At 45.9% G+C, this 57671-nt stretch carries 42 protein-coding genes (2 of these 42 only partly in view); 17 read left to right on the top strand and 25 right to left on the bottom strand.

Features of this window, described 5'->3' with window-relative positions; translation table 11 throughout:
- Window positions 1-109 carry the 5' portion of a LuxR/HapR/OpaR family quorum-sensing transcriptional regulator gene (locus ACWYU8_RS03860; protein WP_457517300.1) on the bottom strand. Its footprint begins 506 nt before the window's first position, so the window shows 109 of its 615 coding nt (coding positions 1-109); its start codon is at window positions 107-109; the stop codon falls past the left edge of the window.
- 319 nt (window positions 110-428) lie between these two features.
- Here ACWYU8_RS03860 and hpt point away from each other — a divergent pair, with 319 nt between their 5' ends.
- A complete protein-coding gene (gene hpt, locus ACWYU8_RS03855; RefSeq protein WP_444495090.1) occupies window positions 429-959 on the top strand; it encodes a hypoxanthine phosphoribosyltransferase in 531 nt (176 codons plus the stop codon).
- 71 nt (window positions 960-1030) lie between these two features.
- Here hpt and can read toward each other — a convergent pair whose 3' ends face one another.
- Window positions 1031-1699, bottom strand: coding sequence for a carbonate dehydratase (can, locus tag ACWYU8_RS03850; protein ID WP_457517299.1), 669 nt, complete (start codon window positions 1697-1699; stop codon window positions 1031-1033).
- 249 nt (window positions 1700-1948) lie between these two features.
- On the opposite strand from can, the gene ACWYU8_RS03845 reads away from it, so the two are divergent.
- Entirely contained in the window at window positions 1949-2866 is a 918-nt protein-coding gene (locus ACWYU8_RS03845; RefSeq protein WP_457517298.1) for an ABC transporter ATP-binding protein, read from the top strand.
- Entirely contained in the window at window positions 2867-3637 is a 771-nt protein-coding gene (locus ACWYU8_RS03840) for an ABC transporter permease (RefSeq protein WP_457517297.1), read from the top strand.
- Window positions 3638-3728: 91 nt separating this feature from the next.
- Here ACWYU8_RS03840 and panC read toward each other — a convergent pair whose 3' ends face one another.
- The 7 genes from panC to sfsA all read right to left on the bottom strand — a co-directional run bounded on the left by panC (window position 3729) and on the right by sfsA (window position 9653).
- Window positions 3729-4634, bottom strand: coding sequence for a pantoate--beta-alanine ligase (gene panC / locus ACWYU8_RS03835; protein WP_457517295.1), 906 nt, complete (start codon window positions 4632-4634; stop codon window positions 3729-3731).
- Between the two features lie 11 nt (window positions 4635-4645).
- Window positions 4646-5440 (bottom strand): 3-methyl-2-oxobutanoate hydroxymethyltransferase, encoded by a 795-nt coding sequence (gene panB, locus ACWYU8_RS03830; RefSeq protein WP_457517293.1) that lies wholly within the window; start codon window positions 5438-5440, stop codon window positions 4646-4648.
- Between the two features lie 24 nt (window positions 5441-5464).
- Window positions 5465-5950 carry a 2-amino-4-hydroxy-6-hydroxymethyldihydropteridine diphosphokinase gene (gene folK / locus ACWYU8_RS03825; protein ID WP_457517291.1) on the bottom strand — a complete coding sequence of 162 codons (486 nt, stop codon included), beginning with the start codon at window positions 5948-5950 and terminating at the stop codon, window positions 5465-5467.
- Window positions 5947-7311 carry a polynucleotide adenylyltransferase PcnB gene (gene pcnB, locus ACWYU8_RS03820; protein WP_457517289.1) on the bottom strand — a complete coding sequence of 455 codons (1365 nt, stop codon included), beginning with the start codon at window positions 7309-7311 and terminating at the stop codon, window positions 5947-5949. The genes folK and pcnB overlap by 4 nt, the downstream gene beginning before the upstream one ends.
- A 102-nt stretch (window positions 7312-7413) precedes the next feature.
- Window positions 7414-8277 carry a tRNA glutamyl-Q(34) synthetase GluQRS gene (gene gluQRS / locus ACWYU8_RS03815; RefSeq protein ID WP_457517287.1) on the bottom strand — a complete coding sequence of 288 codons (864 nt, stop codon included), beginning with the start codon at window positions 8275-8277 and terminating at the stop codon, window positions 7414-7416.
- 76 nt (window positions 8278-8353) lie between these two features.
- Window positions 8354-8800 carry an RNA polymerase-binding protein DksA gene (gene dksA, locus ACWYU8_RS03810; protein WP_444495081.1) on the bottom strand — a complete coding sequence of 149 codons (447 nt, stop codon included), beginning with the start codon at window positions 8798-8800 and terminating at the stop codon, window positions 8354-8356.
- A gap of 124 nt (window positions 8801-8924) precedes the next feature.
- Window positions 8925-9653, bottom strand: a complete 729-nt coding sequence (gene sfsA, locus ACWYU8_RS03805) for a DNA/RNA nuclease SfsA (protein WP_457517285.1) — start codon at window positions 9651-9653, stop codon at window positions 8925-8927.
- 67 nt (window positions 9654-9720) lie between these two features.
- Between sfsA and hrpB the strand changes: the two genes are divergently transcribed.
- The 10 genes from hrpB (at window position 9721) to ACWYU8_RS03755 (ending at window position 26099) form a co-directional block, all read left to right on the top strand.
- Window positions 9721-12189, top strand: coding sequence for an ATP-dependent helicase HrpB (gene hrpB, locus ACWYU8_RS03800; protein WP_457517283.1), 2469 nt, complete (start codon window positions 9721-9723; stop codon window positions 12187-12189).
- Window positions 12182-14551, top strand: coding sequence for a penicillin-binding protein 1B (gene mrcB, locus ACWYU8_RS03795; protein WP_457517281.1), 2370 nt, complete (start codon window positions 12182-12184; stop codon window positions 14549-14551). Before hrpB ends, mrcB begins: the two co-directional genes overlap by 8 nt.
- A 138-nt stretch (window positions 14552-14689) precedes the next feature.
- Entirely contained in the window at window positions 14690-17008 is a 2319-nt protein-coding gene (locus ACWYU8_RS03790; RefSeq protein ID WP_457517279.1) for a patatin-like phospholipase family protein, read from the top strand.
- Between the two features lie 267 nt (window positions 17009-17275).
- Complete coding sequence (gene acnB, locus ACWYU8_RS03785) at window positions 17276-19873, top strand: bifunctional aconitate hydratase 2/2-methylisocitrate dehydratase (protein WP_457517277.1); 2598 nt, start codon at window positions 17276-17278, stop codon at window positions 19871-19873.
- Between the two features lie 144 nt (window positions 19874-20017).
- Window positions 20018-20392, top strand: coding sequence for a YacL family protein (locus ACWYU8_RS03780; protein WP_457517275.1), 375 nt, complete (start codon window positions 20018-20020; stop codon window positions 20390-20392).
- A 188-nt stretch (window positions 20393-20580) separates the two neighbouring features.
- Window positions 20581-20919: a P-II family nitrogen regulator gene (locus tag ACWYU8_RS03775; protein WP_444495075.1), complete on the top strand. Its 339-nt coding sequence runs from the start codon at window positions 20581-20583 to the stop codon at window positions 20917-20919.
- A gap of 27 nt (window positions 20920-20946) precedes the next feature.
- A complete protein-coding gene (locus ACWYU8_RS03770) occupies window positions 20947-22176 on the top strand; it encodes an ammonium transporter (RefSeq protein ID WP_457517273.1) in 1230 nt (409 codons plus the stop codon).
- Window positions 22177-22328: 152 nt separating this feature from the next.
- Window positions 22329-23342 (top strand): Fe(3+) ABC transporter substrate-binding protein, encoded by a 1014-nt coding sequence (locus tag ACWYU8_RS03765; RefSeq protein ID WP_457517271.1) that lies wholly within the window; start codon window positions 22329-22331, stop codon window positions 23340-23342.
- Window positions 23343-23442: 100 nt separating this feature from the next.
- Window positions 23443-25068, top strand: coding sequence for an ABC transporter permease (locus ACWYU8_RS03760; protein ID WP_457517269.1), 1626 nt, complete (start codon window positions 23443-23445; stop codon window positions 25066-25068).
- Entirely contained in the window at window positions 25068-26099 is a 1032-nt protein-coding gene (locus ACWYU8_RS03755; protein WP_457517267.1) for an ABC transporter ATP-binding protein, read from the top strand. The genes ACWYU8_RS03760 and ACWYU8_RS03755 overlap by 1 nt, the downstream gene beginning before the upstream one ends.
- Window positions 26100-26224: 125 nt before the next feature.
- On the opposite strand, the gene ACWYU8_RS03750 is transcribed toward ACWYU8_RS03755, so the two are convergent.
- From ACWYU8_RS03750 to hemL, 14 genes are all read right to left on the bottom strand, one after another.
- Window positions 26225-27637, bottom strand: coding sequence for a phosphoglucomutase/phosphomannomutase family protein (locus ACWYU8_RS03750; protein WP_457517266.1), 1413 nt, complete (start codon window positions 27635-27637; stop codon window positions 26225-26227).
- 107 nt (window positions 27638-27744) lie between these two features.
- Window positions 27745-30153: a GH36-type glycosyl hydrolase domain-containing protein gene (locus ACWYU8_RS03745; protein ID WP_457517265.1), complete on the bottom strand. Its 2409-nt coding sequence runs from the start codon at window positions 30151-30153 to the stop codon at window positions 27745-27747.
- A gap of 85 nt (window positions 30154-30238) precedes the next feature.
- Window positions 30239-32158 carry a beta-N-acetylhexosaminidase gene (locus ACWYU8_RS03740; RefSeq protein ID WP_457517263.1) on the bottom strand — a complete coding sequence of 640 codons (1920 nt, stop codon included), beginning with the start codon at window positions 32156-32158 and terminating at the stop codon, window positions 30239-30241.
- 8 nt (window positions 32159-32166) lie between these two features.
- On the bottom strand, window positions 32167-33057 hold the full coding sequence (locus ACWYU8_RS03735) for a BadF/BadG/BcrA/BcrD ATPase family protein (RefSeq protein ID WP_457517261.1): 891 nt from the start codon (window positions 33055-33057) through the stop codon (window positions 32167-32169).
- 2 nt (window positions 33058-33059) lie between these two features.
- A complete protein-coding gene (locus ACWYU8_RS03730; RefSeq protein ID WP_457517260.1) occupies window positions 33060-34799 on the bottom strand; it encodes a glycoside hydrolase family 9 protein in 1740 nt (579 codons plus the stop codon).
- A 63-nt stretch (window positions 34800-34862) separates the two neighbouring features.
- Window positions 34863-35858: an ABC transporter ATP-binding protein gene (locus ACWYU8_RS03725; protein WP_457517258.1), complete on the bottom strand. Its 996-nt coding sequence runs from the start codon at window positions 35856-35858 to the stop codon at window positions 34863-34865.
- Between the two features lie 29 nt (window positions 35859-35887).
- The gene (locus ACWYU8_RS03720; RefSeq protein WP_457517257.1) at window positions 35888-36889 is read right to left on the bottom strand and encodes an ABC transporter ATP-binding protein; all 1002 of its coding nucleotides are present in this window, start codon (window positions 36887-36889) and stop codon (window positions 35888-35890) included.
- Between the two features lie 2 nt (window positions 36890-36891).
- The gene (locus tag ACWYU8_RS03715) at window positions 36892-37917 is read right to left on the bottom strand and encodes an ABC transporter permease (RefSeq protein WP_457517255.1); all 1026 of its coding nucleotides are present in this window, start codon (window positions 37915-37917) and stop codon (window positions 36892-36894) included.
- Window positions 37918-37919: 2 nt separating this feature from the next.
- Entirely contained in the window at window positions 37920-38906 is a 987-nt protein-coding gene (locus tag ACWYU8_RS03710; RefSeq protein WP_457517253.1) for an ABC transporter permease, read from the bottom strand.
- A 169-nt stretch (window positions 38907-39075) separates the two neighbouring features.
- Complete coding sequence (locus ACWYU8_RS03705; protein WP_457517252.1) at window positions 39076-40758, bottom strand: ABC transporter substrate-binding protein; 1683 nt, start codon at window positions 40756-40758, stop codon at window positions 39076-39078.
- 688 nt (window positions 40759-41446) lie between these two features.
- Complete coding sequence (locus ACWYU8_RS03700; protein WP_457517250.1) at window positions 41447-44833, bottom strand: response regulator; 3387 nt, start codon at window positions 44831-44833, stop codon at window positions 41447-41449.
- 226 nt (window positions 44834-45059) lie between these two features.
- Entirely contained in the window at window positions 45060-46085 is a 1026-nt protein-coding gene (rsmC, locus tag ACWYU8_RS03695) for a 16S rRNA (guanine(1207)-N(2))-methyltransferase RsmC (RefSeq protein WP_457517248.1), read from the bottom strand.
- Between the two features lie 76 nt (window positions 46086-46161).
- Window positions 46162-47247 (bottom strand): AI-2E family transporter, encoded by a 1086-nt coding sequence (locus ACWYU8_RS03690; RefSeq protein WP_457517247.1) that lies wholly within the window; start codon window positions 47245-47247, stop codon window positions 46162-46164.
- Between the two features lie 348 nt (window positions 47248-47595).
- A complete protein-coding gene (hemL, locus tag ACWYU8_RS03685) occupies window positions 47596-48891 on the bottom strand; it encodes a glutamate-1-semialdehyde 2,1-aminomutase (RefSeq protein ID WP_457517245.1) in 1296 nt (431 codons plus the stop codon).
- A gap of 247 nt (window positions 48892-49138) precedes the next feature.
- On the opposite strand from hemL, the gene erpA reads away from it, so the two are divergent.
- The 3 genes from erpA to ACWYU8_RS03670 all read left to right on the top strand — a co-directional run bounded on the left by erpA (window position 49139) and on the right by ACWYU8_RS03670 (window position 53858).
- Window positions 49139-49480 (top strand): iron-sulfur cluster insertion protein ErpA, encoded by a 342-nt coding sequence (gene erpA, locus ACWYU8_RS03680; protein ID WP_444495056.1) that lies wholly within the window; start codon window positions 49139-49141, stop codon window positions 49478-49480.
- Between the two features lie 115 nt (window positions 49481-49595).
- A complete protein-coding gene (locus ACWYU8_RS03675) occupies window positions 49596-50714 on the top strand; it encodes an efflux RND transporter periplasmic adaptor subunit (RefSeq protein ID WP_457517241.1) in 1119 nt (372 codons plus the stop codon).
- A gap of 9 nt (window positions 50715-50723) precedes the next feature.
- Complete coding sequence (locus ACWYU8_RS03670) at window positions 50724-53858, top strand: efflux RND transporter permease subunit (protein WP_457517240.1); 3135 nt, start codon at window positions 50724-50726, stop codon at window positions 53856-53858.
- A gap of 25 nt (window positions 53859-53883) precedes the next feature.
- Here ACWYU8_RS03670 and ACWYU8_RS03665 read toward each other — a convergent pair whose 3' ends face one another.
- Complete coding sequence (locus tag ACWYU8_RS03665) at window positions 53884-55173, bottom strand: peptidoglycan DD-metalloendopeptidase family protein (RefSeq protein ID WP_457517238.1); 1290 nt, start codon at window positions 55171-55173, stop codon at window positions 53884-53886.
- Window positions 55174-55302: 129 nt separating this feature from the next.
- On the opposite strand from ACWYU8_RS03665, the gene tyrS reads away from it, so the two are divergent.
- Entirely contained in the window at window positions 55303-56490 is a 1188-nt protein-coding gene (gene tyrS / locus ACWYU8_RS03660; protein WP_457517237.1) for a tyrosine--tRNA ligase, read from the top strand.
- A gap of 100 nt (window positions 56491-56590) precedes the next feature.
- On the opposite strand, the gene dacB is transcribed toward tyrS, so the two are convergent.
- On the bottom strand, window positions 56591-57671 hold the 3' portion of the coding sequence (gene dacB, locus ACWYU8_RS03655; RefSeq protein WP_457517235.1) for a serine-type D-Ala-D-Ala carboxypeptidase. Its footprint extends 341 nt past the window's final position; the window shows 1081 of its 1422 coding nt (coding positions 342-1422); the start codon falls outside the window, past its right edge; it ends in the stop codon at window positions 56591-56593.

Raw genomic sequence — 57671 nt, 5'->3', positions numbered from 1 at the left:
CACGACCAATGCCGCGACGCGCAAACACTTCCAACGCTATTTCCATGAGTTGTTGCTTACGTTTAATAGGGGAAAGCCTAGTGCGGGCTCTCTTTACGATTGAGTCCATTATATTTACCTTGCCATTTTAGTTGTATATGGGGGGAAATCCCCCTAATTGATTATTTTAATAATTGCTTAAAGCAATTGATGAGTGTAATGGTGCATATAAGCAAGGTCAACCGTTGTTGTGTAATTTATAGACAGCAATGTCATGATTGTTGATACATTTCCCGCCATATTGAGAAAATCAGGTCGAGCTTCCAAGAAATTTTGGCGTTGGGTTGTGACTTTTAACCCAATGAGCGTGGTGATACACTACACGCCGTAAGATTAGGTGAGCGTTTGCGTGCGACTTACCTCAACCCAACAATTAAATTGAGCACAGTATGAAACACACAGTAGAAGTCATGATTTCTGAGCAAGAAGTTCAGGAGCGAGTTCGTGAAATAGGCAAGCAAATAACAGAGCGCTACCAAGGCAGCGAAGACCTTGTTTTGGTTGGCTTATTACGTGGTTCATTTGTATTTATGGCCGACTTAGCTCGTGCTATTAACCTGACTCACCAAGTTGATTTCATGACAGCATCTAGCTACGGCAACACGATGGAAAGCTCGCGTGATGTACGTATCCTGAAAGATTTAGACGACGATATCAAAGGCAAAGACGTCCTGCTTGTTGAAGACATTATCGACACAGGTAACACGCTGAACAAGATTCGTGAAATCCTGTCTCTGCGTGAACCTAAATCTATCGCAATTTGTACACTACTGGATAAGCCATCTCGTCGTGAAGTCAATGTACCGGTAGATTGGATCGGTTTTGAAATTCCAGATGAGTTTGTCGTCGGTGTGGGTATCGATTACGCGCAGAAATACCGTCATTTACCATTCATCGGTAAAGTCGTTCCGCAAGAATAATTGCCGGAATTAAAAACGAAAAAAAGCCCACATCGCGTGGGCTTTTTGTGTTCATTGCTTATAGAAAGCGATTAGCGACAAAGCAGTTTGTGTTCTGGATTAAGAATTTTTTCCATTGCTTTGTTGTAACTGTCATTAATGGTTTCACGAGAATTACAGCGAACACCTAAGTACTCTAGCTTGCCATCTTCGATACCATAGACCACACCGTGAAGCTCAATTTCTTGTCCACGTTCCCATGCATTTTGCAAAATGGTGGAGTTTGCCAGGTTGTGAACTTGTTCAGCTACGTTGATTTCAGCTAACTTATCAGAGCGATCTGACTCTGGCATCAACTCAATGTATTTACGGTGCTTAAAGTACAAATCACGAATGTGCAGTAACCAGTTATTGATCAAACCAAGTTGTGGATTGTCGATTGATGCAGTAACACCACCACATCCATAGTGACCACACACAATAATGTGCTTCACTTTAAGCACATCAACTGCATACTGAACAACAGAAAGACAGTTTAAGTCAGTGTGAACAACTTGGTTCGCAACGTTACGGTGAACGAACAATTCGCCTGAATATAGGCCAGTTAAACGTTCTGCTGGTACACGGCTGTCTGAACAACCAATCCACAAGAAATCTGGATTCTGACCTTCAGCAAGCTGAGTAAAATACTCTGGGCGGTCGGCTTTAATCGACTCTGACCACTTTGAGTTGTTTTCGAATAGTTGTTTAATTTCTGGCATGTTACTTCCCTTAAATTGCTGTTCCAACTATACACAATGTCATTACATCAATCTCTGACTATTTCGCCTGGAGAACACTCATCTGAGCAGTAGAGAAAATTATCCATGATTTCTATCGATTAACAACTGCGAGAATGGTAAGGGTATTCGAGAATCTATTTCTGGAAGTTAAAAACTATTTTTGGCTTAGGGTTGAAAACTGCCGTTAAAATCGGCACATATACGGTATCTCCAAAAAAGAGCTTCATTATGTACGCATTAGAAATCGAACAGCTACGAAAGACGTATGCAGGCGGCTTTGAAGCGTTAAAAGGCATCAGTCTACAAGTTAAAAAGGGTGACTTTTACGCGCTTCTCGGCCCAAATGGTGCAGGGAAATCAACCACAATCGGCATTATTGCTTCTCTAGTTAATAAAACTTCCGGAACCACCAAAGTTTTTGGATATGACATTGATACCGATCTGGAATTAGCCAAGCAAAATTTAGGTCTGGTTCCTCAGGAGTTTAACTTCAACCAGTTTGAAACGGTTGAGCAGATCGTCATACAGCAGGCGGGTTATTACGGCGTACCAAAAGCGCTGGCCAAAGAACGCGCTGAGAAGTACCTCAAGAAGCTCGATCTGTGGGAAAAGCGTAAAGAGCGTGCCCGCAATCTGTCTGGCGGTATGAAACGTCGTCTTATGATCGCTCGTGCTTTGATGCATGAACCTAAACTGTTGATTCTGGACGAGCCTACCGCTGGTGTGGATATTGAATTGCGTCGATCAATGTGGGATTTCCTTAAAGAGATCAACCAACAGCAGGGGATTACTATTATCCTGACGACGCACTATCTGGAAGAAGCCGAGATGCTATGTCGTAATATCGGCATCATCAGTCGTGGTGAGCTGATAGAAAACACGACGATGAAGGCGTTGCTCAGTAAGCTAAGCGTGGAAACTTTTATTCTTGATATTGAGTGTGATGGTGACGTCCCAGAGCTGGCCGGGGTGAATGGCCAGAGTTTATCCGAAGGTTCCCTTGAGATTGAACTGGATAAGAGCCAGGGCCTGAACTCAGTGTTTAGCCAACTTACCGAGCATGGCATCAAAGTATTGTCGATGCGAAATAAAGCCAACCGACTGGAAGAGTTGTTTGTCAGCATTGTAAGAGAAGGGAGTAAGTAAATGTACGGATTATATTGGACGGCATTTCGCAGTTTGCTGGGCAAAGAAATCACGCGTTTCTCTCGCATCTGGATACAAACTCTGGTTCCGCCAGCGATTACGATGACACTCTACTTCATCATTTTTGGTAATCTGATTGGCTCCAGAATTGGTGAAATGAGCGGTTTTACCTACATGGAATATATCGTTCCTGGCCTGATTATGATGTCGGTGATCACCAACTCTTATTCCAACGTCGCTTCGTCTTTCTTTAGTGCCAAGCTACAAAAAAACATTGAAGAGTTGCTGGTTGCGCCGGTACCGAATTATGTGATCATCATGGGTTACGTGATGGGTGGGGTGACTCGTGGCTTGTTAGTTGGCGCGCTGGTAACCTGTGTGTCGCTGTTATTTGTCGATCTGCAAGTGGATCACTGGGGCATCATCATTGCTACTGTGTTCCTGACCTCAGTGGTGTTCGCACTCGGTGGCTTAATTAATGCGGTTTACGCAAAAACCTTCGATGATATTTCCATCATTCCTACTTTTGTACTGACGCCACTGACCTATCTGGGCGGTGTGTTTTATTCGATCAGCCTGCTGCCTGAATTCTGGCAGGGCGTATCGAAAGTCAACCCGATTGTGTATATGGTAAACGCATTCCGCTACGGATTCCTTGGCGTTTCTGATGTAGGTATTGTGACTTCCTTCAGTGTACTGATGGTATTTGTGGTTGCGTTGTACGCTATCGCTCACTACTTGGTGACTAAAGGTATTGGTCTGCGTTCATAGCGTTTGAAATACGCTCTCTGGCAATTTGAAGGGAGCGATTAGATACGAAAAAGGTCGACGCTGAGTCGACCTTTTTCATTTTGGATTTTGCTTACTCAGCGCTGGTGGCATCGGTATCGCCAGATTCTGAGGTGTCTTTGGTTTCTACGGTAATATCAACAGTCTGATTGTCGATAAGACGAGCTTTGCCTAAGAATGCTGACATCAGAATCACCGCTTGAGTGGTTTCTGCTGTAATCGTTTGTAACGTGCGGGCATCACGAATGAAGATTTCATCTGGATGTAATCCTGCCGCACGCAACTGATCATTAGCATCTTCTACAATCGAAGCGTAATCATCACGACCCCCACGCATTGCACTGCTAATCCAGCGCATGGTACGAGCAAGAACGGGAGCACGCTGACGTTCATCCAGCGTGAGCAAGCCATTGCGCGAACTCATCGCGAGGCCGTCCATTTCACGTACAGTAGGAACACCAACGATCTCAATGTCGATAGCCAGATCTTCAACCATCTTACGGATGACAGCAAGTTGCTGAAAGTCTTTTTCGCCAAAGCAAGCTACGTCTGGCTGGACAATATTAAACAGCTTATTGACGATTGTTGTTACGCCGCGGAAGTGACCCGGACGTGACGCACCTTCTAGGATGGTCGAAAGACCCGGAACATCGACAGAAGTCTGCTTATCTAAACCTTCTGGGTAGATAATCTCTGGTGTTGGGGTAAATACCAACTCGACACCTTCAGCTGCTAGTTTGCTCAGATCTTCATCGATTGTTCTTGGGTAATTATTTAGATCGTCGGCCCGTTCAAACTGCATTGGGTTAACAAAGATACTTACGACCACGATATCAGCGTATTCACGCGCTTTACGAACTAATGTTAAGTGACCGTCGTGAAGATTGCCCATAGTTGGGACAAACGCGATTTTACGACCTTCACGCTTATAGGTTTTTACCTGTTCACGAACCGCTGAAATTTCCGCAAAAGTTTGCATTCACTTATCCTCTAAGCAATGGTATGAGCGTCGTCTGGGAATACACCGTTTGCAACATCTTCCATGTATTTTGCAACGGCTTTGCGCATATCACCTGTTTCAGCAAGAAAGTTTTTGGAGAATTTTGGCATGTAGTTGGCTGAGATGCCGAACATATCATGCATGACAAGAATTTGACCATCTGTCACGTTACCCGCACCAATGCCGATAACAGGCACGTCGAGTAACTGAGTGATGCGTTCCGCTAGTGAGGCAGGCACACATTCGAGGAGAATAATTTGAGCGCCAGCTTCTTGCAGTGCCAGTGCATCTTTTACCATGCGATCGGCTTTTTCCTGATCACGGCCTTGTACTTTGTAACCACCAAAGATGTTGACCGATTGAGGCGTCAGACCAAGGTGTGCACATACAGGTACAGCACGTTCAGTGAGCATTTTGACGGTATCGACTAACCACTCACCACCTTCGATTTTCACCATGTTGGCACCAGCGCGCACTATTTTCGCTGCGTTTTCACACGCTTGCTCTGGAGTGGTGTAGCTCATGAATGGCATGTCTGCCATCAGCAAACAATTTGGGCTGCCTGCACGAACGCAGCGAGTGTGGTATACGATATCTTCTACCGTTACTGGCAGCGTATCGTTTTCACCTTGTAGTACCATACCCAGGGAGTCACCCACCAGCAGAACCGGCATTTCCTGGCTTTCAAAAAGCTGGGCAAAGCTTGCATCGTAAGCCGTTGAAGTAGCAAATTTACGACCTTCCTGTTTCCACTTCATAAGGTCGTTGATGGTCATTTTTTTCATTGTTTTATCCTTACTAGGAGTTGGCTATGACTGCCAAATATTGAGGCCGTTTCTATCTACTTGTTTGAGTAGGGTCGAGACCTCGGTCCCATCTGGGAGTTGTAAACTTGGTGCAATTTCCGCAAGAGGGTAGAGCACGAATTCGCGTTCTTTCATTCCGTAGTGAGGAATGGTCAGTCTTTCGGAGTTAATCACCTCATTGCCATAAAGGATGATATCGAGATCCAGTGTTCTTGGCCCCCAACGCTCATCTTTACGGACACGCCCTTGCTCCAGCTCAATTGCTTGAGTGCAATCGAGCAGTTGCAGAGGCGTCAAATTCGTTTTGATCGCCACGACCGCATTGATGTAATCCGGCTGGTTCTGTGGTCCCATTGGCGTGCTGCTGTAGAGCTCTGAAGCTTTGATAAATTCGGAGTCAGGTAACGCCTTTAACGCTTCGATCGCTTGCTTTGCCTGGCAGACGGGATCAGCCAAGTTACTGCCTACCGCAATGTATGCTGTGATCATGATTTCGGCTTACTCTTTTTCTTACGGTAGGTTTTACGGCGACGTGGGCCTTTAGGTGTCTGATCGTCGAGATCGGCTGCCATTGCCTGGCGCATTTCCCGGCCTGCATTTTGGAAAGTTGCCCACCATTTCGCCAGTTGTTCAGTCTCGCCACCTTCAACTTCACCGCGCATTTCAAGGAAGTCGAAACCTGCTCTAAATTTATTCAGTTCCATCAGGCGGAATGCACGTTTACCGCTACGTCGTGGCAGACGTAATTGCAGTTGCCAAATCTCGCGAATAGTCGCGGTATGGCGTCTTGGGATAGCGATGGTACGAACTTGCTCATCAAGAATGATGTTGCTCGCTTCCATAATGGCATCGTAGTAACCAAGGTGACGTTGCTCCATAAGCTTGTCAGCAACGGCGCAAAGTGGGTACCACAACATTGCAGCAAACATAAACGCAGGATTGATACGTTTACCTTCTTCGATGCGCATATCGGTAGAATCGAGTGCCAGATCCAACATCTGCTCAGTGTGCGATGAGTAATCTTCAGTGAAGTGCTCAGAAATCGCAGGGAACAGCTGCTGGAACAGATTGTACTCACGCAGCAGGTGATAGGTTTCTAAACCATTGCCAGACTGCAGGAGTTTTAGTGATTCTTCGAATAGACGAGCGGACGGAATATCACGCAATAGCGGTGACATTTCTTCGATCGGCGCGGCGGTATCTTCTTCGATATCAAAATCGAGTTTTACCGCGAAACGAATAGCGCGCAGCATGCGTACAGGGTCTTCGCGGTAGCGGGTTTCGGGATCACCAATCAGGCGAACCAGACGGTCTTCTAAGTCTTCGATTCCACGGGCATAGTCATGAATCGAGTAATCAGCGATGTTGTAGTACATCGAGTTGATCGTGAAATCCCGACGTTCAGCATCTTCATCAATGGTGCCGTAGACATTGTCACGTAGCAGCATGCCCTCTTTTGATTGCTGAGAGATACTTTTGTTTTTTTGCTCTTGATGGTGACCACGGAAAGTCGCAACTTCGATGATGTCTCGGCCAAACATAATATGAGCCAGACGGAAACGGCGGCCAATCAGGCGACAGTTTCTAAATAGCTGCTTAATTTGCTCTGGCGTTGCGTTAGTCGCAATATCAAAGTCTTTCGGTTTTTGTCCAAGCAGTAAGTCTCGAACCCCGCCGCCCACAAGAAAAGCATCGAAACCAGCACCATTAAGACGGTACAGTACCTTCAGTGCATTATCACTGATCTGCTTACGCGAAATGTTGTGCTCTTCACGAGTTATTACATTGAGAGCGAGCTCTGGAATTGTGGCAGGTTCGCTTGGTGTATAGTCGTTTGTATTCATCTGCATCTGGCAATAACTGGGTTTAATCCAATTTTGCGTTGGTTAGTTTTCTGTGCCCTAGGGCTGATTTTGCGGCTAATGATAGCACTACATGGGGTCATTTGAGAATCATACAGTGATCTCGATCTCAGCTGGAAGCTGTTCCAACCGCCAGTTCTCGCAGCCCCAACGAAGAATTTCTGCAATCTTGCCCACTTTTATCTCTTCGGGTATATCAAAGCCCAAAAACATCATAGCGCGCAGCAGAGCTGGCTTGGGGTTATCAATATCAATAGCCGTTGCGTGATTTTGTTTCGACAGTTTATTGCCGTTATTGTCCATCGCCAATGGTAAGTGCAAGTAACTTACCTCGGGTTGACCAAGGATTTGGTACAAGCTGATCTGACGTCCAGTGGGTTCAATTAAATCTGCACCTCGAACGACTTCGGTCACCCCTTGGTTGATGTCATCTAATACTACCGCAAGATTATAGGCAAATAACCCATCTCGACGTTTAATAATGAAATCTTCATTAACCAACTGCTCAGGGATTTGTATGGTTCCATGTTTCTGGTCAACGAAACTGGCAACTGGTTTGGTCATTTTTAGGCGTATTGCGCCATCTTTCAAGTTTTTATCTCGGCAAGTGCCTGGATAAAATCCACCGTGTTCTCTAATTTGCTTACGCGTACACTGGCAGTAGTATGCATCGCCATTTTCGATCCAGGCATCAATTTGGGCCTGATAAAGGTGATGACGTTGGCTCTGATAAACCACTTTACCATCCCAGAACAACTCGTAAGCTTGCAGTGCTGCTAAAATGGCTTCTGCTGCTCCGGGCATTTCTCTGGGAGGGTCTAGGTCTTCTATTCGAACTAACCACTTACCATGATTAGCTTTTGCCTGGAAATAACTACCAAGGGCAGCGACCAGGGAGCCAAAATGCAGCGGACCGGAAGGAGATGGGGCGAATCGGCCAACATAGCTTGTCATGCGTGTGAATCTCAAACAGATAAGCCAAAACAAAAAGGGAGCCAGAGCTCCCTTCAGTAATCAAAATGCGTAGGAATTAACCTTGCATCTGCTTCTCTTTGATTTCTGCAAGTGTTTTACAGTCAATACAAAGGTCTGCAGTTGGACGTGCTTCAAGACGGCGAACGCCAATCTCTACGCCACAAGACTCACAGTAGCCGAAGTCATCGTCTTTGATTTTGTCTAGCGTCTTTTCAATCTTCTTGATCAAACGGCGTTCACGGTCACGATTACGCAGTTCTAGGCTGAACTCTTCTTCTTGGGAAGCGCGGTCAACTGGATCTGGGAAGTTTGCTGCTTCGTCCTGCATGTGGTGAACAGTACGATCCACTTCAACTCTTAGTTGATCTCGCCAAGCCGTTAAGATTTTCGTAAAGTGCTCAACCTGTGCTGGTGACATGTACTCTTCACCAGGTTTTTCCTGATATGGCTCCACGCCTGCAATGGCTAGGATGCCAATTGTTTTCTTCTTTGATTCTGGCATACAGCATCTCCTACTTACACCTAGTCAACTGCTACGCAGTCTATTTAAGGCGGGTATCTATAGCAAAAAGAGGCGGTGCAAGCAAATACTGATTTGCAAACTTATCGTCAATGTGAAGACAACATCATTTTTTCTCTAAATTGATGAAATCAACAGCAGAAATCAGTGTTATGTCAGTACTGCTCAGTTCAGCTTTGTAGCAGAGAACTTCTACTCCAGCGTCTTGTGCTTGTTTAAGTAATAGTGAATATTGTGCGTCTATATGGTGTGCCGCGGATACTTTTTCAATACCTGAGTGTAAAACAGCAAATAAAAGTATGGCTCGGCTTCCAGTTTGTGCCATTTCTGTGAGCTCTCTCAAATGCTTTTGTCCACGAGTGGTGACCGCATCGGGAAAGTATCCTTGCCCCTTTGAGCTAGTCTCATCTAGAAGAGTGACGCTTTTCACTTCTATATAACACTTTGGTTTGTCACTTGCGCTGAGCAAGATATCAATTCGACTATTTTCATTGCCATATTTTACTTCAGTTTGAAGTGTGTCGTAACCACAAAGCTCTGAAATTACATTGTTTTCAATAGCCTCAATGGCTAACTGGTTCGCCCGTGCGGTATTGATACAAATACGGTGGCCGAGTTCGGTTTCACTCAATTCCCAACTATTGGGATATTTCCGCTTAGGATTATCGGATGTTGAGTACCAAACTTTGTTACCGGGCGTGGCACAGCCAGTCATGGCCCCGGTATTGGCACAATGGATAGTGCGAATTTCGCCGTTATCAAGTTCAATATCGGCAAGAAAGCGTTTATAGCGTTTGAGTAGAGTAGCTGACTCTAAAGCGGGTTCGAAATGCATATTGCTTATTTAGACGGGAAAGTTTTTATGTACAATGTTGCCACCATTACACCATAAGGTATTTCCTTTGTCACAATTGCCGATTGAAGCCGTGATGCCTCAGCTACTTGCGGCGGTCAAAAATCAACATCAGGTGATCTTAAAAGCCGCGCCAGGTGCGGGTAAGTCGACTTACTTCCCTCTACAACTTCTGGAGCACCAACTGGTGACCGGAAAAATAATTATGCTTGAGCCCAGACGATTAGCAGCACGCAATATCGCGCGTTATTTAGCCGAGCAATTAGGTGAACAAGTTGGCCAGAGGGTCGGATATCGTGTCCGTGGTGAAACAAAGGTAAGCGCTGCAACGCAATTGGAGATCGTGACTGAAGGGATCATGACGCGCATGATCCAAAACGACCCTGAGCTGGTTGGTGTTGATCTGCTGATTTTCGATGAATTTCATGAGCGTAGTATTCATGCAGATACTGCTTTGGCATTCAGTTTAGAAGTTCAGGACGCGCTGCGTGATGATCTCAAGCTGGTGGTGATGTCGGCAACACTCGATCAAGATGCGTTGCAAACGCTATTACCCGAAGCGAGTTTTATTGAATCAGAAGGGCGAAGTTTTGATGTCGAAACTCGCTATGCACCGTTAGGCGTCAACGATCATCTGCCAAGTCTTATGGCAAAAATGATTGAGAGCTTGATCAATAAAGAGTCCGGTTCAGTGTTGGCGTTTCTTCCCGGCGTTGCGGCTATCAAGCAGGTTGAGGAGCGATTATCTCATTTACCTGCGGAGGTTGAAGTATGCCCGCTATATGGGCAATTGAGTTTTACCGATCAGCAAAAGGCTATTTCTCCTGCATCTAAGGGGAAACGCAAAGTCGTACTGGCAACCAATATCGCGGAAACCTCTCTGACCATTGAAGGGATTCGCCTTGTTGTTGATTCTGGTTTAGAGCGTATCGCGCGTTTTGATTTGAAAAACGGGCTCACCCGACTGGAACAAGTGCGTATCGCCCAGTCATCGGCCATTCAGCGTATGGGACGAGCAGGCCGAATTGAAGAGGGGATTTGCGTTCGTCTTTATTCCGAAAGCCAGCTCAAGCAGCAACCTGTGGTGCCGCAACCTGAAATTTTGCATTCAGATCTTGCCAGTCTGGTGATGGAGTTAGCTTATTGGGGAACGAGCGACATTCAGGAACTTAAATGGCTCGATATTCCTTCTCACGCGGCTTTGAATCAGGCGAAGCAGCTATTGATTTCTCTCGGACAGTTAACCGAGCAGGGCCAATTGACGGCGGACGGCAAACAGGCGCATGAACTTGGTGTTGAGCCTCGCGCTGCCGCTATGCTGATTCAATCTGCGCAGCACAGTGAGAAAATGTTAAATACTGCATTAGCAGCAGTCGCCCTTGTGGAAGAGCCGGAAAGAAACGTCACGAATATCTCGCATAGTCTGCATCGCTGGGCTACGGGGACGCATCCGAAAAGATCACTGTTGTTCAAACGCGCGCAATCTTTAGCGTACAAACTGGATAGCGTTTTTTCCCTTGCTGATGTTGATGAAAGCGCACTGCAGCTGGTGTTGAGTCTGGCATTTCCGGATCGTATTGCTCAGCAACGCAGCAATCAGGATGGCCGATTTACTCTGGCGAATGGCCACGGCGCGGAGTGTCGCCCAGACGATACCTTGGGTGAATGTGCGTATATAGTGGCGATTGATCTAATGCGTTCGCGATCGAATTCGAGCCAAATTCATTTGGCATGTGAATTGGACGTCAATATACTGCAATCGACTTTTAGCTCACTATTTTCATCTGAAGAAATCATTGACTGGGATGAAAAAAGAGGGCGTTTAGTGGCTGAAAAGCAATTAAAAATTGGTCAGTTAGTTGTGGCGCGAGCGTCGCTACCTAGCCCGGGTAGAGAAAAAATGACACAAGCTTTACTCACCTATGTCCGCCGTCAGGGCATAGGCAGTCTAAACTGGACTCCGGCTGCAGAAAGCCTGCTTACACGGATCCGCTGTGCCGTAGAATGGTTACCTGAGCAACAGTGGCCAGATTTTGATGAAGCGAGTCTGCTCGAATCATTAGAAACGTGGCTGGAACCTTACATGGCGTCGGTATCTTCAGTAAAAGATCTGAATAAAGTGAATCTGACTGAAGCATTAAATGCACGCCTGGGATGGCCTTTAAATCAAAATCTTGGTGATTGGTTGCCAGAAGAGTATCAGTTACCGACGGGCACCAAAAAACGCATTCGCTACCAATACGGTCATGAGCCAGTCTTGTCGGTACGGATGCAGGAAATGTTTGGCGAGTCAGTATCGCCAACGGTTGCTCTCGGGCGAAAACCGTTGGTACTTGAGCTGCTGTCTCCGGCACAGCGGCCATTACAAGTGACCACGGAACTCTCCGCCTTTTGGAAGGGGAGCTATAAAGACGTGCAAAAAGAGATGAAAGGCCGTTATCCGAAGCACGTGTGGCCAGATGATCCAGCAAACCATGTAGCGACAACGAAAACGAAAAGACAACTGAATAATGACTAACAGTAAGAAGCCAAACGCGAGCAAGACGCCCGCGAAGAAAGAGACAACGAACCGAAGGGCTAGACGTGCCAAGCGTACTCCGAGCAAAAAGCCTACCAATGGCAAACGTTCTTGGTTAAAGACGTTGTGGTCGTTTGGCTGGAAAGCAGGCATTGCACTCGCGGCGGTATTGCTGTTTGTCGGCATATATTTGGATAGCGTGGTAAAAGAGCGCTTTAGTGGTCAGCTATTTGAGTTACCTACCGTTGTCTATGCCCGCATTCTAAATTTAAATCCGGGTGAAAACCTCACCATTAAAGAGCTGAGGAATGAACTGGACGTGCTCAACTATCGCAAGGTGAGTAACCCTAGTTATCCTGGTGAATACTCTTCCTCTTCGACTCGCATCGAATTAATTCGTCGCCCATTTGAATTTGCTGATGGTCCGGAGCCGGATCGTCACGTCATGCTGCATTTCTCTGATAGTGGCTTGCAACGAATCCAGTCTCTGGAATCTAAGGGTGATCTCGGCTATTTGCGTCTTGAACCTAAGATGTTGGGAATGCTGGAAAAAGATCAGGATGAGCAACGACTATTCCTGCGTCGGGATCAGTATCCTGAAATTTTGGTTGATGCCCTGCTTGCTACTGAAGACCGTCATTTTTATCAACATGATGGTGTTTCTCCACTGGCGATCGGGCGAGCTCTCCTTGCTAACATCAAAGCAGGCCGTACGGTTCAAGGTGGCAGTACCTTGACGCAGCAGCTGGCGAAGAACCTGTTTTTAACTCGTGACAAGACATTGTGGCGCAAGCTTCGCGAAGCTTACATCGCGTTGATCCTGGATTATCGCTACAGCAAAGATCGTATATTGGAAGCCTACTTAAACGAAGTGTATTTAGGGCAAAGTGGCGGTGAAGCGATCCACGGGTTTGGCTTGGCTTCTCGCTATTACTTCGGCGCTCCGATTCAAGAGTTGCGCGTTGATCAACTGGCGATGCTGGTGGGGATGGTAAAAGGTCCTTCATACTACAACCCGGTTCGCTATCCAGAACGTACCAAAGAACGTCGTGACTTGGTTCTGCGTTTGTTGATGGAGCAAAACATGCTGACGGCTCAAGAGTATGATCAAGCCGCGAGCCGACCGTTAGATACGCAAAAAACGCCTCGTATTGCCAGTCGTCAGCCCGCGTACTTTCAACAGTTGAGTATCGAACTGAAAGAAAAAGTCGGTGATCAGTTTAAGGCGGAAACGGGCTTACGTGTTTTCACCTCTCTGGATCCGGTGTCGCAAAGTAAAATGGAACAGGCCATTGCTAAGAAGATCCCTGATTTAGCCAAACGAGGTGGTAAAGATCTGGAAGCTGCTGCGGTAGCGGTTGATCGTCACAGCGGTGAGATCCGCGCCATGGTCGGGGGTAAACGAGTCGGTTACGAAGGCTTCAACCGGGCACTCAATGCGAGCCGCCCAATTGGGTCGTTGGTTAAACCAGCGATTTACCTGACGGCGCTTGGTCAGCCAGACAAGTACAACTTGGGAACCACACTGCACGATACTCCTCTGAGTTTGAAAGGCAGCGAAGGTACGGTTTGGACGCCTCGTAACTATGACCGAAAATATCGTGGCGATGTTCCGCTTTATCTGGCTTTGGCGACTTCGCTTAACGTCCCTACCGTCCGTTTGGGTATGGAGCTTGGTATTCCCGAAGTCACCAATACATTAGAGCGTTTAGGGGTAAATAAAAATGAGATTCGCCCGGTTCCTTCTATGTTTCTTGGCGCGTTCTCATTGACGCCTTTAGAAGTGGCACAGATGTATCAAACGCTGACGAACTCAGGCAAGCGAGCTAGATTGTCGGCACTGAGTTCAGTGATCGACATGGAAGGCAATGTGTTATATCAGTCACTGCCAAGTTCCTCTCGTGAGGTTGATGAACAAGCTGCTTGGTTAACCACATACGCGATGAAGCAAGGTGTCGCTCAGGGCACGGGGCGTTTTTTACAGAGCCAGTTTGCATGGGCTGCACTAGCGGGTAAAACGGGCACTAGTAATGATACACGCGACAGCTGGTTTGTTGGGGTTGATGGTCGCGAAGTGACAACTGTTTGGGTGGGACGAGACGATAACAAGCCAACTAATCTGACTGGGGCAAGCGGCGCGTTACGCGTCTATTCTGAATATTTGTCTATGCGTATCCCTGAACGTTTAGAGCTTCCCTGGCCGAAAGAAGTGACGACACTCGGTTTCAAACAGTCCGCTGACGGAAGTCTGGAAATGAACTGTCGTAGTGAATATAAACTGCCAGTCTGGGATAAAACTGGTCAGATAAGACAACAGTGTGAGAAAAAGTCTAACTGGTTTAATGAGTTATTTGATTGGTAATCTCGCTAAATAGAGTTCATAAACTTGTTTAACTGGACAATTCTTAGTACATATTAAGGCGTGTGGAGCGAGAGGTGATGCTGACTACCTGTCGCCATCACGCCCATGTAATCAGAGATTCAATAAAGGAAGATGTGAATGTTCAAAAAGTTGTCATTAAGCCCGTTAACTCGCTATTTAGCGCTTTGGGTTAGCCTCTTTTTGATTGTTGCGCCTTCTGTGGTTCAGGCTCAGGATGATACGTCAGTATTACGTCCCAAAGTGGCTGTCGTCCTTGCTGGTGGTGGTGCAAAAGGTGCGGCTCATATTGGTGTACTCAAAGCACTCGAAGAGATGAATATCCCTGTTGATATCATTACCGGAACAAGCATGGGAGCGTATGTTGGTGGCTTATATGCGACGGGCATGAGTGCCGATGAGATTGAAAGTTTTATCTATACAGTCGACTGGAATGGTGGCTATCGGGATCGCGTCGACCGAAGCCAGCGCCGGGTTCGAGACAAAGAATATGAAGACCGTTATCAAATCAACACGGACTTAGGTCTTCGGTTTGGTGAAATTCGTGCTCCCACTGGTGTCGTACAAGGGCAGAATATGCTGCGAGTTTTACGCGAAACCACCGGTAATTTGGGGCGCTTTGATTCCTTCGATGAACTTGCCATTCCTTATCGCTCGGTTGCTACGGATATCTTAGAGCTTGAAGAAGTGGTGATTGGCAACGGCTATCTGGTCGATGCAATGATGGCCAGCATGTCTGTGCCCGGTGCACTTCCTCCTTACCAGCTAAATGGCCACATGTTAGTTGATGGTGGTGTGGTGAATAACATGCCAGTCGACGTTGCCCGCGCAATGGGAGCGGACGTGGTCATCGCCGTGGATATCAGCACCGATTATAAAAACGAGGAAGACTTTACTGGCTTGTTTACCGTCGCTGACCAACTTTCCAACTATCTTGTGCGCCGCAGTACTCAAGAGCAAGTCAAAACGCTTCAAGAACAAGATATTTATATTCGTCCGAACGTTGGCCAAATGGAAACCGTTGAGTTCGATAAAATGCCATTGGCGTTTCAGTCGGGGTATGAGATCACCAAAGAGATGGCGTCGAAACTTGAGGGGTTAAGAGTCTCAAGTGCGGAATACCAGCAATACATCGAACATAAACAAGAAGTGCGAAAAACCTTAGTGTACGGCGATGATCGTGTGGTTAATGAAGTCGTGATCATCAATAACACGCACTACAGTGATGTGCTGCTGACCAATCGCCTGCATTTAGAAACGGGTCGTAAAATCCCGATGGAAGAAATCGAAAAAGCCGTTGAAAACCTTTATGCACTTGATCGCTTTGAGTTAATTACTTATGACTACGAAGAAGTTGATGGTTCAACAAGGCTGGTATTTACGGTAAACGAAAAGTCCTGGGGGCCAAACTACCTAAACTTTCGCTTTTTCCTTGAAGATGATTTTGATACCGACAGTCAGTACGGCATCGGTATGTCGACCAACTTTACCAATCTGAATTCTCATGGTGCAGAACTGGCGTTTAATGTAGAAATGGGGACAGATAAGCTGATTGAAGCGGAACTGTACTCTCCGATTCAATCCAGTCAGCAGCTTTTTGTTTCTGCAAGAATGGGATACAGTAATGAAGAGCGAAACTTACCCCTAAACGATTTTCAAAACCCAGACATTGGCGCTGTCGATGACTTTTTCCCTATCTCATACAGTGATTTTACCTCAGAGCTTTCAATTGGTATTCAGCCAACGTTATGGCAAGAATTGCTCTTTGGGGGCAGATATTCAACGGGGAGCATTGAACTTTCTACGCTTGCCTCTGCTGGTAAATTGGATTTTGATCGACTTGGCTTGTTTGCGAGGTATCGTTTAGACACCCTTGATGACTTTGCTTTCCCAACTCGTGGTCTGTTTGTCGACCTGGAATATTTAGTTTCTCATGACAAAAGTCCTGAAGGCGATAGTGTCTTAGACTCGGAGTCCACGGTAGAAGATACGGTGTATGAAATTTCCGCTCGATTTAAAGGTGCAGTGAGTCATCAGCGTCATACTTTAGTCGGACATGCTGAATATAGTTTTGTTGAGAGTAAAAATTCCACCATCCCACTCGATCCGCGCGAACTCGGTGGCTTCTTAAACCTTTCGGGTATTCCGAGAAATAGCTTAATTGGACAGGACTTATTCTTTAGCAGTCTGGTCTATCGTTATAAATGGTTTGATAATGATTTCGGCTTGTTTGAGGCGCCGGTATATATAGGTGCATCAGTAGAATATGGTGGCGTCTGGTCGGATAATGATTTGAATTTAAATGAAGCGCCTTTATATAACGCGGGCTCAGTATTTTTTGGTGTAGATTCCCCAATTGGGCCTATAATGTTGGCTTATGGTCGTACGGAGCAGGACTTAGAAGCTGTGTATTTGATCGTAGGAACCTCGTTTAATTAATGGGTAAAAGAAAGCAAAACCTCGACATATTTTTTCAAAATTAGCAGAACTTTAGTCGTAACTTGCTATGTTGGTCAAAATGATGAGATTTTAATTGAAGGTTAAATTTGCTATCCTGTCGCCCACAGTTTGGCCTCTACGGCGCTGTTTCTCAATCATTATTGAATGAAAACAAGGGCAATGGAGAGCCAAGTTTCCAAGGATGTTCACTCCTTTACTTTAAAAATAGTAATAATAGAGGAGGAACCGCAATGAGAGGAAAAAGTCGTGCTTGAAGCCTACCGTAAACACGTCGAAGAGCGTGCTGCCGAAGGAGTTGTACCTAAACCACTAGACGCTGAGCAAGTCGCTGGCCTTGTGGAACTTCTGAAAAATCCCCCTCAAGGTGAAGAAGAGTTTCTTCTTGATCTGCTAGAGAATCGTATTCCACCTGGCGTTGATGAAGCCGCGTATGTTAAAGCAGGTTTCCTGACTGCTGTAACCAAAGGTGAAGTATCTTCTCCACTAGTAAGTCGTGAAAAAGCGGCTGAATTGCTAGGTACAATGCAAGGTGGTTACAACATCGAACCATTGGTTAATCTACTGGACGATGATGCACTGGCGTCAATTGCTGCAAAAGCGCTATCTCACACTCTACTTATGTTTGATGCTTTCTACGATGTTGAAGAGAAAGCAAAATCAGGCAATACGTTTGCACAACAAGTTCTACAATCTTGGGCTGATGCGGAATGGTTCCTGTCTAAGCCTCAGCTACAAGAAAAAATCACTCTGACTGTATTCAAGGTTACTGGTGAAACCAACACTGATGACCTGTCTCCAGCACCTGATGCTTGGTCTCGTCCTGATATCCCAGTTCACGCGCTTGCAATGCTGAAAAACGAGCGTGAAGGTATCAACCCTGATCAACCAGGCAGTATTGGTCCAATCAAACAGATCGAAGATCTTCAATCTAAAGGCCATCAGCTAGTTTACGTTGGTGACGTAGTCGGTACAGGTTCTTCACGTAAATCTGCAACTAACTCAGTACTTTGGTTCATGGGTGATGATATCCCTAACGTACCAAACAAACGTGCTGGCGGTTACGTACTTGGTGGCAAAATTGCACCTATCTTCTTTAACACAATGGAAGATGCGGGCGCGCTACCAATCGAAGTTGACGTATCTAAGCTGAACATGGGCGATGTTATCGATGTTTACCCATTTGAAGGCAAGGTATGTAACCACGAAACTGGCGAAACTCTGGCTGAATTCAAGCTAAAAACAGACGTACTGATTGATGAAGTACGTGCTGGTGGCCGTATTCCACTGATCATCGGTCGTGGTCTGACAGACAAAGCGCGTCAATCTCTGGGTCTAGAGTCATCCGATATCTTCCGTAAGCCAGGTAATGTTGCTGATTCAGGAAAAGGTTACTCTCTTGCGCAGAAGATGGTTGGTAAAGCTTGTGGCGTAGAAGGTGTACGTCCAGGTACTTACTGTGAGCCTAAGATGACAACAGTAGGCTCTCAGGATACAACCGGTCCGATGACTCGTGATGAGCTTAAAGATCTTGCGTGTCTGGGCTTCTCTGCAGACCTGGTAATGCAGTCTTTCTGTCATACATCTGCATACCCTAAACCAGTTGACGTGAACACTCACCACACTCTACCTGATTTCATCATGAACCGTGGTGGTGTTTCTCTACGTCCAGGTGACGGCGTTATCCACTCATGGCTAAACCGTATGCTTCTGCCTGATACAGTAGGTACAGGTGGTGACTCGCATACTCGTTTCCCTCTGGGTATTTCATTCCCTGCAGGTTCTGGTCTGGTTGCATTCGCAGCGGCAACAGGTGTTATGCCTCTTGATATGCCAGAATCAATCCTGGTTCGCTTTAAAGGTGAAATGCAAGCGGGTATCACGCTACGTGACCTTGTTCATGCGATCCCTTACTACGCGATCAAGCAAGGTCTGTTGACGGTAGAGAAAGCAGGTAAGATCAACGAATTCTCTGGCCGCGTACTAGAGATTGAAGGTGTTGAGCACCTAACGGTTGAGCAAGCGTTCGAACTTTCAGATGCTTCGGCAGAGCGTTCAGCGGCAGGTTGTACTGTTAAACTGTCTCAAGCGTCAATCGAAGAGTACCTGAACTCGAACATCACCATGCTTAAGTGGATGATCTCTGAAGGTTACGGTGACCGTCGTACTATCGAGCGTCGTATTACTGCGATGCAAGAGTGGCTGGCGAATCCTGAGCTAATGGAAGCGGACGCGGATGCAGAATACGCACACGTAATCGAGATTGATCTGGCAGAAATCAGCGAGCCAATCCTATGTGCTCCAAACGATCCAGATGATGCGCGTCTACTATCAGAAGTTCAAGGTACACAAATCGATGAAGTGTTCATTGGTTCATGTATGACGAACATTGGTCACTTCCGTGCGGCAGGTAAACTGCTTGAGCAATGGGGTGGTCAGCTAGATACACGCCTATGGGTGGCTCCGCCAACTAAGATGGACCGTGACCAGCTAACGGAAGAAGGCTACTACGGTATCTACGGTCGTGCTGGTGTTCGTATCGAAACTCCGGGATGTTCTCTATGTATGGGTAACCAGGCTCGCGTAGCAGATAAAGCGACAGTAATGTCTACATCAACGCGTAACTTCCCGAACCGTCTGGGTACAGGCGCTAATGTTTACCTTTCTTCTGCAGAGCTAGCGGCAGTAGGTGCAATCCTGGGTCGTATTCCAACTAAGGAAGAGTACCTGGAGTATGCAGCGAAGATCAACGCGACAGCAGCGGATACGTACCGTTACCTGAACTTCCATAAGATGGATCAGTACACTAAGAAAGCAGACACGGTAATCTTCCAAGAGCCTGCATAATTAGCGTAATGCACCAATTGAAAGCACCTCATCTGAGGTGCTTTTTTTATGCCCCAAAGCAGTCTCTGTTCACTTTTAGATGCGTGTTTTCACATCATTAATTCGCTATACTTCGCACCAAATTGATACGAAAAGGCAACCTCGATGGAATTTCAATTCATTCGCAATACCTTGATGGGCGAGTATTACGTCAAATGCAGCATGGGGCATGAGATTGTAGGACGCTGGCTGCAAGAAGAAATAGGTAAAGACCCTGCCAAAATTCGTCAGGTTGAAACGTTAATCGAAGCCGCTTTTTCTTCGCCTTCTCAAGAGCATAGTTTAACTGGCAGAGAAATCAGCATTCTGGTTCATGATGATGAAGTGCTGGTGCAGGAAAATGCTCTGGCGCAGGGATACGAAGAGTCGATAGATTTAGGCAATGAATTTGATTTTTACGACTCAGAAAGTACAGCCAGTTGTGGAATAGAAGACTTTGTCTCTCTTATCGAGCAATGGAAAGAGTTCCTGAACATTTAATGCACAGTTTTGGGCAATTAAGTGGTAATTGCCTTGTTTTTGGGAGATGAGCGCACCTTAATGGTGCGCTCTTTTTATTTGTATCGATAGAACTCATCGTTAGTCATTTAAAATCAATTAGTTAAAAACTTGGCACGTAGATTGGATTATACGAAGTGTTTCAGGATGAATGCTTCGGAGAGAATTTAATGAAAATAATCAATGCCATTATTAAGCCGTTTAAGTTAGACGATGTTCGTGAAGCGCTAGCTGACGTCGGCATCGAAGGAATGACAGTATCAGAAGTTAAAGGTTTTGGTCGCCAAAAAGGTCACACGGAGTTGTACCGTGGCGCTGAATATCAAGTTGATTTTCTGCCAAAAGTGAAAATAGAAATTGCAACTCACGCTGACAATGTAGATCGCGTGGTGGAAGCAATCACTAAAGCGGCGCAAACCGGAAAAATTGGTGATGGCAAGATTTTTGTTTATGACCTGAGCCATGCTGTGCGTATCCGTACTGGTGAAATGGACGCAGAAGCACTTTAACTATTTCAAGGGATTGGAGAAATAATTATGGAATTAGCAACAACTGTAACGGAGTTACGTTACGCATTTGACACCTTTTTCTTCCTCATTTCTGGTGCGTTAGTAATGTGGATGGCAGCGGGCTTTGCGATGCTTGAAGCTGGTCTGGTGCGCTCGAAAAATACGACAGAAATTTTAACTAAAAACTTTTGCTTGTACGCGATTGCATGTACCACTTACTTAGTTGTTGGTTACAACATCATGTATGTCGGTAACGGTGAAGGAGGTTGGTTACCATCATTCGGTGGTTTGATTGGTTCACAAAGTGAAGGTGCAGACCACTCACTAGAATCAGATTTCTTCTTCCAAGTGGTATTTGTTGCAACAGCGATGTCTGTTGTATCAGGTGCGGTTGCTGAGCGCATGAAGTTATGGTCATTCCTCGTCTTCTCTGCAATCCTGACTGCGTTCATCTACCCAATTGAAGGTTACTGGACTTGGGGCGGCGGTTTCCTTTCTGCTGCAGGCTTCAGCGACTTCGCTGGTTCAGGTATCGTACATATGGCAGGTGCTTCTGCTGCACTAGCTGGTGTTCTGCTACTGGGTGCTCGTAAAGGTAAATACGGTAAAAATGGTGAAATCCACCCAATCCCAGGTTCAAACATGCCACTAGCAACACTAGGTACGTTCATCTTATGGTTTGGTTGGTTCGGCTTTAACGGCGGTTCTCAGCTAATGGTTTCTGACTTCGAGAACGCGACTGCAGTAGGTCAAATCTTCCTAAACACGAATGCAGCAGCAGCAGCAGGTTCAATTGCAGCACTGTTTGTATGTAAGACTACGTGGGGCAAAGCTGACCTTACTATGATCCTAAACGGTGCTTTGGCTGGTCTGGTTGCTATCACAGCGGATCCACTATCACCATCACCACTATACGCAGTTGCTATCGGCGCAGTAGCTGGTGCACTAGTAGTATTCAGCATCATCGGTCTGGACAAGCTTAAGATTGATGATCCAGTGGGTGCGATTTCAGTTCACGGTGTGTGTGGTTTCTTCGGCCTAATGGTTGTGCCTCTAAGCAACGGTGACGCAACGTTTGGTGCTCAGCTTCTTGGTGCGGCAGTTATCTTTGCTTGGGTATTTGGTGCAAGCCTGGTTGTTTGGGGTATCTTGAAAGCAACGGTTGGTATCCGAGTAAGCGAAGAAGAAGAGATGGAAGGCATGGATATGCACGATTGTGGCGTAGGTGCTTACCCAGAATTCGTTACAGCAAAATAAGATTTACCATGTAGCATATTGTTACACTTCACATAATCAAAAACCTGCTCGTAGTAGCAGGTTTTTTTGTATTGGTCGTTGTTTTACTATTGAAGATACATATAATAACGCAACTGATAAACGTTATCATTAGCATGGTAAAGGATTAAATAATGAAAAATCTGTTCGCTCTTTCAGCGCTAACTTGCGCAATTTTAGCTCCTACAGCAATGGCTGCTGAAGAAGTAAACGTCTACTCTTACCGTCAACCTTTCTTGGTTGAACCTATGTTTAACGAGTTTACTAAAGAGACTGGCATCAAAGTAAACGTAAAATTCGCGAAAACAGGTATTGCTGAAAAACTGGCACAGGAAGGCGAGTACAGCCCAGCAGACGTACTACTGACAACAGATATCAGCCGCCTGGCTGAACTAACGAAAAAAGGTCTTGTTCAGAAAGTTGACAGTGAAATCATTGAACAAAATGTACCAGCTCAATACCAAGACAAAGAGAATGAGTGGTTTGCACTGACACTACGTACTCGTAGCGTATACTCTTCACGCGACCGTGTTGGCAAACTAGGTACCGATTTTAACTATGCCGATCTGACCAAGCCAGAGTTCAAAGGCAAAATTTGTACTCGTAGCGGTAAGCACCCGTACAACGTATCTCTGGTTGCCTCTATGATCGCTCATCAAGGTGAAGCGGAAACTAAACAGTGGCTAGAAGGCGTGAAAGCGAACTTGGCTCGCAAGCCTCAAGGTAACGACCGTGACCAAGTGAAAGCAATCAAAGAAGGTCTATGTGACGTTTCTCTTGGTAATAGCTACTATCTTGGCAACATGATCAATGATAAAGAGCAGAAAGCTTGGGCGGATGCGGTTTACATTAACTTCCCTAGCCAGGAAACGACGGGCACGCACGTAAACATCTCTGGTATGGCGATGGCTAAGTACTCACCAAACAAAGAAAACGCGCTTAAGTTGATGGAATTCTTAACGGGTGATACCGCACAGAAAATGTACGCAGAAGTGAATTTCGAATACCCAGTAAAAGAAGGCGTGAAGCGTTCTGCCCTTGTGGAATCTTGGGGTGACTTTAAAGCGGACACACTTTCTCTGGATGAAATCGCATCTCATCATGAAGAAGCGATCAAGCTAATAGATGAAGTCAAATTTGACCTTTAATCCCTTGTGGGGGTATAACAGTACCCCCATTTGATTAAAGGATATGAGATGTATTTGCACCTGCATTTATGTTTCATTCCGCCTTGCAGTAAATTAGGCAATGAAAGATAAACACTCTTCATGGAAAACCAGCAGTGGGGTTATAACTCTGCTCCTGGTTTTGCCGATCTTAGCGATCTTCTACACCGCCATTGGTGAAACGGATGAACTGTTTGCGCATTTAATAGCAACAGTCATGCCGACCTACATTTTTAACACGGTCACTCTGACTATTGGTGTGATGGTATTGTCTTTAATCTTCGGTATCCCGTGTGCATGGCTGATGGCAATGTGCAAACTACCCACTGAGAAGTGGTTGCAGTGGGCTCTGGTTTTACCCTTAGCGATGCCGGGTTACATTATTGGATACATATTCACCGATTGGTTCGACTTTGCAGGGCCTATTCAGGTTTTCTTACGTGATATCACGGGATGGGGAGTGAGGGAATATTGGTTCCCTGATATTCGGACTCTAGCCGGTGCAACATTTGTTCTTTCTCTTGTTCTTTATCCGTATGTGTATCTCCTTTGTCGGGCGGCATTTATGGAGCAGAATGTCTCGTTGCTGCAAAGTGCGCGTCTGCTGAAGTGTTCGCCTTGGGAAAGTTTTTGGCGGATTTCTCTGCCTTTGGTGCGCCCTTCTATAGCGGTAGCCTTATCACTTGTTGCGATGGAAACCATTGGTGACTTTGGCACCGTCAGTTATTTTGCCGTCAATACTCTAACCACTGCGGTTTACGATACCTGGCTTGGATACTCCAACCTTAATGCCGCCGCTAAAATTTCGGCAATGATGCTGGTGATTATCGTATTGCTACTGAGTACCGAACGTTACAGCCGAAGAAAACAAAAGCTCTTCCAAAGTCAGTTCAACAGCCATGAAGATTTTCGTTATGAGCTGACGGGCTGGAAAAAATGGGGTGCATTGGTATGGTGTTGGGGGTTGATAGCCGTCGCGTTTATTATCCCATTAATTCAATTGATTGATTATTCGATCACGTATTTTGCTAAAAGCTGGACGCCGGAATTTCGTGAGTATGCCTGGAATAGTCTGGTTGTTTCTGTCATCGCTGCTTTCATCGGTGTTGTCGTCGCTTTAGTGGTGAATTTTACCTACCGGGTCAATAGTAACCGGACGTCGCTGGCATTTATGCGCTTGTCTTCAATGGGCTATGCTGTTCCTGGTACCGTGCTCGCTATTGGTGTGATGGTTGCCGTGCTGTTTATGGATCATCGAGTGAATGATATTGCAAAAGCGATGGAATGGGGCAGGCCGGGGCTGATTTTCTCGGGCTCTATGTTTGCTGTGATCTTTGCTATGGTGGTGCGTTTCTCCGCTGTCGCTATTGGCAGTATCGAGAGTAACTTAAACAAAATCTCGCCTTCTTTGGATATGGCGTCACGCACCATGGGGTGCACACCTAATGCCATGCTGTGGCGTGTCCATTTTCCGTTGGTAAAACGTGGTGCTTTAATTGCAGCGCTGCTGATGTTTATCGAATCAATGAAAGAGCTCAACGCTGCATTACTGTTACGTCCATTTAATTTCGAAACCCTGGCAACGTACGTTTATAACTTTGCCTCGGATGAGAAATTAGAGCTGGCAGCGTTACCGGCTGTATTGTTGGTTCTTGTTGGCTTAGTTCCGCTTATTGTTGTTAACCGTTCACTGGAGCAAAATCACTGATGAGTTGCGCATTATCAATTAAAAATCTGACCTGTCAGTACGATGCCCAAACCGTTTTAGAGTCGCTGTCACTTGAGGTTGAGCAAGGCCAGATAGTGTGTCTGCTTGGCGCTAGTGGTTGCGGTAAAACAACATTGCTCAAAGCGGTTGCAGGGTTGCTTCCTTTATCTTCGGGCACAATGTGCCTCAATGGCGTGACCATTGATGATGGAGAAAACTGGCTACCACCAGAGCAGCGTAACATTGGTATGATTTTCCAGGATTATGCGTTATTTCCACACCTCACCGTGGCTGAGAATATCGCATTTGGTTTGAAGCATGAAACTGCTCAGCAGAAGCTTTTGAAAGTGGAAGAGATGCTAAGCTTAGTTCATCTTAAAGGCTACGGTGATCGTTATCCTCATCAACTCTCCGGTGGTCAACAGCAGCGTGTTGCGATTGCGCGTTCATTGGCCTATAAACCCGATTTACTATTGCTGGACGAGCCGTTTTCCAACATTGATACCCAAGTGCGCCACGAGTTGATTCGTGAGATACGTAAGATCTTCAAACAGCAGGGCGTAACCGCGATTTTCGTTACGCATAGCCGTGAAGAAGCTTTTGCTTTTGCTGATAAAATGGCCGTGATGAATCATGGCGTCATTGAGCAATATGGTACGGCTTCAGAATTGTATTACCACCCATCCAGTAAGTTCGTCGCTGATTTTCTGGGCGGTGGTAGTTACCTTGCTGCAACGAGAGTTTCTGAGCGTGAATTCGATACACATTTAGGTGTGGTAGAAGCGAGTGCGCAACAGGAGATTAAAATTCAGGGCGATTGTGCGTTGTTACTGCGCCCACAGCATGTGCAAATTCAAGCGGATGAAGACAGTGCCGTGAAGGTCTTAGAGCAGCACTTTATGGGTGATCATTGTCGTTACGTGATTGATGTGAATGGTGATCGCCTGTTAGCTATCTCTACTGAAGCTTTGAACGTTGGTGATAGCGTTGCGGTTAGAGTCGAGACACAAGGCGTTCTGGCATTTGCCTGATCTTCGTATTTCCCAGATAAAAAAGGCCCGGCGCTGAGGCCGGGCAAGTGTTCTTCTTCCTTAGCTTAACTCAATCAAAATACCTTAAGTTGTCACCAACGTGCCTGAAGTGAGCACAAGGTCAGTTATAAAGATAAGAAATCTTTAAACTGCTGAAGAACACGTTCCGCAGTGTCTTTATCTTGCATCTCTGCAAAAATACGCAGCAGTGGCTCAGTGCCAGAGAAGCGGGCGATGATCCAACCGCCATTCTTGAAATAAACTTTTGCACCGTCTTCGTAGCTGACTTTTTCAACCTCAAACTCGAACGCTGGCAATTGTTTTTCAACATAAATCTTGTTGAACAGTACTTCTTTCTGCGCAGGTTTGAATTTGCAATCCCCTTCAGCCATGTAGGCATAGCCATACTTAGCGTAAATTTCATCGAGTAGCTCGGAGAGTTTTTTACCCGTAACCGAAATCATCTCGACTAACAGGCTGGAAGCAAACACGCCATCTTTGCCCTTGATGTGACCACGGATAGTTAAGCCACCAGAACTCTCACCACCTATCAGTGAGTCATCCGCTTCCATTTGGGAACTAATGTGCTTAAAGCCGACAGGTACTTCAAAGCATTTTTCTCCGTGATCTTTCGCAATTTTATCCAGCAGATGTGTGGTCGCGATGTTGCGTACTACGGAGCCTTTCCAGCCTTTGTATTCCAGCAAGTAGTAGTACAACAAGATGAGCACTTCGTTCGGATGAATGAAGTTACCTTTTTCATCAATAATCCCCAAACGGTCTGCGTCACCATCGGTACCAATTCCAATGTCATAGCCTTGTTGGGCGACGAGGTGCATCAAGCGATACAGCGTTGCGGCACTTGGTGATGGCATCAAGCCACCAAAATCTGGGTTTTTTCTGTCGTTGATGACATCGACTTCACAGCGGCCATTAATCAATACTGTTTGTAGCGCATTTTTAGCTACCCCAAACATCGGATCGATAAGTACGCGAAGGTTGGCCTTTTTGATCGCCTCAATGTCGATAAAGTTGATGATTGAATCAACAAATTCGTTCATAGGGTTAATGATCTTAATTAACTGATCTTCTACAGCTTGGTCAAAATCGACGCATTGCACATCGCTTGCTGTGAGCGTAGCAATTTGAGATTCGATTTTCTGGGTGATGATTTCATCGGCATCACGGCCGCCTTCGATAAATACTTTGATCCCGTTATAGTCAGCGGGGTTGTGTGAAGCGGTAATGCAAGCTGAGTATGCGCAGTTCATCTCTTTCGCTTTGAACATGACGATAGGCGTTGGAACAAACTTGTCAATGAAGCTGACGACAATACCGTTTGCCGCTAAAACCTCCGCAAACCAACGACCCGCCTTATCGGAAAGGAATCGGCGGTCATAACCAATCACAAAGCCACGCTCTGCCACAGATTCCGCATTGGTGATGTTTGCAATTGCCTGAGCAACCAAACGTACATTGTCTTTAGTGAATTCTTCACCAATAAATGCACGCCAGCCACCTGTACCAAATTTGATCATGATTTGATCCTCAGTAAGGGCGGCAATGGACCGCGCCTTAAACTTTTTGCTAGCAAACCCCTGTACTGATTCACGTGTTCAAGTGCAGGGGACTTTTTATTAAGGGATTAACCCAAAGTGACGATCACTTTATTTACTGTGCCTTCGGTCTGTACTGGTACAGAAGCACCAGAAACCGCTTTGCCATTGACCGTCATCGACTTCACGCCTTTGCTGACTGAATCTGGGTTGAGTACTTTGATGTGGTAAGTTGCACCAAGCCATTGGCGAGTGACTTCAAACTCAGGCCAGTTGGTCGGGATACATGGATCGATAGTCAGACCATCGAAACCAGTACGCACACCAAGAATGAAGTTGGTGACCGCAAAGTAAGCCCACCCCGATGTACCAGTTAGCCACGGGTGGTTTGCACGACCATGATCCTGATGGTCACGGCCCATGATGAACTGAACGTAGGAGTAAGGTTCTGCGACACGTTTTTCGATGATGTCGTTTTGGTTGTATGGGTTTAGAGCATCGTAGAACTTCATTGCTCGGTCACCACGGCCGAGTTTTGCTTCTGCAACCCAGGCCCATGGATTTGGATGTGAGAAGATTGCGCCGTTTTCTTTTACACCTTGGTATACGCGAGTAACGAAGCCGATATCGTCGTTTGGCGTTGCGAATGAAGGCGAGTTTAGGTGTAAGCCGTATTCAGAGAATAAGTTCTCATCCACTGCGTCCATCGCTTTTTCACCACGCTCCTGAGAAACTGCTCCAGACAGTACCGCGAGCGTGTTTGACTCAAGGTGTACGCGACCTTCTTTCTGCTGCGCTGTACCGATTTTGTCTCCATTCTTTGTCAGACCACGAATGTACCAACCGCCTTCATCGTCCCAAAGGTGCGTTTCACACGCTTCGCGAACGTTGGCTGCCATTTCAGTGTACTTCGCTACGTCTGCGTCTTTGCCGAGGAATTTCGCCAGGTCGATGAATTCTTGCAGTGCCCAGAAGTGTAAGAAAGACACCATTGAAGACTCACCACCACCTAGGTTTAGGCAGTCGTTCCAGTCTGCTCGCAGACCTTTACAGATGCCTGTTTGACCTACGTATTCTGCAGAGAAGTCTAATGCAGCTTTCATGTGCTCATAAACAGTCGCGTCGCCTCCATCTGCATAAGGAATCATTTCGTCGAAGAAACTGTGCTCACCCGTCTCCATTACGTATTTACAGATCGTTGGTACGAGCCATAGATGGTCATCAGAACAGGTGTCCTCAATGCCGTGGATCTTATCTTCATCAGAAGGCGTTGGAACTACTGTCGGTGACTTCGATGGTTTAACGTCGGCTTTCTCAGGATCAAACCAATCTGGATCGAATAGATGCAGACCGTAACCTGCTTTCACCTGACCGCGTAGAAGATCAACGATACGCTTACGCGTCATTTTCGGGTTTGCATGAGGCACTGAAATCGCATCTTGCGCCGTGTCGCGGTAACCAAGACCTGTACGTCCACCAACTTCAATAAATGACGCAAAGCGAGACCAAACCACACAGGTTTCTGCCTGGTAAAGCGTCCAGGTGTTGATCATCGTATCCAGACCTTCGTTTGGCGATTTCACCTGCAACTTGCCACAACGCTCATCCCAGTGCGCTTTGATACCCGCAAATGCATTATCTACTTCATCTAGATCTTGATACTTCGCGCGTAGACGCTCACCGTTACCTTTACCGATACCCAGAATGTAAGCGAAACGAACTTCTTCACCTGGCTGAATCGTGAATTGTTTGTGCAAAGAGCCGCAGTGGTTATAACAAGTTTGCGCGCTGTTGAAGCACTTGCCTTGCTCAACCGCCAGTGGATTCGACTCATCACGGTACAAGCCTAGGAAGCTGTCACGTTGACCATCGTATGAATCTGGATCGAATGTAGAAGCTAGATAGTAGAAGCCTTCAAAATCGTTGGTGTTGTAGTACAGGTCGTATTCAATCACGCCATCTTTGTATGCCGTGCCTGCCGAATACAGAGACATTTGGTGGTTCTGATTGTCCGACTGAATATGGCTGAATGAGAACTCGACAAATGAGAATGTACTGATGGTGCGTGGTTTGTCTGAGGTGTTTTTGATCACGACATCCCAAACTTCTGCATCTTCACCCTTTGGTACGAACAGCGTTTTAGTTGCCGTGATGCCACTGTATTCACACTTAAATTTAGAGTAAGACAGACCGTGACGAACTTCGTAGCTTGCTTCGTCGAGGCTCTTTGCTACTGGCTGCCATGAGATTGACCAGTAGTCACCCGTTTCGTCATCGCGAAGGTAAACATAGTGTCCCGGGCGATCGAAAGATGCATTTGGACGAAACTTAGTAACACGGTTGTATTCTGGAGAGTTGTAGAACGAGTAGCCACCAGCGTTATGTGAAATAACCGTACAGAACTTTTCAGTACCCAGGTAATTAGTCCAGGGTGCTGGTACATCTGGGCGAGTAATGACGTACTCACGATTCTCATTATCGAAATAGCCGTATTTCATTTTGTGTATTTCCTTTTTACAAAGCTGCATTAGCAGCCAAAATTTAAAAATTCTTGAAAGAGCGTCGTTTATTTGATGCTTTACGTTACTTCCATGGTTTCCGGTAATTTACGCGCTGCAACTCGAGCAGCGGAAGGTGTCCTTTCAGGCGGGCTAAATAATCAGTCCAATCCCTGTGTGGTTTATCTGTCCAACAGGCTTCTGCTATCGCGGTTAGCCTCGGAAAAATCATGTAGTCCATGCGAGATTGGTTGTTGATGATTTCGCACCAAAGTGCGGCCTGAATACCCCAGATACGCTTTCTGATCGGATCGTTGTCTGCTACTTGTGCCAATGGTTCGTAGTTGTATGCGGTTTCGAGAGGTATTGGGTTGGCCCAATCCACACCAGGTTCTTCTGGCGCATAATCTTGAGTCATATCCAAATACGTGGTTTGGGCTGGTTGCAGCACGACATCGAATCCCTGACGAGCGCAATTCAGAGCGGCTTCTTCACTTAGCCAAGAGTAGATAACAGTATCTTTACTCACTTTGTCGCCATGTTGAGCTTCTTCCCAACCCAACATACGCTTGCCAAGTTTGCGTAGTTTGTCTTCGGCATAACGTAAAAAGTGGCCTTGTAGCTCTTTGTAATCGCTATAGCCCAGTTGCTCCATTAACGCTTGGCAGGCAGGGCTCTTTGACCATACTCCATGTGGAACTTCATCAGCGCCAATATGTACAAATGGGGCAGGGAACAGTTCAACCACTTCTTCCAGCACTTTATCGATAAACTCGTAACTACCCGGCAGCGCAGGGTTAAGTACATTGTCTTTGTAGTGTTGAATACTGCGATATTCGGTGGTGTCTTCTTCTTCCACTAACAAATGAGGCAGTGATTTGATAGCCGCGCGGCAGTGCCCCGGCACATCAATCTCTGGGATGACGGTAATGCCTCGTTGTGATGCGTAAGCTACAACGTCTTTAATCTCGTCTTGGGTGTAGAAGCCACCGTAGCGTTGAGACAGATGTGTGTACTGAGGTTCAATGGTCTCATCCAGGCCACGCCACGCTCCAATATCTGTCAGTTCAGGCAGTGACTTAATTTCAATTCGCCAGCCTTCATCATCAGTGAGATGCCAATGGAATGCGTTGAACTTGTAGTGAGCTAATTGGTTTATCAGGCGCTTCACTTGCTTCACGGAGTGAAAATGGCGAGCACAATCGAGCATCATCCCACGATAGCGAAAGCGAGGTCTGTCTTTAATTGCGCAACAAACCACTTCCATTGTCTGGGCCTGATCGCTCCGCCTGACAAGCTGTAGCAAGGTCGCACAGGCGTGAGTAAAGCCCGACGACGATCCTGCCTCGATGTGAACTGATGTTTCGGTCACTTTAAGTTTGTACTCGCCCTCGTCTAAGGTCGGGTTTCCTTGAAAGTTAATCAGATTGTTGTTGGACGAAGAAATCGTAAACTGGTGAATGCGGTATAGCTCCTCGATCAACCACTCTTTGGCAGAGTTGGCTAAATCGGAGTAAACGGCAATACCGGCTTTTTCATTGAAGGTGAAATAATTGTCATGAATTTCAATGTGATTTGGTTTTGGTAGTAAAGGCTGAGAGTGGATGAAACTCGACGGAATTACACTACGGTCACGGTAAGGTGAGGCCAGTACAATGGGGGTGACATCGACTTCAGTACGATAGACGTCGCCATCTACGACATAATCAATCAGGGCCTCGTTCAATCCGTCTGAATAGTAGCGAAATGGATTTGAACCAATACTGAATTCACAGTAGAAGTGGTGATTTGCCGCTAATACCATCCCTTCTGGTTTGAGGGTGCAAAAACTACCGATTTGAGTCATTAATCCATTGGATACACTGTCCGGAACTATGTATCGATCAAAAGCGAAAGTCAGGTGCCAATCGTGAAGGTCTTGGTCACTTAAATTGTGAAAAGTCAGTCCAAAACGACAGTTTTGCTTTTGTTCTGACAGGACAACGAGGTCAAGGCGATATTCCATATCTGCTCCTAATCTACCAATAGCGAGTAAAGGTTATGTTCAGGCTTACCTGCGAACATTATTGCGCCTTCAATCGCGTCAAACTGAGGTTCTACAATCCATCGCTGAACCGGCGGCGATAGCCAGTGCAAAATGCGTTCAGCAATACTTCCCATTAAACAAATTCGGGTCGCCCCACGTTTATTGAGTGCCATAAGAAACATTTCTATATCAGCGGCTGTCTGCTTTAACATTTCAATCGCTAGTGCATCGCCTTGCTCGGCAAATTGAAAAATAGCGGGAGAGAATTTCCCATAGTCACGAGGCAGGGCTTGTTTAGACCAGGCCACAATGTTGTCGATGTCATGGTCAAAATGATTCAACACATGTTCTGCAAGCGGTGTTTTTACCCTAATAGCATCTTCTGCCAGTAAAACCTGTTGAATTAAGCGCAGCCCCATTACAGCACCGCCACCTTGATCAGAAATTGGGAACTCCCGGCCTCCTACGACGTGCTGTTCTAATCCTTTGAGGTAGATGCCGCAAGAACCGGTTCCAGCGATCATGATCGCGCCGTCTTCACCGTTATGTGCACCAATGCAAGCGCCGTAAGCATCGGTATTTAATGTCATGCTCGCAAACGGATGAGGAAGAGACATAAACGTTTGCCAAGATGCTTTATGTTCTGCACCAGCTAAAGCGAGGCCAACATGCATAGAAGAAAAGTCTTGTTGAGTTAGTCCTCCCTGTTCAGCAGCTCGCGTAATGGACTCGATGATAGAAGCCATCGCAATTTCAGCGCCTAACATGATGTTGGCACTGCCAGTTTTTGCTTCACCAAGAAATTTTCCATGGGAATCTTTAATACGGGCGCGGCAAGAAGTACCACCGCCATCGATACCAACAAAATACGTCCCCATGGTTACAGCCCCTTATCTTGTTGCGAATTCGTCAATTTGGATTGGTGCTGTGATTGGCTCATTATTGCGAGTAAGTACCAAGCACCATGAGGGATCCATTGTTCACCCCAACGCCAGTTTTGTAGCATGTCGTCTTTTTGTGCTGGTGGATTGAAGGCGATGTCTTCTTCGTCATCAAAGCCGCCCGTAATGCCATTACACAAACCGCCTTTAGCGTTAAAGAAACCGTACTGAGGTAAGTAATTTGGATTGTTGCGGCCATGACCATCAAGCATGCACATATCGTAAGGGTTTAGGCCAACGATCCAGTTGAGTGCATTTTGGGCAAAATGCATCAGCTGTTGTTGCGTTTCATGGGATTCGATATAAGGCTGAGCGAGGTAAGCCATTGATGCTAATGAGCCTAAGCGTGCATTCTCACCCTGCCACCAATAGCCTGATTCATTGTTGTGTGCAACAAAGAACGCATCACGTTTTGCTTCATCGACTCCTTTGACATACTGACGAGGGTAGCCAAATGGGTTCGTGACACGATTGGTGATTTCCAGTTCAAATTCGCATGCCAGATTGACAGATTGTTTTATGGACGCTGCCAACTCAGAGTCGTCTTCAATCGATAGATACTCACACAGCGCAATAACAGGTAATCCAGCTTCTGCTGCGTGAAAATACGGGCGACTACCATCTTGGTTTGCTGACCAATAGTTTTGGATTAGAGCATCGCTTATTTGACGTGCGGCTAAACGTTTCGCCCATCGACGGCTCTCGTCCAGATATCGAGTTTCTCTACTGGTTTTAAACAGTTCGACACTTGCTAACAAAGCACAATATTCGTCGATAATGTTCTCTTCACCATCGTTGAGATAGCGTGGATTGTTGTCGACTAAATGCCAGTAGCCATTCTCTGCTGCGTTAAGGTATTTCTGTTGATCGTATTCACCGTGAACATGTAAGCGTGATGCTGCGGCAAGTGCAGCGATTGCGATACCACCGCCTTGCCTAAAACCTGCCTGATAGTCATCAAACTTGTGACCGAGTTGAGTTTCGAAAGCACAAATTTGTCGTTGAGCGGTATCTTTGCTCCACTTATCAAACACCGTCATGTAGAAGAAGCCTTTGTCGTTTTGCATACGAACAAGGAAGTCCGCACCAAAGAGCGCTTCTTCAATAAGGCGAGTGCGCGTGAATGCTGCGATACTTTCGCTAGCTTCTAGCAGAGAAAGGCCTTTCAGTATATTCCAAACCACCATCGGAGTTTGTTGAGGGTTAAGATAGTTTGCGTACGAAAGGTGACTCAGATATTTACTAACGTCACCAGAGGCGTCGTACCAACCGCCATGAACATCGGCCGTTTGTTCTGAATTCAGTAGCGGAGCTTGACGATCGGCATGATCGAAAATACCACCACATCGTTGTGATTTAAAATAATGGATCACATCGGACAATGTGTGGCTCAGTAGTACATGTTCACCGATTTCGAAGTGAGATGAACATGCGTTATCAAAGCGAAGATAATAGTGACCTGAAGTCACAAAAGATGAAAAGTCGATGAGGTAGAAATAGCCTTGGTGCCAGTTCGCTACTTTGCCTTGCTCTTGTATCTTGAATGTCGCAACAGCTTTGGCGCTTTTAGCGCAAATCAATTCAGCGGCATCAGTAGACAAGTGTGGTTGTTCGGTCTGGATGACCGCTTTTTTCTGGCCCAGACGCTCATAACCAATGTGATTAGTCAGTAGCAGCATTTAATGTCTCCGCGAAACAATAAAAAATAGAAATGGGTCAGTCTTAGCTGACCCTGGTTATGCTTAGTTTTCAAATAAGTAACAACGAACGAAATGGTTGTCTGATAGTTGAGTAACAGCAGGTAACTGTTGGCGACACTTATCTGTGGCGTGAACGCAGCGACCTGCAAATGGACAACCCACGGATTCAGGCGTCCAAAGTGGTATTTCCCCTTTATTCCCTTTTAGTTTCTCGTGAATCGATTTCGAAGGATCGGGAACTGCAGAAACCAGCAACTGAGTGTATGGGTGTTGCGGGTCATGAATGATTTCCTCAGTGTCACCCCATTCAACCATGTGACCGACATACATAACGGCCAAGTCTTCTGCGATGTAGCGTGCTGTTGCGATATCGTGAGTGATGTAGAGCAGAGACATCTGTTTCTCGAACTTCATCTCTTCCATCAGGTTAAGAACGCCTGCTCGAATGGATACGTCCAACATCGATGTCGGTTCGTCTGCCAGTACAACCTCTGCGCCAACAGCAATGTTACGAGCCAGGTTTACACGCTGGCGCTGGCCACCCGAAAGCTGGTGGGGGAACTTCTGTGCCGTTTCTTTAGGTGGAATCAGACCCACTTGTTCCAGCAAGTCATACACGCGCTCTTCCAGCTCTTTTTTGTTCCCTGGCGATACCTTCTTATGGATAAGCAGTGGTCGGGCAATATGGTGGAAAATATTGTGTGTAGGGTTTAGAGAGCCAAAAGGATCTTGCCAGACCATTTGTATCCCTTCACGATACGCCATCAAATCTTGTTTCGATTTGATTTCTTGAATATCGCGTCCTTTGTATTCGATGATGCCATCGGTCGGTGCATACATTTTCGCGATCATTTTCGCGGTAGTAGATTTACCTGAACCCGATTCACCTACAACAGACAAACCGCGGCTTTTATACATTTTGAACGATACGTCGTTGATCGCACGCATCTTAGACTGCTTGATAGAGTTGCTATTTAGCGGGAAGTCCTTGACGACATTTTTACCCTCAATCAGCAGTTCACCGAGTTGTTTGCTCATAATTCTCTCCAGTGTGTTTTTGTTCTTAGCTAGCGTGATTTTGGGTGGTTAAATCTTAGCTTGGCAATAGTTTCGCCGTATAAATGGCAGTTTGAGAAACGGCCTGGTTCAATTTGGCGCAATTGAGTTGGTATTGTTGTACAAGCTTCGTGGACTCGCTCACAGCGTGCCTGAAAACGACAGCCTTGTGGAATTTCAAGCAAGTTCAATGGGTTGCCGGGAATGCCAGTTAGCTTAGTTTTTGGACCAGTCAATGGAGGGAAAGAGCTACCCAAACCTTTGGTATATGGGTGGTAAGGACTTCCCAAAATTTGTTTCGACGGTGCGACTTCTATCAGTTCACCGGAGTACATGATCCCGATGCGATCAGAGAACTCCACCATCAACGACAAGTCATGGGTAATGAACAAAATCGAGAATCCGAACTCTTCTTTCAGCGCGTAGATCTTCTGTAAGATTTCACGTTGGACAACGACATCCAGGGCAGTAGTCGGTTCATCCATGATGATCATTTTGGGATTCAGTGCCAAAGCGATCGCTATCACCAAACGTTGACGCATCCCACCTGAGAATTGGTGAGGGTAGTCGTTGAGTCGGCTAGGGTGAATGTCTACAATTTCCAGCAACCCTTCAGCACGTTTCTTCGCTTGCTCACGCGTCATGTTGGTGTGACACATAATTACGTCACAGAACTGCTCTTCCATGGTAAGAACCGGGTTCAGGGCGTTCATCGCGCTCTGGAATACCATCGACATTTCACTCCAGCGGAATGTCTGCATACGTTCATCACTGTATTTGAGTATGTCCTCACCATTGAAGATCACTTCGCCACCGGTAATAAACGCTGGCGGCTTGTGTAAACGCATTAGCGAGAAAGCAACGGTTGATTTACCACAGCCAGATTCGCCTGCCAGACCAAATACTTCACCCGGTGCGATATCAAAGCTGACGTTGTTACAGGCGCGGACATCGCCCGCATCTGTAATGTAATCGACGCATAGGTTGCGGATAGAAATTAGTGGTTCGGTCATGATTATTTATCTCCGCTCCATAGTGCATTTTGTGGAGCCAACTCTGGCTCACGCTCTTTCTTGTCTTTCTCAGCTAGCTTTTTCCAACGCTTCATTCCTTTGTGAGAACGAAGTTGTGGGTTAGCAATTTCATCAACGGCAAAGTTCAACAGAGCAAGACCAGTCACTAACACGGTTAGTGCGATACAAGGTGCTAATACTTCCCACCATGCGCCAATCAGCATCGCTGAAGAGGTTTGAACGTTGTAAAGCATGGTGCCCCAGCTGACCGTGTTCGAGTCGCCTAAACCGAGGAATGAAATAACCGCTTCTGTGTTGATGGCCAGCATGACCGAGCCGATAAAGCTTGCGCCTACGATTGGGATTAGGTTTGGTAAAATCTCAGCAAAGATGATTCGGAATGAAGACTCCCCCAAAACTTCTGCGGCTTTGACGAACTCTTTTTCACGCAGTGCCATGGTTTGTGAGCGGACAACACGTGCGCCCCATGCCCAAGAGGTACCTGCTATTATGAGCGCGATAGTGAATGGGCCAGCTTCTCCGATAAATGCCGCGAGTACGAACAGTAAAGGTAACTGTGGAATAACCAGCATGATGTTCATGGCGGCACTTAAAATATCATCCACTTTGCCACCGAAGTAACCAGCGGAGATGCCGATAACCGTGGCTAAGAAACACACGATGATACCTGCACCAAAACCAACACCAAGTGAGACACGAGCGCCGTAAGCGACTTGTGACCAAATATCTCGACCCATACGGCTGGTACCTAATACGTGTTCGGCTTTTTTCGACATAATCAGTGTGCGGCGATCATCAGCCAGGTTTTTTGCAATCCAGCCATCAGGATTGCTTTGGGCTTGTTTCACGACAAAACTCGGGTATTCATGTGGATTACCTGTACGTTTGTCTGGCGCATGTTTTGTTATAAATGGTGCAGCAACTGCGACGAAAATAAACAGCGTAATAATGGCTAAACCAATACGGGCGAAAGAGTTGCCTAAAATGAGTTTAAATAGATTTTTCATGATTATTTGCCTCCCTTACGTAGGCGAGGGTCTAGAATCATGTACAGCATGTCAGCCATCAGGTTGAAGCAAAGCATGAACATCGTCATGATGATGAGCTGACCTTGAAGTACTTGATAATCTCGAGCGTGGATCGCATTCAAAAGCACGGTACCTAAACCTGGATAGTTAAAGATCATTTCGATAATTAACTGACCACCAATTGCCATGCCGAGAGACATTGAAAGCGCCGTTACACTTGGAAGCAATGCGTTACGTGCTGCGTAATTGAAAACCACACGGTTTTGACTCAGACCTTTGCCTTTAGCCATCGTGATGTAGTCTTCAGCCAACAAGTTGATCATGTTGTTACGCATGTTGACCAGGAATCCACCAATTTGAACGATGGTTGCACAGAAAAGAGGTAGCACTGCATGGTAACCCACGTCCTTGATGAATTCCCAGTTAGTCCAGTCCGGAACGGTACCCGGTGTGTAAGCGTAACCAGATGGGAACCATTTCAAGCCGATAGCAAAGGTAAATAGAGCCAGCATTGCGATAACCATTTGCGGAATCGCCTGAATAATGAGGGTTCCGGGAGTCACAAAAGCATCGTATTTACTACCGCGTTTCCAGGCTGCAAAGATGCCAAGCACCGAAGCGATCGAAAAGGAAAGTATTACTGCAGTACCAGCAAGGAATAGAGACCAACCAAATGCACCACCAAGCAAAGAATTGACTGAAAGTGGGTAGAACTGAATTGAAGTCCCAAGCTCCCAGCTCAGAATGTTTTTAATGTATGACAGGTACTGGATATAAATCGGACCATCAACAAATCCTAGCAGCTCTTTCATGGCTGCGATTCGCTCTGGTGTTACCTGTACGGAAGCGTTAGCAAACATCATGGTAACTGGGTCACCAGGCATTGCTCGCGGAATAATAAAGTTTAACGTCGCTGCAACTAAGAGCGCGACAAGATAGAACGACAAACGTCTTAAAAAATAACCCATAACTCACACCTTACTCACCCAGATTGTTTTCTCTGTTTCTGGTTCCAGGTCGCTCCAAGCGAAATTTAGAGCGAAAAATCCCCTGACGACGAGCGCCATAAATTGATTCTGTTGTGAGGGGATTTGTAGGCGGCATACGGAGGGTATGCCGCGAGAAATGAACTTCTACTTATTTAACTGGTTTTAGGTCCAGTACGTGTAGTAGACGCTCAGGGATGCCAGCCCAAATGTTTGGACGACCCTTAGGATTTTCTTCGTTCCACCAACCAGTGAAACGAGTTGTGTTGTATTGGTACATGTATGCACCAGACAATACAGGGATGGTGACTTGATCTGTCGCGATAATCTTCTGAATACCATGAGCGATTGCTAGCTGTTCTTGCTTATCTGCCGTTTTGTAGAAGCTGTTAAGTAGTTTGTCTAGCTGTTCGTTTTTGTAGAAGTGCATAGCAAAACGAGGCATACCGTCACCAGACTGTAACTTCGAGTTGTAAGCGCTATTCCAGTACAAGTGCGGGTCTGCACCATGGAAGTAGTTGGTGTATGCTACGTCGTATGTCGCTTCAAGCATGGCTTGGTTGTACACGGAGAAATCTGGTGTACGAGCACGAGCTTTGATACCGACTTCAGCAAGTTGTTCCACCGCTAGTTGTACAGTGTTGTTAAAGTCGGTCCAACCGTTTGGTGACTGAATTAGAAGCTCGAAAGACTTGCCTGATGGTGTGTCAACAAAGCCATCTTTGTTTACGTCTTTAAAGCCAGCCTTAGCTAGAAGCTCTTTAGCGCCTTCAACGTTATAAGTGTTATAACCTTTGAATTTGTTATGCGTCTCTTCATCAGACCAGGCTTCGAATGCGTAGCCCAGACCTGAAGCGAAGTCATTCACTGTACCACCACCGTAGAATGCGATGTCGATGATAGTTTGGCGATCAAGCGCCATAGAGAATGCACGGCGGAAGTCTACGTTAGTTAGTGCTTCGTTCTTCGCTGCATCAGGGTTTTTGAAGTTTACTACAAACGCTTGAGTACCTGATGGCGGGTACCAGTATTGGTGATTAGGGCTAGCAGCCGCGTAAGTACGGTCGATATCTGGTACGAAAGAAGAAGTCCAGTCCATCTCACCGTTTACAATTTTACCTAGGAACTGGTCGTTGTTTGCGATTTGAGGAACACGTAGACAGTCTACATCTAGGTTGTCTGCATCCCAGTAGTTAGGGTTTTGACACTGAATGTATAGCTGAGGAGTGAAAGTGTCGACCACTGTGAATGGACCAGTACCAACGGGATTTTCGTTGGTGAACATTGTCGGATCGCTCACTTTGCTCCATACGTGCTTAGGTACCACTGGTACTTTAGCAATTTCGTAAGGAACGTTTGAGTTTGCTTCGCTCAGGCGGAATTTAACCTGGTAGTCGTTCACTTTTTCTACGCCAGTCACCCAAGAGTTGATACCTGATTGGTCTAATTCAGGCTTCTCTTTTACCAGGTTGAAAGAGTAAACAACGTCATCCGCTGTAAACGCTTGACCGTCAGACCATTTCACGCCTTTACGAATGTCGAAAGTCACGCTCATCAGGTCGTCAGCCATTTGGAAGTTTTCGGCTAGACGAAATACAGGTGTGTTACCGTGCATTTCGTTGAAAATAACCAGTGGCTCGTAAATAAAGTCGGTTGTTGTGTGCAGGTTTGTTGCACCCAAGAAAGGGTTAAAGTTACGAACGAAAGTTGTAAACTCTTTAGGGTGGATAGTCAGTTCACTGCGTTCAGCCGCAGTAGCTACCGATGCAAAACCTGTAGTAGCTGTAGCAATAATTGCTGTTGCTATTGCTGTTTTTTTAATATTGGCAAGCATAGCTGTTCCTTACTGTTTGCTTCATTTCACTATATGGAATTGAATGTCATCAATTGATAAACACTCGCCAAGACCTACCTCTTAGTTTTGTCGCAACTTATGTTCTTCACATGTCATCACGTTAAGAGTGGCCTGTAGGCCTTTGGCAGAAGTAAGAAAACACCTTCTCTTCAAAATAATCAAACTCGCATCCCGTTAAATACGTCAAAATAGAACCAGACTACGTTGTAAACGTCATTTTGTTTGCTTTTGAACCAGTCTGAGTCCAAAAATAAACCTTGATATGCGTCGCAGTTGGTATTCGGTTTAATGCTAATAGTTAGTGGTTGCTAATCTATTGGCTCTTTTTATTCCAGTGTTTTTAGTGTTGCTTATAGTTCAGCGATCTGGCTCACATGCATCAATCATGTTAATTTTTCTGGTAAAATTTAATCTGCCGTTCTGTTGTGATTGAGTTCTCAATCTGTGCCAATTGTCTGTCAGTTTAGGGTTATTCGATGACTCAATTCGCTTTCTAATCGTCGATTTTTCGGTCTTTAAGGTTCTTTTTTTATTTCGAGAAGGAAGTGGTGGCCAGCGGGATTTCAATTTTGTCATTAAGAGCGTTAACAAACGTGACTACCCAAAATAAGAAAGCCCCTGACTTGGTGAAGGGGCCCGGGCTTGTATCTGTTTTAGATATAGAGCGTTAGCTAGTCAGCAGTCTCTGTAGTTTATCGCGTTGCGCTTCGATGTAAGCTCGTTCTGGGCTTCGCTCCTTGCAGTGGGTAAGGATGAATTCAATTGAGCTGAGAACGGTTCTCCAGCGCGGCGTTTGGGGTAAGGTTTCGATGCGCATGTACTTGTCTAATGTGCGGGTCTGCAACGTGCTGCGATCGAGATATACCCGCCATAAACCGCTTTGTTCAGCAAAAGTAAATTTACTTTCTCCAGTTGCTGACTCCCAGTACTCGAGCGCATGTGTCATCACGTCGACCAACACTTCGCGCATTAGATCCTGCTTGTCTTTTTTATTGCCCAGTGCTTTGTCTGCCAAACGAGTGAACTCGCCACCTAACTCTTTCAGCTTCTGTAGCTGTTCTTTATCGCCGTCGAATGCATAGCCGGATAGTACTTCTACCGCCGTTTCCAGATTATGGATACGTGCCGTATTAGCCCCACCTCCGACATTAAAGATGTACATAATATCTAAGCCAGAACCTTCAGGAAGTTTAAGAATATCTGCTTCAATGTTCTGACGAATATTCTCAATGTATATATCAATTTTTCCACAGTAATGTGGTTGAGTAACAGTCAGAAATTTTGGCGCAATCAACTCATCAGCTGAAGATCGCTTTAGTTGCTCTAGACTGCGTTTAAATAGCTTACATGCCGCCTGATTTGCAAAGCGAATACGTTGATCTTCATGCAAACAGATAATGGCTTCTGGTGCTGATTCTAACTGCTCAAGCAAACGCCCCTGAGTTTCTAACAGGCTCGCTTCTACTTCCGCTCGTTGGCGAAGTTCTGATTCAAGTAACTTATTCTCAATGTGGCGTATCTCCGCTTTACTCGCCGTTAAATGTGCCTGAATTCGGGCGGCTAACTCTTGTTTATTAAATGGCTTAGATAAGTAATCATTTGCCCCTGCTTCGAATCCTCTGACACGGTCCTCTGTTTGGCTGAGTGCCGTTAACATGATGATAGGTAATTCGGCATGACCATAGGTTTGACGAAGTTCACTACACACCTGATAGCCACTCATGCCTGGCATCATAATGTCTAACAAGAGAAGCTCGGGTTTCTCTTTTTCGATCAGTGCCAGCGTTTCCGGACCGTCAGAAATAGTACGAACACGATAGCCTTCTAAACGTAAAAAGCTTTCTAGTACTCGCAGGTTAACGGGTTCATCGTCTGCCACATAGAGTAGTGGGCCATCTGGGTTTTCGGGTAAAGACAGGCTATCCGCGCAGCCCAGATTCAGTTCCGGTATCTGGAAGTGCCCTCGGGCGGCCAGTGTCTGTGTGGCCTTTATCTCTTCGTCACTCGCCAATGGCAGCGTGAAACTGAAAGTCGTCCCAACCATTGGCTGACTGCTGACATATAAAGAGCCGCCCATTAGTTCAATCAATTGGCGGCTGATCGATAGCCCCAATCCTGCTCCTCGCCGGTAGCGGCTGCCATCCTGACCAGCTTGAATTAATGGTTCAAAGATGTGCTCAAGATGTTCTGCAGGGATACCTTGCCCCGTATCTACGACTTGAACGCGCACATACTCATCCACTACATTGGCTGAGATTACAATTTTCCCTTCGGAAGTGTACTTAATGGCGTTGCCAATCAGGTTGTAAAGCACTTGTTCTAAACGTTGCGGGTCGGCCGAGACGGCTTTTAGATCATTGGGTACCTGATTAATGATTCGAATGGTTTTATTGCCGAGTAAATGGCTTGATAGCTCAAGTACCAGTTGAGTCGAACTCGCCAGACTGACTGCGGATTGTTGTATGTCCATGCTGCCATGGCGCATTTTATGGTAATCCAGTAAGTCGTCGACTAGGTTGGCAAGACGCTGACCACTCTTAATGATGATATCAAGCTGATATTTCTGGTTTGCAGGGATAGCGCCATTCGCACCGGATATCAGCGTTTCTGCAATTCCTACCATGCCGTGCAGAGGTGTGCGTAGTTCATGTGAAGTGGTGGCAAGAAATTCATCTTTTAGTTTATCTGCAATTTGTAACTCTTCGTTCTGCTTCTGAATCAATCGGATGTTACTTTCCAACTCTTCATTTTGCTTTTTGATGGTTTGGATCTTTTCACGAATTGATCGCTGCATACGCTCAAAGCTGATTGCCAAGCGGCCGATTTCGTCTTTTCTTTTGGTATTAAACGTCGTTTCGTCCAGGTCTCCCGCGGATACCCGTTCTGCAGCCCAGGTTAGTTTGAGCAATGGCGAGGTAATGAAGTTCGATAAATAGTGTGAGGCAATGACGACAAGAATGATCGCGGTGAGCATCGCGATAATGAACAGCTTTTCCAACTGATAAATCCGGGCAAATGCTTCTTTCTCTGGTAATTGCACCACCAACGCCCAGTTCATGCCGCGTGTCCTGATTGAGGTGTAGGCTGCAATGATCGCCTCATTGAGACCATTGGTATAGGTTCCTACGCTTGTGTTTCCAGCCAGTGCTTGGTCGATGATTTGCAAACTATTTTGAATGTTATCTTGTTTCGTGTTGATGCTGCGAGGGAGGTGGTCGCTTCCCACTAGTAACGTCTCAATGGATGACTCTTGGTTCTGATCAGCAACAAGTTTGGTTACGCCATTGCTTGGCAGGCTGAACATCGCGTAGCTATGAAGGTAACCTTGTTGAACAATTGGTGCGCCCAGCCACGCGATCTGTTTACCATTTTCAAGTGAAAAATCGGAAACGATAACAGGAGTGTAGTCTTCATTCACTTTACGGCGTTCGTTAACATCATCCGCTAAACGACGAAATGCTTTACCGAGTGAAGAGTTTTTATATTGGCCTGAGAGGAGGTTCGTACCGTAATTGTCGTCTTTATTGATTGAGTAGGTAACATTGCCGTTGATATCGACCAATAGGATGTCATTGAAGTCAGAACGCTTGAGGAGCTCTAAATAAGCCCAATGGTAGCGTTTATGAAGCAGTCGGTACCGTTCACTCCCGACAAAATTGGAAGACTCCGGCAAAATCGACGTTTTGATTTGGTCTCCGCTGCCTTCTATGTAGCGGTGTTGAGCATTTTTACGTGACTCTTCAATGTCGTTGCCTAAGCGGCTGAACGCATTGACTAAGCCATAAAAGCGGCCTCCGCTGGCGTAGGCAAGTTCAGAGCGAACAAACCCCATAACCTCGGTTTCGCGAGCTTCAAAGTAGTTCACAATTTGCTGTTGCTTGGAATCCCGCACCGATAAAAGGTGCGACGTGCTTTGTTCTTGCAGATCTTGGCTATGGGAGCGCAGGAAAAAAATCGCAGTAATCGTTAGAGGTGTCAGGCTGAGGACAAGAAACGCAGTCATCAGCGTACTCTGAAGACGCTTAAACTTTTGTTTTTTGTAAAATTTGAACATGGGTAAGGTTGCAACTCATAAAGGGCAGCAGAAAACACAGTTATCGCTGCCGAGGTTCTCGTCAAAAACGGATAGAATTTAAATTCGATAGAAATGACAAAATTAACGAGTTTTTTTTCTTTGACAAGAAAGTCGAGTGCAAAGCGTGCAGAGTCACGCAGTTTTTCGTACGTTTTGTGGGGTAATAGCGAAAATTTGCGCAGATTACCATCTGCGCGCAAGGTGATTAAGGCTTTTTAGCGTAGTAAATCGAGAACTTCTTAGTCTTATTTAGCGTCTCGCAATTACTGAAAGCGCTTTCAATAATTGGCGGATACTTTAAGAAGCTGTTGGCAACAATGATCATTTCGCCATTGTGAATCAGATATTTTGGCGCATCCCCAAGTAAGGTTTCTGCTGCGTTGTAGTTCGTGTCCAGACCGCTGTGGAATGGTGGGTTACTGATGATAAACCGATAGTCGTTTGCGGTGTCTGAGTAGATGTCAGAAGCAAACACGTTCCCTGCTAAACCATTGGCTTTCAGTGTTGCTTGGCTTGATGTGATGGCATAAGCATTGATATCACACATCTCAATCTGAATTCCTGGATTGGTTTTTGCCATAAATGCACCCAGTACACCAGCACCGCAACCAAAGTCGAGCACTTTACCAGATAATGTCGGCAAGGTTTCGAGCAATAGCTGGCTACCTAAATCGAACTCGCCATGGCTGAATACGCCGGGCAAGCTTTTAACTATCAGTGATTGGTCACCCAGATTGATAGTGTATGACTTAAACCAGTCGAGCTGATTAAATGGTGCTGGCTCGTTTAAGCATTGACCCCAGTAAAAAGAACAGCGGCGTGCGGAGTCGTATTTATTCACCGGACCGTACTCTTTAAACATTTTCTCAATGCTTTTGACGCCAGAGCGGTTTTCACCAACTACGGCAATTTCGGTATTAATACCGAGTTTTGCCATTAGCATTGCAAGTAAGTACTCGGCTTCTGCTTTGGCTTTTGGCCAGTACAGCAACAACATGTCTGCTTGAGTATCAATGTCAAATTCAGAACCAAAGTGGCTTTTGATTTTGTCAGAGGTACTAATTTGGCGGTAATAGCTGTAGTTGGATGTGAAAACTTCGACAGATTCACAATGTGCGGTCAGCTCTAGCGGAAAAAAATCTTCGACTTCACCGGCAACTAATACATGCTTTCCATTGAAGTATTCCAGTTGGCGTTGAGCGATTTGGCTTGGAGCGATATAAGCAGACATAAATTTGGTTCATCAGAAATAATTTGGGCCAGATTTTCGCACAATCTGGCCCAAGCTTGAAGTAATTAACGAGTGACTAAGTGTTGTCTTGATTGGTAAGGAAGTCTTTAAACTCCTCTTCGTAAATATTAAACAGCACCATGGTGATAGCAAAAATCAGTGGGCCATAAATCAGGCCGATTAAACCAAACAGTTGCAGACCACCTAATAACGAGAAGAAAATCATTAAGGTGTTCATTCCCGCGCTGCCTTGCATCAGAAACGGGCGCAATAAGTTATCAATAGAGCCGACAATCACCACGCTCCATGCGGTGAGGAAGATTGCCCAAGTTGTGTCGCCTGTTAAAAACAGGTAAGCCGCTGCTGGAATCCAGATTAAAGCAGTACCTACAACAGGTATGAACGATGCGAAACCTATCATAGTGCCCCAAAATAGCCCTGGGAAACCAGCTAGCCACATACCAATACCACCCGCAAATCCTTGCGCAATGGCGGTAAGAAACGATCCCATCACAGCCGATTTCGAAACCTGCTCAATTTCGGTCAGGATTTTGTCTTCCTGACTACGAGACAGGGGCAGGATGTGACGAATAGCGGAAATGATTTTTTCGTGATCGCGTAGTAAGAAGAACAGAACAAACAGCATAAGGAAAAAATCCATTAAGAAGTTTGTTGCGTCCCCCAAAATTTTGGCACTGATCGCTACAAGATTTGAACCAAATGAAGTCGCAAACTGCGCAATTTTTTCTGCGATTGCTTTAGGCTCAATTTTGTCAAAAGGTAAGTACTCATTCACCAGCGACAAGCCTTTTACAACTAAAGGATGCTGGAAAATGTCCTGAATGCCTCCGTTCGTTACCCACTTATAGGTGTTTTGCGAAAAGACGGACCCTTGTTGAACGATAGCGGCGAACACAAACAAAAGCGGGATAACGATAATAAAAGTCAGCACAACACAAGACAGTAGAGATGCTATGTTCTGATGCGATGGCAATTTTTTTTCAAACCACTCGTGAATCGGGAACATGAGCAACGAGATAATAAAAGCCATGACGATCGAATTGATGTAGGGTTCAACCAGTAAATAGCAAGCAAAAGCAGCGGCGAGCAGAGCGATCATTAAAACACGATGGCTCGACGTGATTTTTATATTGTTTGACATAAGATAAATCCAACTAACGGATGACGTTTAGGTTTCCAGCATCATATAGCGGCAGCTTTGAACCTTTATTACGATACGCGCTACGTGTCTTATAACATTGTGGAATTAGAGCCTAGTAGCATACCTTGTTATAATGACTACAAATCAGTCGGTTATCAATCAGGAGATGTCAAATGGGGTGTTGTGACGGCGGTAAGAAATGTCAAAATGCGAAAAAAAGCAAACGCATACCGTGGTTTGCCATCGTGATTAGTGTATTCGCGCTGTTAGTTATTTTGAACTGGCGGTAAAAGTAAAAAAAGGACCATGAAAGTCCTTTTTTGTACTTATATATCTACAGCTTAGCGATTATTTTTCTTCTGCAGCCAAGATAGCGAAACAGCGATCCGCGGCTTCTAGTGTCGCATCAATTTCTTTTGAACCGTGCGCTAGAGACGTGAAGCTGGCTTCAAATGCTGATGGTGCAAGGTATACGCCGTGATCGAGCATAAGGTGGAAGAATCGTTTAAAGCGTTCAACGTCACACTTAGTTACGTCTTCGTAGCATGTCACGCTTTCCTGGTCAGTGAAGAAGAAACCAAACATGCCGCCCACTTGGTTTACTACTAGTGGAATACCATGTTTGTCTGCCAGAGACTTAAAGCCGTTTGCTAGCTGCTTCGTTTTTGAAGCCAGACGTTTTTCGTTGCCTTCTTCTTTTAACAGACTCAAACAAGCGTAACCAGCCGCCATTGCTACTGGGTTACCTGAAAGCGTCCCCGCTTGGTATACCGGGCCTGTCGGAGCAACGTATTGCATCACTTCTTTACGGCCACCGAAAGCACCAACGGGCATGCCGCCGCCGATCACTTTACCTAATGTCGTTAGGTCTGGTTTGATGTTGTAGTAGGCTTGAGCTCCACCCAGTGCAACGCGGAAGCCCGTCATTACTTCATCAAAAATCAGTAGTGCGCCTTCTTGGTCACAAATTTCACGCAGACCTTCGTGGAAGCCTTCTACTGGAGGGATACAGTTCATGTTGCCAGCGACTGGCTCAACGATAATACACGCGATCTCGCCTTTGTTTGCGGCAAACAGTTCACGTACAGAATCCAAATCGTTAAACGTCGCTGTTAGGGTATGCTTCGCAAAGTCTGCTGGTACGCCCGGTGAACTCGGTTGACCCAGAGTTAGCGCGCCTGAGCCTGCTTTCACAAGTAAGCTATCAGCATGGCCATGGTAGCAACCTTCGAACTTCATGATTTTGTCGCGGCCTGTGAAACCACGAGCCAGACGAATGGCGCTCATGGTTGCTTCAGTACCAGAGCTTACCATGCGAAGTTGTTCCATTGATGGCACAAGTTCAGAAACCAGCTCAGCCATGGAAATTTCCAATTCAGTCGGTGCTCCAAAGCTCAAACCACGTTGTGCTGCGTCAATCACTGCCTCGCGAATTACCGCATGGTTGTGGCCAAGAATCATTGGCCCCCAAGAACCTACGTAATCAATGTACGCTTTACCATCGGCATCAAAAATCAGTGCACCGTCTGCTCGTTCGATAAATAGCGGTGAACCGCCAACGCCGTTGAATGCACGAACTGGTGAATTTACACCGCCAGGAATGGTTTTCTGAGCTTTTTGATACAGCTCTGATGATTTGGTCATGGGATTATCCTCTTTTGATTGCTCGGACCAAGTGGAGCGCATTGTACCTAGCTATAATCAACTTAGAAACGTTTTGCTCAATTTATGTGTTGTTTTTCCGCTGAATATTATATATCCGTATTCAATATAAAGAATCGGCGGTGAATACTTGAACGAGTTTGTCAGGTATTGGATAATCGTGAACAATTAGTACAAATTTGACGTCTTGCTTCAGGCTTGACGCATTACACGAGTGAGAGAGGTCTTCGTGAGCGAAGTAAACGTACCATTATCTTTTTCTGATGCTGCAGCATCTCGCGTTAAAGCGCTGATTGCGGAAGAAGAAAATCCAGAATTGAAATTGCGCGTATACATTACTGGTGGTGGCTGTAGTGGTTTCCAATATGGCTTCACTTTTGATGAGAATGTAAATGACGGTGATACAACGATAGTAAACAGTGGCGTAACACTGGTTGTAGACCCTATGAGCTTGCAATATCTTATCGGCGGCGTTGTGGATTACACTGAGGGTTTGGAAGGGGCTCGCTTCTTCGTTAATAACCCGAATGCAACAACCACTTGTGGTTGTGGTGCATCATTTAGCGTGTAATCAGCACGATCAAAGGCAGCCTGTGGCTGCCTGAGTTTCATCTTTATGTAGTTATTGTGTACGTAAAGGCGCTCCCTGTAAGCGGTTGCAAGAAAGAAAATAATAAGGACTTTTTATGTCTGCTATTTCTTTCGTGCGACAACGTGTCGGGCGTCCTTGGCTAATATCTCTAATTCTTGTTGTTACTCTTGTGGCATGGCTGGCCATTGGGCAGTTTAACGTACAAGACCAACCATCCATTTCTCCAACACCTCAATCCAGTCAGACCCCGATTGCCAAGGTGATGTTTGACACTTTTATTGCTCAACCGACCCGAAAAACCATTGAGTTATATGGCCGAACAGCGCCAGATCGTCAGGCACGCTTAGGGGCCGAAGTCGCAGGTAAAATCGTCAGTCTGAATATAGAAAAAGGCCAAACTGTTAAGCGTGGCCAGGTCATTGCCAATATTGATAAGCGCGATCTTGGCATTCAACTTCAGCGGGCGCAGGCCATGCTTGTGGTACAACAAAAAGAGTTTAACGCAGCTCGTTCTCTCAAGAGTAAAGGACTTCAAGGTGAGGTGGCATTCGCTATCGCTGAAGCGGCTTTGGTGGATGCCCGGGCCAATCTAAGCAACGTTCAAACCGCATTGAAAAATACCGAAGTAAAAGCCCCGTTTGATGGCATTGTTGACCGTCACTTCGTTGAAGTTGGAGATTTTGTTGCTATTGGAGACCCCATTGCGACCGTTATTGATTTAGACACCTTAGTTATAGAAGCCGATGTGAGCGAGCGGCACATTCAGTATCTGGTCGAGGGATTAAAAGCAGATGTGAGAATGGTTAACGAGCACCAATATCAAGGCACATTGCGTTATATCGGCCGTATCTCCTCCGCTTTTACAAATACTTTTCCGATTGAAATTGAGATAGATAACCGAGATTCACGGATGCCTGCGGGGATAAGTGCGGAAGTGATCTTACCTTTGACGGAAGTGCTCGCAATAAAAGTCACCGCTGCGATGTTGGCTTTGGACGAAGAAGGGAATCTTGGAGTTAAAACGCTACGCGACGGTCACGTTAAATTTATACCTATTCAATTGGTTAAGGCAGAAAACGATGGAGTATGGCTCTCTGGACTCGGAGAGAAGAGTGACGTTATCGTTCTTGGTCAGGGATTTGTTCGTGATGGGGACCCAGTCTCTGCGACCAGAGTAGACGATGTGGTTTCAAACTCAGTAAGCGAACAATAAGGAGACGGTATGTATTCGCTAATTGATGCAGCTTTATCCCGCTCACGCACCATGATGACTTTCCTCCTAATGATCCTGATTGCCGGTGTCATTACTTACGTCACGATCCCGAAAGAGTCCAGTCCGGATATTACTATTCCAATTATTTATGTTTCTGTTGGTCATCAGGGAATTTCTCCCGTTGATGCTGAGCGATTATTGGCGCGTCCGATCGAGCAAGAATTACGTTCGATTGAAGGAGTCAAGGAGATGACCTCGGTTGCGTCGGAAGGGCATGCTTCTGTTACGTTGGAGTTCAGTGTTGGCGTCGATCTGGATAAAGCGATGGCTGATGTGCGAGAAGGTGTGGATCTGGCTAAAGTTAAGTTTCCGGAAGGAAGCGATGAACCCACCGTCAATGAAGTGACATTTGCATCTGAAATGCCAGTATTGACTGTCGTACTTTATGGCTCTGTGCCTGAGCGGACAATTGTACAAGTTGCCAGAGCACTAAGAGACAAGCTAGAGAGTTTTCGTCAGGTATTAGAAGTGGATATTGCTGGTGATCGGGAAGATATTGTCGAGATCGTCGTTGATCCTCTTTTGATGGAAAGTTATGGGTTGGATCAGGCGGATATATACAATTTGATCGCGCTGAACAACCGTGTAGTCGCTGCTGGTTTTATTGATACCGGCTATGGACGTTTCTCGGTAAAAGTACCGTCGGTGTTTGATTCTTTAAAAGACGTACTCGAGCTGCCAATCAAAGTGAATGCTAAAGAGGTGATCACATTTGGCGATGTCGCGACGGTGCGCAGAGCATTCCGCGATCCGGAAAGTTTTGCCCGTCTGGATGGTGAACCAGCCATCGTATTAGATGTGAAGAAGCGAGCCGGTGAGAACATCATAGAAACCGTAGAATTAATCAAAGAGGTCGTAACTCAAGCTCAAAACCGGACTGAATGGCCAGGCAATCTACAGGTTAAATATACGGGTGATCAGTCGGATGATGTCAAACTCATGCTCAGCGATCTGCAAAATAATGTTCTTTCCGCGATTATTTTGGTGGTGATCGTCATCATTGCGATCTTGGGAGTACGAACGGCGTTGCTGGTGGGCATTTCTATTCCCGGTTCTTTCCTTACGGGGCTGTTGGTGCTTTCGATATTTGGTCTGACCGTCAACATCGTCGTGTTGTTTGCTTTGATTATGGCGGTGGGGATGCTGGTGGACGGTGCTATTGTGGTGACAGAATTTGCTGATCGCCGAATGCAGGAAGGTACACCGCGCAACGAGGCTTACCGAGATGCAGCTAAACGCATGGCCTGGCCGATCACTGCATCGACGGCTACAACCTTAGCGGCTTTCGCACCTCTGCTTTTCTGGCCAGACATTACGGGTGAGTTCATGAAATACTTACCATTAACGCTTATTGCTACATTAGCTGCATCACTGGTGATGGCGTTACTGTTTGTGCCTGTGATAGGCGGAATTATAGGTAAGCCTCAAACCATAGATGATAACGCTAAGCAAGAGATGATAGAGCTCTATAATGGCAATTTTGATAGAGCGACAGGTATCACCAAATTTTATTATCAGACGTTATCGGTTGCAATTCGCCACCCCTGGAAAGTGTTGATCAGCGCCATTTTGTTAGCCGCAGGGGTCGGTGTCACCTACAGCAAAGCGGGGATAGGTGCGGAGTTTTTCCCGGAAGTAGATCCAGCATTCTTTACAGTGAAAGTGCGTTCTTATGGTGATCTCTCAATTAATGAAAAAGATACGGTAATGCGTCAAATAGAGCAGGTGATGCTTGGTCATGATGAGTTCGAGAGCGTCTATACCCGCACGGGAGCGAGTAACAATGGGGATGAAATTGGTCAGATTCAAATAACGCCTGTCGATTGGCAGTATCGACGTAAAGTCAAAACCATTATTGATGAACTAAAGGCAGTCACTGACCGTTTTGCTGGGGTTGAGCTCGAATATAAATTTGCAGACGCAGGTCCCCCGGTTGAGCATGACGTCGTCATTGAGGTCTCTTCCCGAAGTAGCAGCATCAGTGAGTTAGATTCTGCGGCTAAAATAATACGTCTTTGGGCAGATGCTAATCCTGCGTTGACCAACCTGAGTGATACCACTAATAAAGATGGCATTGATTGGCAAATAGACATTCAACGAGATGATGCGGCACGTTTTTTGGCTGACGCGACGTTAGTTGGCAATACGGTTCAATTTGTCACGAACGGCTTAAAAATTGGTGACTATTTACCGGATGATGTTGATGAAGAAGTGGATATACTGGTGCGTTATCCTCAAGATAAGCGTGACATTGGCCGCTTTGATCAGCTCCGGGTTAAGACGGCGGCTGGTATGATACCGATCACTAACTTTGCCCAAATTAAGCCAGATCACAAGCAAGGTACAATTCGCCGGGTTGATGGACATCGGGTTATCAATATTCAGGCTGATATGGCAGAAGGTTACAATCTGGCATTGGAGCTACCTAAAATAGCTGAGGAAGTCGAAAATCTCGGGTTGCCTGAAGGCGTTGAGTACAAGATTCGTGGTCAGAATGAAGAACAGGATCACTCTTCCGCTTTTTTACAAAGTGCTTTTGTTATCGCATTGGGAGGGATGGCGCTCATCTTGATCACTCAGTTCAATAGTTTTTATCAAGCCTTTTTGATTCTGAGTGCAGTGTTGTTTTCAACCGTTGGGGTGTTTGCTGGCTTGCTTATTTTCCAAAAACCATTTGGCATTATTATGTCCGGTATCGGTGTGATCGCACTGGCGGGCATTGTAGTGAACAACAATATCGTATTGATTGATACCTATAACCAGATGTGTAAAAGAGGTTTAAACAAATCTGAAGCTATTTTGCGGACAGGTGTGCAACGCTTAAGACCGGTATTACTGACCACCATCACGACCATTCTGGGCTTATTGCCGATGGTTTTAGAAATGAATATCGATTTGGTCAATCAGAAAGTCGAATTTGGTGCACCGAGCACGCAGTGGTGGTCTCAGCTAGCAACGGCTGTTGCTGGAGGGCTGGCTTTTGCTACTTTGCTCACTTTGGTGCTAACCCCTTGTCTTCTTATGCTCGGCAGAGATCAGAGGTCTGAAAAGTCGCCAATATCAGAGGAAAAAGAAACCACATAAGTGGCCTCTTTCCTATCTGAAATGGTTATTTCATGGTTAACAGCTCGCTGTAACGATCGAGTTTAGCCATATGAATTTTAGCCTTGGCCAAAAACGATATTCGTGCTTGTCCTGTCAATGATTGTGACTGAGGCAAGTTAACCGTGCGCGGGTTTTTGTGAACACCATTGACCAAAAACTCGTAGTGTAAGTGCGGGCCAGTCACGCGACCAGTACCACCTAGCGTACCGATAGTTTGACCTTGTTTAACGCGCTGCCCCGTTTTTACAGTGCGTTTGGTTAAGTGTAAGTACTTGGTAACGTAAGTATTACTGTGCTTGATAAACACATAGTTACCGTTGAATTTATTGTAGGACGACTTCTCTACAACACCGTCGCCTGCCGCCCAAATTGGGGTGCCGACTGGCGCTGCATAGTCCGTTCCTCTGTGTGGGCGAACCTGGCCGGTTACTGGGTGAAGACGACGAGGGTTAAAGTTGGAGCTCACGCGACGGAAATCCAGTGGCGCGCGTAAAAAGGCCTTCCGCATGGCCCGGCCATTCTCGTCGTAATATTTACCGGATTTTTCATCTAAAACCGCAGTGAAGGTTTCGCCTTGGTTTTTGAACACGGCCGCGATGATTTTGCCGCGTCCAATCACTTCACCTTCTACGACTTCCTCCTGGTAAAGTACGCGGAAGGTGTCGTCTTTACGAATATCTAAGGCAAAGTCGATATCCCAGCCAAAAATACCGGCTAACTCCATGATTTGGTTTCCGTTTAATCCAGAAGAAATACCGGCATTCCAGAAGTTGGATTTAATGGTAGCCTCTGCAAAGTTGTACTGGTAATCGACCTCTTTTTTGTCGATTTCAGAAACGTACTTACCATTTTTAAGTTTTATTCGGAAGGTTTCGAAAGCGCTCAAAGTGCGTCTAAGCTGAACTAAGTTATTCTCTTCATCGAAACCAAATTGCAGGCTGTCTCCAGGTCGAAGACGCGTCAATTGCTCTTCCACCTCTTTATCGGACGACACTAATTCATGCAGTATTCGAGGTGATAAGCCGACCCGGCTAAAGAGAACGGCTGCACTTTCCCCGTCTTTAACTCGATAAGTTTCCCAGCGTAATACCGAAGAGGTGGCTGAAGCGCCATTTAATGTTGTCAGCTCCATAGATATAGGAACAGGATAAGATTGCCCGACGATTAATCGGCTTTGTTGTGGGTTCAGATCTTGCGGATCGGGTAAAAAGAACAGTGCAAAGATAATCAGAGCACTAAAAAAACCGATCAGTACTTTGTGCAAGAATGGAAGTCGGACAAAAATTGAATGCATGGGGTACGTGATTGCTCAATTAAACGTAAAAAATGACAACTACATAGTCTAACGTGTTTCAAAATACATCGCTATTCAAGTAATATGTTCAGCTATTATATTTTGCCAAATCTGTGGGAGTGAACAAGAATGGCGAGCATTGAAGCTGCATTAGCCGAGATTAAGCGCGGTGTTGAAGAGCTGATTCCAGAAGAAGAGCTGATCGCAAAACTAAAAGAAGACCGTCCTTTACGTATTAAATTGGGCGCGGATCCTACGGCACCAGACATTCACCTAGGCCATACGGTAATTTTCAATAAGCTACGCTTGTTCCAAGAGCTAGGTCATGAAGTGACGTTCCTTATCGGTGATTTCACTGCAATGGTTGGTGATCCAACAGGTAAAAACACCACTCGTCCACCGCTTAGCCGTGAAGACGTGCTGCGTAACGCGGAAACTTACAAAGAGCAGGTGTTTAAAATTCTAGACCCTGCGAAAACTAAGATTCAGTTTAACTCTGAGTGGCTGTCTGAGCTTGGTGCTGAAGGGATGATTCGCCTTGCTGCAAATCAAACGGTTGCTCGCATGCTAGAGCGTGATGATTTTAAAAAGCGTTACACTGGTGGCCAGCCAATCGCAATTCATGAGTTCATGTACCCACTACTGCAAGGTTGGGATTCCGTTGAAATGACAACGGATGTCGAGCTGGGTGGTACTGACCAGAAGTTCAACCTGTTAATGGGCCGCGAGTTACAAAAATCTCATGGTCAAAAACCTCAGGTTGTCCTAATGATGCCTCTACTTGTCGGTCTGGACGGCGAGAAGAAGATGTCAAAATCTGCGAACAACTACATCGGTATCAGCGAAGCACCAAGCGAGATGTTTGGTAAGATCATGTCGATTTCTGACGACCTGATGTGGAGCTACTACGAGCTACTGTCTTTCCGTCCTCTGGAAGAGATTGCACAGTTCAAAGCGGACGTTGCTTCGGGTAAAAACCCTCGCGATATCAAAGTGCTGCTTGCTAAAGAAATCATTGCACGTTTCCATAGTGAAGCGGATGCAGAGGAGGCTGAGCAAGAGTTCGTTAACCGCTTTGCTAAGAACCAAATTCCTGACGAGATGCCAGAATTTGCTTTCGAAGCTGGTACTCCAGTTGCTAACCTGCTGAAAGATGCAGGCTTGTGTGCTTCAACTTCAGAAGCAATGCGTATGGTAAAACAAGGCGCGGCTAAGATGGAAGGCGAGAAGGTGGAAGACGCTAAGCTTACACCTGAAGCTGGTACCTACGTATTCCAGGTCGGTAAACGCAAATTTGCTCGCATTACGATTCAGTAATCCGTAAATCTGTCAGTAACCAATAACTGAACAAAATGAAAGCGCCGGTTGGCGCTTTCTTTGTATAGGTTCTGGGTTTGTGGTTCAAGTCCACAGAGAATTACTTCTTAGGTAGTCCCTGACTGAAGTTCACCACATCGCTATAAAATAGTTTCTCAAAATGTGTAATAGGGGCAACTGCTGGAGCATTGCCGTCTCTTTTTTCCGGGAAATAATCAGAGACAAACTGAACAAAAATGGTATTGGGTTGGCCATTTTTGTCTAGCCCATATCCCGCCATATTGTAGGTACCATATATAGAGCCACTTTTTGCGATCAGCTGTCCTTTGATAGGAGCGTTGCGCATACTTTGTCGATACTGAAGCGTGCCAGACTCGCCCGATTTCGGCATGATGGCAATCAGATGAAGTTCTTTCTCATGTTTCCAAATATAACGCAGTATATCGGCCATTTTCGTCGCAGATATACGGTTGTTACGTGACAAACCGGAACCATCTTCTAATCGTGCCTGACGTATGTCTACCCCGGTATTGGCGAATATGATTTGTTTGATCGCTTCTGTGCCGTTAGTAAAACTGCCTGGTTGGACAAAAAACTTAGCGCCAAGTGTTTTAGTCAAAGTATCTGCAATCAGGTTGTCTGAGCGCTTAAGCATCAGATCGAGTAAGTCGGGGAGTGGCTTTGATTGATGTTGCGCCAACAGTTTGCGTTGTTTCTTTGGCGCATTCCCGACTCGTATTTTACCTTTCAATTCAATGTTGAGTTGTTTAAGTAAAGTCTCCAGCTTTTTACTGGTATAGAGATCTGGATCCTGTACTGCAAATTTGAGTGGTAGCGGATCCTTCCTATCCACCAGGCAACCTCTTAATTCGTAACGGTTGTCAGGGTTGGCAAGTAAGTCTAAATCGCAGTGTCGGCTTTTTTGAATTGCTCTTGATACTGTCTCTACAGAACTTTTCACATAGATTGGTTGGTGTTCAGGGACGAATACTCGGGTCCCGCCATTTTTCTGTGTATAAATAGACGCTTGTACGCAGTTTCTGTCGAGTGTGATGGTTGATGCCGGAGCGCTATAGCAAACACCAAGAATATCCCACGGCCATCCTATCGCTCTGTTGTAACCAGTGAATAAGCTGTTATCGAGCCACAAATCGCCTTCAATTCGTTTCAAGCCACTTTTT

This window comes from Vibrio limimangrovi, from assembly GCF_054064025.1.
This window is presented reverse-complemented; position numbering and strand designations above follow the sequence as displayed.

What these genes read in the sequence shown, in the direction of transcription:
- ACWYU8_RS03710 (WP_457517253.1), bottom strand. Translation starts at nt 38,906, where the DNA reads ATGGGTTATTTTTTAAGACGTTTGTCGTTCTATCTTGTCGCGCTCTTA.
- folK (WP_457517291.1), bottom strand. Translation starts at nt 5,950, where the DNA reads ATGATCACAGCATACATTGCGGTAGGCAGTAACTTGGCTGATCCCGTC.
- ACWYU8_RS03735 (WP_457517261.1), bottom strand. Translation starts at nt 33,057, where the DNA reads ATGGGGACGTATTTTGTTGGTATCGATGGCGGTGGTACTTCTTGCCGC.
- ACWYU8_RS03730 (WP_457517260.1), bottom strand. Translation starts at nt 34,799, where the DNA reads ATGCTGCTACTGACTAATCACATTGGTTATGAGCGTCTGGGCCAGAAA.
- ACWYU8_RS03750 (WP_457517266.1), bottom strand. Translation starts at nt 27,637, where the DNA reads ATGATCAAATTTGGTACAGGTGGCTGGCGTGCATTTATTGGTGAAGAA.
- panB (WP_457517293.1), bottom strand. Translation starts at nt 5,440, where the DNA reads ATGAAAAAAATGACCATCAACGACCTTATGAAGTGGAAACAGGAAGGT.
- can (WP_457517299.1), bottom strand. Translation starts at nt 1,699, where the DNA reads ATGCCAGAAATTAAACAACTATTCGAAAACAACTCAAAGTGGTCAGAG.
- ACWYU8_RS03715 (WP_457517255.1), bottom strand. Translation starts at nt 37,917, where the DNA reads ATGAAAAATCTATTTAAACTCATTTTAGGCAACTCTTTCGCCCGTATT.
- ACWYU8_RS03690 (WP_457517247.1), bottom strand. Translation starts at nt 47,247, where the DNA reads ATGTCAAACAATATAAAAATCACGTCGAGCCATCGTGTTTTAATGATC.
- ACWYU8_RS03770 (WP_457517273.1), top strand. Translation starts at nt 20,947, where the DNA reads ATGGAATTAGCAACAACTGTAACGGAGTTACGTTACGCATTTGACACC.
- ACWYU8_RS03760 (WP_457517269.1), top strand. Translation starts at nt 23,443, where the DNA reads ATGAAAGATAAACACTCTTCATGGAAAACCAGCAGTGGGGTTATAACT.
- ACWYU8_RS03700 (WP_457517250.1), bottom strand. Translation starts at nt 44,833, where the DNA reads ATGTTCAAATTTTACAAAAAACAAAAGTTTAAGCGTCTTCAGAGTACG.
- ACWYU8_RS03740 (WP_457517263.1), bottom strand. Translation starts at nt 32,158, where the DNA reads ATGGAATATCGCCTTGACCTCGTTGTCCTGTCAGAACAAAAGCAAAAC.
- gluQRS (WP_457517287.1), bottom strand. Translation starts at nt 8,277, where the DNA reads ATGACAAGCTATGTTGGCCGATTCGCCCCATCTCCTTCCGGTCCGCTG.
- ACWYU8_RS03845 (WP_457517298.1), top strand. Translation starts at nt 1,949, where the DNA reads ATGTACGCATTAGAAATCGAACAGCTACGAAAGACGTATGCAGGCGGC.
- mrcB (WP_457517281.1), top strand. Translation starts at nt 12,182, where the DNA reads ATGACTAACAGTAAGAAGCCAAACGCGAGCAAGACGCCCGCGAAGAAA.
- hpt (WP_444495090.1), top strand. Translation starts at nt 429, where the DNA reads ATGAAACACACAGTAGAAGTCATGATTTCTGAGCAAGAAGTTCAGGAG.
- ACWYU8_RS03675 (WP_457517241.1), top strand. Translation starts at nt 49,596, where the DNA reads ATGTCTGCTATTTCTTTCGTGCGACAACGTGTCGGGCGTCCTTGGCTA.
- ACWYU8_RS03755 (WP_457517267.1), top strand. Translation starts at nt 25,068, where the DNA reads ATGAGTTGCGCATTATCAATTAAAAATCTGACCTGTCAGTACGATGCC.
- ACWYU8_RS03665 (WP_457517238.1), bottom strand. Translation starts at nt 55,173, where the DNA reads ATGCATTCAATTTTTGTCCGACTTCCATTCTTGCACAAAGTACTGATC.
- tyrS (WP_457517237.1), top strand. Translation starts at nt 55,303, where the DNA reads ATGGCGAGCATTGAAGCTGCATTAGCCGAGATTAAGCGCGGTGTTGAA.
- ACWYU8_RS03720 (WP_457517257.1), bottom strand. Translation starts at nt 36,889, where the DNA reads ATGACCGAACCACTAATTTCTATCCGCAACCTATGCGTCGATTACATT.
- rsmC (WP_457517248.1), bottom strand. Translation starts at nt 46,085, where the DNA reads ATGTCTGCTTATATCGCTCCAAGCCAAATCGCTCAACGCCAACTGGAA.
- ACWYU8_RS03790 (WP_457517279.1), top strand. Translation starts at nt 14,690, where the DNA reads ATGTTCAAAAAGTTGTCATTAAGCCCGTTAACTCGCTATTTAGCGCTT.
- ACWYU8_RS03705 (WP_457517252.1), bottom strand. Translation starts at nt 40,758, where the DNA reads ATGCTTGCCAATATTAAAAAAACAGCAATAGCAACAGCAATTATTGCT.
- sfsA (WP_457517285.1), bottom strand. Translation starts at nt 9,653, where the DNA reads ATGCATTTCGAACCCGCTTTAGAGTCAGCTACTCTACTCAAACGCTAT.
- ACWYU8_RS03670 (WP_457517240.1), top strand. Translation starts at nt 50,724, where the DNA reads ATGTATTCGCTAATTGATGCAGCTTTATCCCGCTCACGCACCATGATG.
- ACWYU8_RS03745 (WP_457517265.1), bottom strand. Translation starts at nt 30,153, where the DNA reads ATGAAATACGGCTATTTCGATAATGAGAATCGTGAGTACGTCATTACT.
- ACWYU8_RS03780 (WP_457517275.1), top strand. Translation starts at nt 20,018, where the DNA reads ATGGAATTTCAATTCATTCGCAATACCTTGATGGGCGAGTATTACGTC.
- ACWYU8_RS03725 (WP_457517258.1), bottom strand. Translation starts at nt 35,858, where the DNA reads ATGAGCAAACAACTCGGTGAACTGCTGATTGAGGGTAAAAATGTCGTC.
- pcnB (WP_457517289.1), bottom strand. Translation starts at nt 7,311, where the DNA reads ATGCAGATGAATACAAACGACTATACACCAAGCGAACCTGCCACAATT.
- ACWYU8_RS03775 (WP_444495075.1), top strand. Translation starts at nt 20,581, where the DNA reads ATGAAAATAATCAATGCCATTATTAAGCCGTTTAAGTTAGACGATGTT.
- ACWYU8_RS03840 (WP_457517297.1), top strand. Translation starts at nt 2,867, where the DNA reads ATGTACGGATTATATTGGACGGCATTTCGCAGTTTGCTGGGCAAAGAA.
- hemL (WP_457517245.1), bottom strand. Translation starts at nt 48,891, where the DNA reads ATGACCAAATCATCAGAGCTGTATCAAAAAGCTCAGAAAACCATTCCT.
- panC (WP_457517295.1), bottom strand. Translation starts at nt 4,634, where the DNA reads ATGCAAACTTTTGCGGAAATTTCAGCGGTTCGTGAACAGGTAAAAACC.
- ACWYU8_RS03765 (WP_457517271.1), top strand. Translation starts at nt 22,329, where the DNA reads ATGAAAAATCTGTTCGCTCTTTCAGCGCTAACTTGCGCAATTTTAGCT.
- dksA (WP_444495081.1), bottom strand. Translation starts at nt 8,800, where the DNA reads ATGCCAGAATCAAAGAAGAAAACAATTGGCATCCTAGCCATTGCAGGC.